Origin of the sequence: uncultured Campylobacter sp. (assembly GCF_938039205.1) — a bacterium.
In the GTDB taxonomy this organism is placed as follows: domain Bacteria; phylum Campylobacterota; class Campylobacteria; order Campylobacterales; family Campylobacteraceae; genus Campylobacter_A.
In genome coordinates this window covers 1-54522 of the sequence record NZ_CALHVM010000024.1, presented here as the reverse complement: position 1 = coordinate 54522, position 54522 = coordinate 1, and the positions used below count along the sequence as shown (strand labels likewise).

At 46.4% G+C, this 54522-nt stretch carries 74 protein-coding genes and 1 tRNA gene (1 of these 75 only partly in view); 20 read left to right on the top strand and 55 right to left on the bottom strand.

All coding sequences use genetic code 11. The features are described from left to right. From Q0394_RS03585 to Q0394_RS03545, 9 genes are all read left to right on the top strand, one after another. Positions 1–432 carry the 3' portion of a Bax inhibitor-1/YccA family protein gene (locus tag Q0394_RS03585; RefSeq protein WP_298945581.1) on the top strand. The gene continues 270 nt to the left of window position 1, outside the view, so 432 of the gene's 702 nt are visible here — the last part of the coding sequence; the start codon falls outside the window, past its left edge; the stop codon is at positions 430–432. Next, positions 425–808 carry a thiamine-phosphate pyrophosphorylase gene (locus Q0394_RS03580; RefSeq protein WP_298945580.1) on the top strand — a complete coding sequence of 128 codons (384 nt, stop codon included), beginning with the start codon at positions 425–427 and terminating at the stop codon, positions 806–808. The genes Q0394_RS03585 and Q0394_RS03580 overlap by 8 nt, the downstream gene beginning before the upstream one ends. 61 nt (positions 809–869) lie before the next feature. Next, positions 870–1217, top strand: a complete 348-nt coding sequence (gene secG / locus Q0394_RS03575) for a preprotein translocase subunit SecG (protein ID WP_298945579.1) — start codon at positions 870–872, stop codon at positions 1215–1217. A gap of 9 nt (positions 1218–1226) precedes the next feature. Next, positions 1227–2189 (top strand): polysaccharide deacetylase family protein, encoded by a 963-nt coding sequence (locus tag Q0394_RS03570; RefSeq protein ID WP_298790883.1) that lies wholly within the window; start codon positions 1227–1229, stop codon positions 2187–2189. Then, positions 2179–2736 (top strand): ribosome recycling factor, encoded by a 558-nt coding sequence (frr, locus tag Q0394_RS03565; RefSeq protein ID WP_298790885.1) that lies wholly within the window; start codon positions 2179–2181, stop codon positions 2734–2736. The genes Q0394_RS03570 and frr overlap by 11 nt, the downstream gene beginning before the upstream one ends. Positions 2737–3046: 310 nt before the next feature. After that, positions 3047–3658 (top strand): orotate phosphoribosyltransferase, encoded by a 612-nt coding sequence (gene pyrE / locus Q0394_RS03560; protein WP_298945578.1) that lies wholly within the window; start codon positions 3047–3049, stop codon positions 3656–3658. A gap of 716 nt (positions 3659–4374) precedes the next feature. Further along, entirely contained in the window at positions 4375–4797 is a 423-nt protein-coding gene (locus Q0394_RS03555) for an RDD family protein (RefSeq protein ID WP_298945577.1), read from the top strand. Positions 4798–4954: 157 nt separating this feature from the next. Further along, positions 4955–6499, top strand: coding sequence for a type IV secretory system conjugative DNA transfer family protein (locus tag Q0394_RS03550; RefSeq protein ID WP_298945576.1), 1545 nt, complete (start codon positions 4955–4957; stop codon positions 6497–6499). A gap of 168 nt (positions 6500–6667) precedes the next feature. Next, on the top strand, positions 6668–7141 hold the full coding sequence (locus Q0394_RS03545; protein WP_298945575.1) for a hypothetical protein: 474 nt from the start codon (positions 6668–6670) through the stop codon (positions 7139–7141). A gap of 187 nt (positions 7142–7328) precedes the next feature. Here Q0394_RS03545 and Q0394_RS03540 read toward each other — a convergent pair whose 3' ends face one another. Next, a complete protein-coding gene (locus Q0394_RS03540; RefSeq protein WP_298945574.1) occupies positions 7329–7937 on the bottom strand; it encodes a hypothetical protein in 609 nt (202 codons plus the stop codon). Positions 7938–7994: 57 nt separating this feature from the next. Beyond that, positions 7995–8732, bottom strand: coding sequence for a hydroxymethylpyrimidine/phosphomethylpyrimidine kinase (locus tag Q0394_RS03535; protein ID WP_298945573.1), 738 nt, complete (start codon positions 8730–8732; stop codon positions 7995–7997). 143 nt (positions 8733–8875) lie between these two features. Between Q0394_RS03535 and Q0394_RS03530 the strand changes: the two genes are divergently transcribed. The 5 genes from Q0394_RS03530 to Q0394_RS03510 all read left to right on the top strand — a co-directional run bounded on the left by Q0394_RS03530 (position 8876) and on the right by Q0394_RS03510 (position 11372). Beyond that, complete coding sequence (locus Q0394_RS03530; protein ID WP_298945572.1) at positions 8876–9706, top strand: class I SAM-dependent methyltransferase; 831 nt, start codon at positions 8876–8878, stop codon at positions 9704–9706. A gap of 173 nt (positions 9707–9879) precedes the next feature. Next, positions 9880–9967: transfer RNA gene (locus tag Q0394_RS03525), tRNA-Ser, on the top strand. Positions 9968–10024: 57 nt separating this feature from the next. Further along, on the top strand, positions 10025–10372 hold the full coding sequence (locus Q0394_RS03520) for a metallophosphoesterase (RefSeq protein ID WP_298945571.1): 348 nt from the start codon (positions 10025–10027) through the stop codon (positions 10370–10372). 41 nt (positions 10373–10413) lie between these two features. Beyond that, positions 10414–10713: a hypothetical protein gene (locus tag Q0394_RS03515; protein ID WP_298945570.1), complete on the top strand. Its 300-nt coding sequence runs from the start codon at positions 10414–10416 to the stop codon at positions 10711–10713. Beyond that, complete coding sequence (locus Q0394_RS03510; RefSeq protein ID WP_298945569.1) at positions 10710–11372, top strand: metallophosphoesterase family protein; 663 nt, start codon at positions 10710–10712, stop codon at positions 11370–11372. Before Q0394_RS03515 ends, Q0394_RS03510 begins: the two co-directional genes overlap by 4 nt. Positions 11373–11446: 74 nt before the next feature. On the opposite strand, the gene Q0394_RS03505 is transcribed toward Q0394_RS03510, so the two are convergent. From Q0394_RS03505 to rpsJ, 43 genes are all read right to left on the bottom strand, one after another. Continuing rightward, positions 11447–12241, bottom strand: a complete 795-nt coding sequence (locus tag Q0394_RS03505) for an undecaprenyl-diphosphate phosphatase (RefSeq protein ID WP_298945568.1) — start codon at positions 12239–12241, stop codon at positions 11447–11449. Beyond that, a complete protein-coding gene (locus Q0394_RS03500) occupies positions 12241–12417 on the bottom strand; it encodes a hypothetical protein (RefSeq protein ID WP_298945566.1) in 177 nt (58 codons plus the stop codon). The genes Q0394_RS03505 and Q0394_RS03500 overlap by 1 nt, the downstream gene beginning before the upstream one ends. Before the next feature lie 163 nt (positions 12418–12580). Then, complete coding sequence (gene tkt / locus Q0394_RS03495; RefSeq protein ID WP_298945565.1) at positions 12581–14494, bottom strand: transketolase; 1914 nt, start codon at positions 14492–14494, stop codon at positions 12581–12583. Positions 14495–14542: 48 nt separating this feature from the next. Further along, positions 14543–15421 (bottom strand): hypothetical protein, encoded by an 879-nt coding sequence (locus tag Q0394_RS03490; protein WP_298792919.1) that lies wholly within the window; start codon positions 15419–15421, stop codon positions 14543–14545. Positions 15422–15540: 119 nt separating this feature from the next. Next, positions 15541–16812 carry a hypothetical protein gene (locus Q0394_RS03485; protein WP_298945564.1) on the bottom strand — a complete coding sequence of 424 codons (1272 nt, stop codon included), beginning with the start codon at positions 16810–16812 and terminating at the stop codon, positions 15541–15543. 150 nt (positions 16813–16962) lie between these two features. After that, positions 16963–18213, bottom strand: coding sequence for a hypothetical protein (locus tag Q0394_RS03480; protein WP_298945563.1), 1251 nt, complete (start codon positions 18211–18213; stop codon positions 16963–16965). 208 nt (positions 18214–18421) lie between these two features. Then, positions 18422–19261 carry a polyprenyl synthetase family protein gene (locus tag Q0394_RS03475; protein WP_366115632.1) on the bottom strand — a complete coding sequence of 280 codons (840 nt, stop codon included), beginning with the start codon at positions 19259–19261 and terminating at the stop codon, positions 18422–18424. A 415-nt stretch (positions 19262–19676) separates the two neighbouring features. Next, complete coding sequence (locus Q0394_RS03470; protein WP_298945561.1) at positions 19677–20888, bottom strand: PDZ domain-containing protein; 1212 nt, start codon at positions 20886–20888, stop codon at positions 19677–19679. After that, positions 20885–21202: a YbaB/EbfC family nucleoid-associated protein gene (locus tag Q0394_RS03465; protein WP_002947064.1), complete on the bottom strand. Its 318-nt coding sequence runs from the start codon at positions 21200–21202 to the stop codon at positions 20885–20887. The genes Q0394_RS03470 and Q0394_RS03465 overlap by 4 nt, the downstream gene beginning before the upstream one ends. 415 nt (positions 21203–21617) lie before the next feature. After that, the gene (locus tag Q0394_RS03460; protein ID WP_298945560.1) at positions 21618–22394 is read right to left on the bottom strand and encodes an EFR1 family ferrodoxin; all 777 of its coding nucleotides are present in this window, start codon (positions 22392–22394) and stop codon (positions 21618–21620) included. Positions 22395–22639: 245 nt separating this feature from the next. Further along, positions 22640–22987 carry an aspartate 1-decarboxylase gene (gene panD / locus Q0394_RS03455; protein WP_185898326.1) on the bottom strand — a complete coding sequence of 116 codons (348 nt, stop codon included), beginning with the start codon at positions 22985–22987 and terminating at the stop codon, positions 22640–22642. Positions 22988–23259: 272 nt separating this feature from the next. Then, complete coding sequence (locus tag Q0394_RS03450; protein ID WP_298945558.1) at positions 23260–24552, bottom strand: UDP-N-acetylmuramoyl-L-alanyl-D-glutamate--2,6-diaminopimelate ligase; 1293 nt, start codon at positions 24550–24552, stop codon at positions 23260–23262. After that, positions 24536–25081 (bottom strand): histidine kinase, encoded by a 546-nt coding sequence (locus Q0394_RS03445; protein ID WP_298945557.1) that lies wholly within the window; start codon positions 25079–25081, stop codon positions 24536–24538. The genes Q0394_RS03450 and Q0394_RS03445 overlap by 17 nt, the downstream gene beginning before the upstream one ends. Next, positions 25074–25343 carry a NifU family protein gene (locus tag Q0394_RS03440; protein ID WP_298055989.1) on the bottom strand — a complete coding sequence of 90 codons (270 nt, stop codon included), beginning with the start codon at positions 25341–25343 and terminating at the stop codon, positions 25074–25076. Before Q0394_RS03440 ends, Q0394_RS03445 begins: the two co-directional genes overlap by 8 nt. Positions 25344–25843: 500 nt before the next feature. After that, positions 25844–26200, bottom strand: a complete 357-nt coding sequence (rplQ, locus tag Q0394_RS03435) for a 50S ribosomal protein L17 (protein WP_002943070.1) — start codon at positions 26198–26200, stop codon at positions 25844–25846. A gap of 11 nt (positions 26201–26211) precedes the next feature. Then, positions 26212–27225 (bottom strand): DNA-directed RNA polymerase subunit alpha, encoded by a 1014-nt coding sequence (locus tag Q0394_RS03430; protein ID WP_298945556.1) that lies wholly within the window; start codon positions 27223–27225, stop codon positions 26212–26214. Positions 27226–27239: 14 nt separating this feature from the next. Continuing rightward, positions 27240–27866, bottom strand: coding sequence for a 30S ribosomal protein S4 (rpsD, locus tag Q0394_RS03425; protein ID WP_002943554.1), 627 nt, complete (start codon positions 27864–27866; stop codon positions 27240–27242). Between the two features lie 22 nt (positions 27867–27888). Beyond that, positions 27889–28281, bottom strand: coding sequence for a 30S ribosomal protein S11 (gene rpsK / locus Q0394_RS03420; RefSeq protein ID WP_002947090.1), 393 nt, complete (start codon positions 28279–28281; stop codon positions 27889–27891). Between the two features lie 9 nt (positions 28282–28290). Then, entirely contained in the window at positions 28291–28659 is a 369-nt protein-coding gene (gene rpsM, locus Q0394_RS03415; protein ID WP_002943382.1) for a 30S ribosomal protein S13, read from the bottom strand. A 3-nt stretch (positions 28660–28662) separates the two neighbouring features. Further along, positions 28663–28776 carry a 50S ribosomal protein L36 gene (rpmJ, locus tag Q0394_RS03410; RefSeq protein ID WP_002947091.1) on the bottom strand — a complete coding sequence of 38 codons (114 nt, stop codon included), beginning with the start codon at positions 28774–28776 and terminating at the stop codon, positions 28663–28665. 156 nt (positions 28777–28932) lie between these two features. Beyond that, positions 28933–29151 (bottom strand): translation initiation factor IF-1, encoded by a 219-nt coding sequence (gene infA / locus Q0394_RS03405; protein ID WP_002943098.1) that lies wholly within the window; start codon positions 29149–29151, stop codon positions 28933–28935. Between the two features lie 125 nt (positions 29152–29276). After that, entirely contained in the window at positions 29277–30035 is a 759-nt protein-coding gene (gene map, locus Q0394_RS03400; protein WP_009494838.1) for a type I methionyl aminopeptidase, read from the bottom strand. Next, positions 30035–31297, bottom strand: a complete 1263-nt coding sequence (secY, locus tag Q0394_RS03395) for a preprotein translocase subunit SecY (protein ID WP_002953674.1) — start codon at positions 31295–31297, stop codon at positions 30035–30037. Before secY ends, map begins: the two co-directional genes overlap by 1 nt. Beyond that, positions 31297–31698: a 50S ribosomal protein L15 gene (gene rplO, locus Q0394_RS03390; protein ID WP_122862337.1), complete on the bottom strand. Its 402-nt coding sequence runs from the start codon at positions 31696–31698 to the stop codon at positions 31297–31299. The genes secY and rplO overlap by 1 nt, the downstream gene beginning before the upstream one ends. Positions 31699–31707: 9 nt before the next feature. Then, on the bottom strand, positions 31708–32151 hold the full coding sequence (rpsE, locus tag Q0394_RS03385; RefSeq protein WP_298945555.1) for a 30S ribosomal protein S5: 444 nt from the start codon (positions 32149–32151) through the stop codon (positions 31708–31710). A gap of 11 nt (positions 32152–32162) precedes the next feature. Then, positions 32163–32519, bottom strand: a complete 357-nt coding sequence (gene rplR / locus Q0394_RS03380) for a 50S ribosomal protein L18 (RefSeq protein ID WP_298945553.1) — start codon at positions 32517–32519, stop codon at positions 32163–32165. 10 nt (positions 32520–32529) lie between these two features. After that, positions 32530–33066, bottom strand: coding sequence for a 50S ribosomal protein L6 (gene rplF / locus Q0394_RS03375; RefSeq protein ID WP_002943347.1), 537 nt, complete (start codon positions 33064–33066; stop codon positions 32530–32532). A gap of 384 nt (positions 33067–33450) precedes the next feature. After that, entirely contained in the window at positions 33451–33846 is a 396-nt protein-coding gene (rpsH, locus tag Q0394_RS03370) for a 30S ribosomal protein S8 (RefSeq protein ID WP_002943159.1), read from the bottom strand. Between the two features lie 9 nt (positions 33847–33855). Next, entirely contained in the window at positions 33856–34041 is a 186-nt protein-coding gene (locus Q0394_RS03365) for a type Z 30S ribosomal protein S14 (RefSeq protein ID WP_002943090.1), read from the bottom strand. Position 34042: 1 nt separating this feature from the next. After that, positions 34043–34588, bottom strand: a complete 546-nt coding sequence (gene rplE / locus Q0394_RS03360) for a 50S ribosomal protein L5 (protein WP_002953670.1) — start codon at positions 34586–34588, stop codon at positions 34043–34045. A gap of 2 nt (positions 34589–34590) precedes the next feature. Continuing rightward, positions 34591–34827 carry a 50S ribosomal protein L24 gene (gene rplX, locus Q0394_RS03355; RefSeq protein WP_002943173.1) on the bottom strand — a complete coding sequence of 79 codons (237 nt, stop codon included), beginning with the start codon at positions 34825–34827 and terminating at the stop codon, positions 34591–34593. Then, complete coding sequence (gene rplN / locus Q0394_RS03350) at positions 34827–35195, bottom strand: 50S ribosomal protein L14 (RefSeq protein WP_002947105.1); 369 nt, start codon at positions 35193–35195, stop codon at positions 34827–34829. The genes rplX and rplN overlap by 1 nt, the downstream gene beginning before the upstream one ends. Beyond that, the gene (gene rpsQ / locus Q0394_RS03345) at positions 35195–35446 is read right to left on the bottom strand and encodes a 30S ribosomal protein S17 (RefSeq protein ID WP_009494830.1); all 252 of its coding nucleotides are present in this window, start codon (positions 35444–35446) and stop codon (positions 35195–35197) included. The genes rplN and rpsQ overlap by 1 nt, the downstream gene beginning before the upstream one ends. 10 nt (positions 35447–35456) lie before the next feature. Beyond that, a complete protein-coding gene (rpmC, locus tag Q0394_RS03340; RefSeq protein ID WP_002953667.1) occupies positions 35457–35642 on the bottom strand; it encodes a 50S ribosomal protein L29 in 186 nt (61 codons plus the stop codon). Next, positions 35629–36054 carry a 50S ribosomal protein L16 gene (rplP, locus tag Q0394_RS03335; RefSeq protein ID WP_002947109.1) on the bottom strand — a complete coding sequence of 142 codons (426 nt, stop codon included), beginning with the start codon at positions 36052–36054 and terminating at the stop codon, positions 35629–35631. Before rplP ends, rpmC begins: the two co-directional genes overlap by 14 nt. A gap of 2 nt (positions 36055–36056) precedes the next feature. Then, positions 36057–36758 (bottom strand): 30S ribosomal protein S3, encoded by a 702-nt coding sequence (rpsC, locus tag Q0394_RS03330; protein WP_009494829.1) that lies wholly within the window; start codon positions 36756–36758, stop codon positions 36057–36059. Position 36759: 1 nt separating this feature from the next. Then, positions 36760–37092, bottom strand: coding sequence for a 50S ribosomal protein L22 (gene rplV, locus Q0394_RS03325; RefSeq protein WP_002947114.1), 333 nt, complete (start codon positions 37090–37092; stop codon positions 36760–36762). Positions 37093–37101: 9 nt separating this feature from the next. Further along, a complete protein-coding gene (gene rpsS, locus Q0394_RS03320) occupies positions 37102–37383 on the bottom strand; it encodes a 30S ribosomal protein S19 (protein WP_002947116.1) in 282 nt (93 codons plus the stop codon). Positions 37384–37385: 2 nt separating this feature from the next. Further along, the gene (gene rplB / locus Q0394_RS03315; protein ID WP_298945552.1) at positions 37386–38216 is read right to left on the bottom strand and encodes a 50S ribosomal protein L2; all 831 of its coding nucleotides are present in this window, start codon (positions 38214–38216) and stop codon (positions 37386–37388) included. A 1-nt stretch (position 38217) separates the two neighbouring features. Beyond that, the gene (locus tag Q0394_RS03310) at positions 38218–38499 is read right to left on the bottom strand and encodes a 50S ribosomal protein L23 (RefSeq protein WP_002947118.1); all 282 of its coding nucleotides are present in this window, start codon (positions 38497–38499) and stop codon (positions 38218–38220) included. Between the two features lies 1 nt (position 38500). Then, on the bottom strand, positions 38501–39115 hold the full coding sequence (gene rplD / locus Q0394_RS03305) for a 50S ribosomal protein L4 (RefSeq protein WP_124851296.1): 615 nt from the start codon (positions 39113–39115) through the stop codon (positions 38501–38503). Then, entirely contained in the window at positions 39112–39690 is a 579-nt protein-coding gene (gene rplC / locus Q0394_RS03300; protein WP_298945551.1) for a 50S ribosomal protein L3, read from the bottom strand. Before rplC ends, rplD begins: the two co-directional genes overlap by 4 nt. Positions 39691–39704: 14 nt before the next feature. Continuing rightward, complete coding sequence (gene rpsJ / locus Q0394_RS03295) at positions 39705–40016, bottom strand: 30S ribosomal protein S10 (protein ID WP_002947121.1); 312 nt, start codon at positions 40014–40016, stop codon at positions 39705–39707. A 405-nt stretch (positions 40017–40421) separates the two neighbouring features. Between rpsJ and Q0394_RS03290 the strand changes: the two genes are divergently transcribed. The 3 genes from Q0394_RS03290 to Q0394_RS03280 all read left to right on the top strand — a co-directional run bounded on the left by Q0394_RS03290 (position 40422) and on the right by Q0394_RS03280 (position 43069). Next, a complete protein-coding gene (locus Q0394_RS03290; protein WP_298945550.1) occupies positions 40422–41516 on the top strand; it encodes an ATP-binding protein in 1095 nt (364 codons plus the stop codon). A 10-nt stretch (positions 41517–41526) separates the two neighbouring features. Next, positions 41527–42408: a hypothetical protein gene (locus Q0394_RS03285; protein WP_002947125.1), complete on the top strand. Its 882-nt coding sequence runs from the start codon at positions 41527–41529 to the stop codon at positions 42406–42408. A gap of 91 nt (positions 42409–42499) precedes the next feature. Continuing rightward, positions 42500–43069, top strand: a complete 570-nt coding sequence (locus Q0394_RS03280) for a ribonuclease HII (protein WP_298945549.1) — start codon at positions 42500–42502, stop codon at positions 43067–43069. 70 nt (positions 43070–43139) lie between these two features. On the opposite strand, the gene Q0394_RS03275 is transcribed toward Q0394_RS03280, so the two are convergent. From Q0394_RS03275 to Q0394_RS03250, 6 genes are all read right to left on the bottom strand, one after another. Beyond that, on the bottom strand, positions 43140–43520 hold the full coding sequence (locus tag Q0394_RS03275) for a hypothetical protein (RefSeq protein WP_298945548.1): 381 nt from the start codon (positions 43518–43520) through the stop codon (positions 43140–43142). A gap of 29 nt (positions 43521–43549) precedes the next feature. Beyond that, complete coding sequence (locus Q0394_RS03270) at positions 43550–43717, bottom strand: hypothetical protein (RefSeq protein WP_298789632.1); 168 nt, start codon at positions 43715–43717, stop codon at positions 43550–43552. A 234-nt stretch (positions 43718–43951) separates the two neighbouring features. Further along, positions 43952–45151, bottom strand: coding sequence for a chorismate synthase (gene aroC / locus Q0394_RS03265; protein WP_298945547.1), 1200 nt, complete (start codon positions 45149–45151; stop codon positions 43952–43954). Then, entirely contained in the window at positions 45148–45816 is a 669-nt protein-coding gene (rnc, locus tag Q0394_RS03260) for a ribonuclease III (RefSeq protein ID WP_298945546.1), read from the bottom strand. Before rnc ends, aroC begins: the two co-directional genes overlap by 4 nt. Further along, positions 45816–46253: a ribonuclease HI gene (gene rnhA, locus Q0394_RS03255; RefSeq protein WP_298945545.1), complete on the bottom strand. Its 438-nt coding sequence runs from the start codon at positions 46251–46253 to the stop codon at positions 45816–45818. The genes rnc and rnhA overlap by 1 nt, the downstream gene beginning before the upstream one ends. Further along, positions 46231–47256 (bottom strand): hypothetical protein, encoded by a 1026-nt coding sequence (locus Q0394_RS03250; RefSeq protein ID WP_298945544.1) that lies wholly within the window; start codon positions 47254–47256, stop codon positions 46231–46233. The genes rnhA and Q0394_RS03250 overlap by 23 nt, the downstream gene beginning before the upstream one ends. 63 nt (positions 47257–47319) lie before the next feature. On the opposite strand from Q0394_RS03250, the gene dnaG reads away from it, so the two are divergent. The 3 genes from dnaG to Q0394_RS03235 all read left to right on the top strand — a co-directional run bounded on the left by dnaG (position 47320) and on the right by Q0394_RS03235 (position 50830). Beyond that, positions 47320–48978 (top strand): DNA primase, encoded by a 1659-nt coding sequence (dnaG, locus tag Q0394_RS03245; RefSeq protein ID WP_298945543.1) that lies wholly within the window; start codon positions 47320–47322, stop codon positions 48976–48978. Further along, positions 48975–49961, top strand: a complete 987-nt coding sequence (locus tag Q0394_RS03240; protein ID WP_298945542.1) for an argininosuccinate synthase domain-containing protein — start codon at positions 48975–48977, stop codon at positions 49959–49961. Before dnaG ends, Q0394_RS03240 begins: the two co-directional genes overlap by 4 nt. A 296-nt stretch (positions 49962–50257) precedes the next feature. Further along, the gene (locus Q0394_RS03235) at positions 50258–50830 is read left to right on the top strand and encodes a restriction endonuclease (RefSeq protein ID WP_298945541.1); all 573 of its coding nucleotides are present in this window, start codon (positions 50258–50260) and stop codon (positions 50828–50830) included. A gap of 627 nt (positions 50831–51457) precedes the next feature. Here Q0394_RS03235 and cas1 read toward each other — a convergent pair. From cas1 to Q0394_RS03215, 4 genes are all read right to left on the bottom strand, one after another. After that, positions 51458–52447: a CRISPR-associated endonuclease Cas1 gene (gene cas1, locus Q0394_RS03230; RefSeq protein WP_298945540.1), complete on the bottom strand. Its 990-nt coding sequence runs from the start codon at positions 52445–52447 to the stop codon at positions 51458–51460. A 69-nt stretch (positions 52448–52516) separates the two neighbouring features. Then, the gene (gene cas2, locus Q0394_RS03225; protein WP_298945608.1) at positions 52517–52795 is read right to left on the bottom strand and encodes a CRISPR-associated endonuclease Cas2; all 279 of its coding nucleotides are present in this window, start codon (positions 52793–52795) and stop codon (positions 52517–52519) included. A gap of 11 nt (positions 52796–52806) precedes the next feature. Then, complete coding sequence (locus Q0394_RS03220) at positions 52807–53307, bottom strand: CRISPR-associated protein Cas4 (protein WP_298945539.1); 501 nt, start codon at positions 53305–53307, stop codon at positions 52807–52809. Next, a partial coding sequence (locus tag Q0394_RS03215) for a helicase-related protein (protein ID WP_298945538.1) occupies positions 53307–54522 on the bottom strand: 1216 nt, incomplete at its 5' end. The genes Q0394_RS03220 and Q0394_RS03215, both read right to left, overlap by 1 nt.

Here is a 54522-nt window from a genome sequence, read left to right as displayed (position 1 = left end):
CTTTTTGCCTTTACTTTCGTTAGCGGACTTACGCTTACGCCTATTTTGGGGCGCACTTTTGCGATGCCCGGAGGCGCAGCGATAGTAGCTCAGGCCTTTACGCTTACGACGGTAGCATTTGGCGGACTTAGCGTATTTGCGATGAACACCAAACGCGACTTTACGACGTGGGGCAAGATGCTTTTCATCACGCTTATCGTTTTGCTCGTGGCTGCGATTATAAATATATTTTTCCACAGCCCGGTTTTACAGCTTGCGATCGCTAGCGTGGGCGCGGTTTTATTTAGCGCATATATCCTTTATGATACGCAAAATATCATCCGCGGCAACTACGAAACTCCAATCGAGGGTGCAGTCGCTCTTTATCTTGATTTTGTGAATTTGTTCGTTTCTTTACTTCAAATTTTAGGCATTTTTAGTAGAGATGACTAACGAGGAGCGGCTCTACCGCGTAATAGACGCAAATTTAAACCGCTTAAAAGAAGGGCTTAGAGTCGTCGAGGACATCAGACGTTACGGCTTTGACGACCTAGCCCTCGCTAAAAAAATAAAAACTCTCCGCCACAAAGCAAAAATCCCGCAAAAGGAATTTATAAAATTTCGCGACGCCGCAAACGACGTGCTAAAACCAAGCCTAAAAGAGGAGCAAATTCGCCTAAATTTGGACGATTTGCAAACTGCCAACATCAAACGAGCGCAGGAAAGTGCAAGGGTTTTAGAGGAGTGTTTTAAACTCGTCGACGTTAAAATTTCCGAGATTTTTAAAACCATACGCTACGAACTTTATGAGATAGAAAAAGAAATTTAACCCAAATTCAAAACTTTTTTAGTATAATCGCGACTAATTTTGAAAATTTAAAAGGATTTTTATGGATTCGCTTTTTTTATTATTGCAGTTTATTTTCGCGGTAGTTTTGACGATCGCCGTTTTGCTTCAGAAGAGTTCCTCTATCGGCCTAGGTGCGTATAGCGGTAGCAACGAAAGCCTGTTTGGCGCAAAAGGACCGGCTGGCTTTTTGGCTAAATTTACTTTCGTTGTGGGCGTTTTATTTATCCTAAACACTCTAGCGTTAAGCTACGTTTACAACACGCAAAGCAGTAAATCTCTCATAGATAGCGTCGATACTTCGTCGCTACCTGCAGCTCCTGAGGCAATCGTTCCGCAAGCTCCTAATGCTCCTGCGACTCCAGAAGCTCCGGCAAGCGAGCAAAAATAAGGAGCGTCAATGAAAAAATTAGTTTCCGCGCTTGCATTGTTTGCGGCGACGCAGTTTGCGTTTGCAGACGCGCATATCTTTAACTATCACAGATTTGACGACGACAGACACCCGAGCACTAACGTCTCTATTAAAAATTTACGCGAGCAGTTTGATTATTTTAAAGAAAAAGGCTATGAGATCATCCCTCTTTCAAAGCTCGTTGACGCTATCAAAAACGGCGAGCCAGTATCTGATAATTGGGTCGTTTTAACGGTAGACGACGGCTACAAAAGCTTTTACGAAAAGGGCTTGCCGGTATTTTTAGAGTACGGATATCCGTTTGCGCTGATGATCTACGTCGAGGCCACCGCGCGAAAATACGGCGACTTTATGACCTTTGAGCAGATCAAAGAGATGGAAAAATACGGCGAAGTCGGCTATCACTCCTACGGTCACCTACATATGGTCGGGCTTAACGAAGAGAAACTAAAAAACGACTTTGAGGACGGCATAAGCAAATTTGAAAAAAATATGGGCTACAAGCCGCGCTATTTTGCTTATCCTTTCGGCGAATATAACGACAGGGTACGCGATGTCGCGATAGAGCACGGCATCGAGGTGATACTAAGCCAAAACTCCGGCGCAGTCGCGGCAAACAGCGATCTGCACGAACTAGACAGAATCCCTGCGATGAACGGCACTCACCTACCGTCTGCACTTGCGAGTAAATTTTTAAAAGCCGAATGGATACTGCCGCAAGACTACCCGAAAGACAATAAAATCAGCGAGATAATCATCAAAACCGAAGAGAACGCAACTCACGGCTACTTTTCGATGACGGGACAAAAAACGAAAAAAGTCAAGCTTGAAAACGGACAGATGACGCTTAAATTTAACAAGCCGATCGACCGCTATAAAGTGAGAATGAGCCTCAAGGTAAACGGCAAAACGACGACAAAAATTTTAGTAAAGGATATAAATGCTGAATGAAATTTACAAAAAACAAAAAGAGCATAGCGATAAGTGCATCGAGGGTCTAAAACGCGACTTTAGCACGCTTCGCACGGGCAAGGTAAATATAAGCATAGTCGATAATATTTACGTGGATTATTACGGTAGCCAAACTCCGCTAAACCAAGTCGCCACCGTGCTAGCTAGCGATGCTAGCACCATAAGCATCACGCCGTGGGAAAAACCAATGCTAAAAACCATCACCGCAGCGATCTCTGCGGCAAATATCGGCGTAAATCCGAACAACGACGGCGAGAGCGTGAAGCTATTTTTCCCTCCGATGACGGTCGAGCAACGCCAAGAAAACGCAAAGCACGCTAAGGCATTTGGCGAAAAGGCGAAAGTCAGCATCAGAAACATCAGAAAAGACGCTAACGACGAGGTTAAAAAGCTAGAAAAAGATAAAACAATCACCGAAGACGAGAGCAAAAAAGGGCAAGACGAAGTCCAAAAGATCACCGACAGCTACACGTCAAAGATCGACTCGCTCGTAAAAGAAAAAGAGAGCGAACTTTTAAAAGTTTAAAATACGTACGGCTCGTTAAATTTGACGAGCCATTTCTTTTATAAAAACCTTCCGCTATTTCGCATTTAGCATAAATTTTAGTCCGCTTTTGCTACACCCTAAAGCGCGTTTATCTATTTCGCCCAAATTTTAAATTTATCACGCCATACTCGCTTTTACCAAAATTTATATCCAAATTTAAAATTGCTAGCCGTTTTTTGCTCGGCAGAGGCTTATAATAACGCAAAATCGCAACCCGTCAAAAGCTCAAAAAATAGTAGCTTAAGCGCGCTTAGGGTAAAATTCGCTCAAATTTTACAAAGGAAAAACGATGAATTTAGAGAAAATTTACAAGGACGCGGGTGCGTATTTGCAGGGCCATTTTTTACTTAGTAGCGGCAACCACTCGCAGTTTTATCTGCAAAGTGCCAAAGTACTCGAGGATCCTCAGTTAGCAGGCGCTCTAGCAGACGAGCTGGCCGCCGTCATCGAAAAATCGGGCGTAGAGTTTGACAGCGTCTGTTCGCCCGCTCTAGGCGGTATTTTGGCGGGCTATGAGCTAGCTCGCGCAGCAAAAAAGCGCTTCATCTTTACCGAGCGAGTAGAGCGAGTGATGAGCCTAAGGCGCGGCTTTGAGGTAAGGGAAGGCGAGCGATTCGTCGTTTGCGAGGACATCATAACCACGGGCGGCTCGGCGCTAGAGGCAGCACGCGTGATCGAGAACCTAGGCGGCAAGGTCGTGGCATTTGCCGCACTTGCTAATCGCGGCTTTTGTAAGGTCGCAAATTTAGCGGGCAGCGTCGCTAAAGCTAGCGCCAAACTGCCTGCCGACAAGCTGTTTTTCGCGCTTGGAAACTTTGAGTTTGAGATTTATGAGCCCGCAAACTGTCCACTCTGCGCCGATGGAAGCAAGGCGATAAAGCCCGGCAGCAGAGGTAACTAAATTTGCTAAATTTCGCGGCTTGGCTTGATATAGCCGTGGAAATTTGGATGGATTTTGCAGGTGCCAACCAAAGCAAACCAAGCATGGATCAAATTTGACTAGGTTGTGCAGTATTTTAGGCGACAAATTTGACGATAAAGTAAAATCGGCCGTTGCGTTTTATAAGTCGCGATCGGAGCTGGATTAAATTTACGTTGCCGTTTTTGTGCAATTGACGGCAACCGTCAAATTTAGGCAAATTTACGCCCGCAAAAGAGTGTCCTGAAATTTATGAATTTAAAATTTGGTGCGAGATGAACGCCGTAAATTTGAAACCAGCACTTGATAAATTTTATGGAGCTGATAATAAATCAAGCGTAAGCAGGCTTGATGAAAAAATGCGCGGGACGAAAATTATTAATCGCCGTAAACGGGCGTTCAGATAAAGACAAACAAAGACGGCAGATATCGTAAAGATTACGCCAGGCAAAACGCATAATCGGGCGGCAAACAAAGCGCCGTTTATGAGCGGAGCAAGATCGGCTGGATAAAACGGCACCAAGCGGCGCTCACGCGGAAACGAGCCGTAAAATTTACCGCACCAAAGCGGCGACGCATAAAAGCAGAGCGTAAATTTGCTGCAACAAAAGTAAAAGAGCATAAATTTAGGCGGTAGCGATCAAATTGACGCTCAAATCCAAAACGCGCGCCCGAAAATAAAAACAAAAGGAGTAAATTTGGCGAAACAAAAAGCGCGGCTAGCCGGTATCGGCGCGCGAGTAAAGGCCTTTATCACCGATCTTTTTTTGATCGGCATGCCGATATATTACCTCACGACTTATGTTTTCTTAGGTGGTAAGGACGAATTTTTGCGCAACCAAACTGCGATATTTGCGGCAAATCTCGCAGTCGGTCTTATCTGCTGCGCCTTTTTTGCGATCAAAGCCCAGACGCCCGGCTACCGCTCGCAAAACATCTACCTCATCGACCTACGCAGCGGCCGCAAGCTGGGCTTTGCACGCGTTTTGCTACGCTACATCTGCTTCTTGCTCGCAGGCGTTAGCGTGGTCGGACTTTGCCTCTGCTTTTTTCGCAAGGACGCGCTAAATTTGCACGATCTGCTCACGCACTCGGCCGCCGTCTGCAAAAAAGCCGAGTAAATTTAACTCGCTCTTGGCAAATTTGAGCCAAATTTACCGCAATTATTTTAGCAAATCCGCGCTCGTTTTTATTAACTCAAATTTGACGCCTCCGCCGCCTCGTCAAATTTAAATCTTTAAACCAAATTTCGTTACAATCGCCCCGACAAGGAAAAATATGCAAAAAATAATGGGATTTACGAGAACGCGGGAGAACGCGGAGAAAAAAGGCGTGCTGATACCTAGCGACTTCACGCACGCGGCCATCATCGGAGAGACCGGCAGCGGCAAGACGACGGCGATGATATATCCAAATTTGCTTGACCGCATGCAAAACGGCTACGCGGTGTTTGCCGTGGATTATAAGGGCGGCGAGAGCGCCAAGATCAAGGCTCTAGCGCGCAGAGCCGGCCGCCTAAAAGACGTCGTGAGCGTGGGCGCCAGGCTAGACGCGCCGATAAACCTCATCGCCTCGATGAAGCCGCGGGACTTTAAAAACTGCGTGAAAAAGCCGATGGAATCAAGAGAGAAGTTTTGGGAAGAGTTTGGCTCGAGCATCGCGACGGAGTTTTTTAAGGTTTTAAAAGCGCTTAAAATTTTCGCTAAAAAAATCACGCCGCTAAACGACTGCTACGGCGACGCGTTTTACGCCGATGTGCGCACGCTCGCGCGGGACTTTACCTTTGACGTGGCGACGATACTGCGCCTATCGCAAGACCTGGAAAAGATGCTCGAGTTTAAAGACGCGCTGAGCCTAATCTGCGACAATCTCGACTCCTCGACGCTAAATTTCACCCGCGAGACGATAATGATAAACCGAGCGTTTTTGGCCACTGCGGACGAGTTTTTGGACGCGACGAGCCGCTACAAGGACATCGGCGATGAGCGCACGAGAGACGATTTTCGCAACTACTCGATGATGATGTCACCGTTTCTTGGCCTCATGAACGACGACTCGCTAAACGGCGACGGAGACGGCACGCGCGATGACGCGAGTATCGCAGGACTGCTAAATAGTGGCAAGATCGTGATATTTAACGCCGCAAGCTGCGACAAAAGCGCGCTGAGCTTCCTGCTAAACAGCTTTCTGCCCGAGCTTTTAAAGCGCGTAACGATGAAGCAAAAAAGGCCCATTAGCCTATTTCTCGACGAGTCGGCGAAGCTGCTGAGCGAAAACACCGAGCTAAACGAAGAGATCCTGCGCGAGTGCGAGGTGGAGCTGGTGCTGGCGTTTCAAAACGAGTTTTTGCTTAAGCGCGCGATCGGTGGCACGGCGTACGAGGCGCTGATGGGCAACCTCACTAACCGTTACTTAATGCGCAACAAGGACGTTGTGAGGCTGGGCGGCAGCGAGGTCGACTGCTCTACGCTGGAGAAATTCGAGTGCGTGCTAGACGGCAACAAGATCGCACTGGAGCCTATTTTCATCGACGAGGCGGAGTGCTTGCAAGCGCAACTGGAGTTTGAGCGCGAGAACCGCCTGCACGAGCGGCTGCTGGGCAAAATTTACGAAAACCGCGTGATAGAGTTTGACGAGGAGATCGTAGACGACGGCAAAATCTGGGTGCGCGACGTGGATACGGGCGAGCGCGAATGCGTATTTTTCAGCGACGAGGTGCTGGATATCCGCCCGCAAGATATCTATAAACGCCCGCCAAATACCGGCGGCTACAACATCTCGCTCGAAGACGGCACGGACGACGCGCAGATAAGCTTTAGGTAAATTTGACGGCGACCAAGCGGGAGTGCAGGTTAAATTTGACCGCAAATTTGGGTCAAATTTGAAGGTCGGCGTAAATTTAAACGGCAGCGCAACTTGACGATTTTAACCGCTCGCCGTTTGCATAAAACTAGGCTGGATAAATTTAAAATTTGGCTTTAGGCGGAGGATATGAGCGAAACTCTCGGCAAAGAAAATAAAGAGCCGGAGCTACTTTACAGACTAGACAAACGAAATCCGCTCATGGTAATGATCGACTTTATCTCGTACAGCTTTTTCCTACTCGTGCCCGCCTTGCCTACTGTGATATATTACGACGGCTGGATGCGCATACTTGGGATTTTGGGCTCCACACTTTTGATCTGGCTGCTATACTCGGTGATATTTTTTAACTACGTTGAAATTTATAGAGACAAGATTGTTATAGATAGATTTATATTTGGAAATCAGATTATAAAACCAGAAAATATAATACACTGTCGTATCTTTGAACGCGCTTTTTTACCGGCGCACGTAGAAATAGCGCAAAGGACGCAACATCGTATAGTCAAGATGACCATAATATCAGGCCTCACGCACAAACAAGCAGACGAGATAGAAAGGCAAATAAATCTTATAATACCTTTGGAAAAAACCGATAAATAATAAGAAGCATAAAGGTTAAATTTGCCGCCGTTATCCGTATCCAAATTTAACGAGTAGGCCGAGAAATCAGCTCATCGGTAGTCAAATTTAACAAAACCCCCGTAAATTTATCTCTCCTCGCTTCGGGTCAAATTTAGCCGCCAAACCAAACCCCAAATTTAAAGCGTAAATCTTAAAATTTAGGTTTTTATCTACGTTTTATATTTTTGCCGTCTTTATTTACGCACATAAAATCCACGGTAGCCCCGCCGTCATAAATCAAAGCTACGCCGTCTAAATGAAATCTATCGTCGCAACCCACCTCTTTGTCGCCTCGCAGTATCTCGTCCGAAAGGTCGGCAAAAATCTCGTAATACGCGCCTCCAAAGCCCTCATTGCGATAATAAATCGTCGTCTTGCGCTCGCCTCCAAACGCCTCGTTGCCCCAAATTCTTATGCCTATGACGTTTGCGCTTTTTAGTTTGGCTTTTAGTTCGCCAAAAGTCTGTTCGTCCCAGCCCAGTATCCGCAGCGGTTCCTGCACGCTCGTTCGCTTATCTACGCGGATGAAGCTCGCGGTTTTGTTTTTATCGGCACTCACGGCGCTAAACGTCTCAACCTGGGCTCCGTTCAAGCGCAGGTCAAACCAAACTCCGCGAGGCCTAATCTCGCGCGCAAAATCGCGCAATGCTAAAATCTCGATACGATTTTTTTCGTAGTTTCGCGCTAACTCTCGTCCGTCATATAAATTTAAGTAGACGGCCGTCGCCGCGATTAGAAAAATAATAATAAAAGACGCTTTGTAGCTTATACTCATAAATCCTCGCAAATTCTTTTATTCTTAGTCTAATTTACGGCGTCAAGCACGCTAAATTTAAAATTTAACCCCGTGATTTAGCAGTTTTCTCACGCCTAGATTCGTGTCGATGCCGGCGATTATGGCGTTATAAATATATTCTTTGGCTTGTTGGATGGCGCTTTCTAGGCTTTCGCCTCTTGCGAGCAGGCAGGCTAGCGAGCTAGAAAACGTGCAGCCCGCGCCGATGATAACCAGCGGGTCGGCTAACGGCGTCTCAAAGTTTTGCACGCTACCGTCCTTGCGGTAGAGCGTGTCGATGCTTTTGCCAGCGACGATATGCTTTTTCACGATCACGTCGCACGGTAGATTCGTAAAATCATCGCCGAAAAGCACGTCGGCTTCGCGCAGATTCGGCGTCGTGACGGCGGCAAATTTCATTAGTTCTTTTAGCCGCTCGATGGCGCTATCTTTGATGAGTTTGTGCCCCATTTTCGAGACGCAGACGGGATCTAGCACCACGGGGGCGGAGTTTTTTTCTAAAAAGCTCTGCACGACGTCCATGATAGGCTCATTAAAGAGCATGCCGATCTTGACGGCATCGAAGCTAAACTCCGCCGAGAGCATCTCCAGCTGATCGGCGATGAACGAGGGATCAAGCGAGACGATATTTTTGATCTTGTCCGTGTTTTCGGCCGTTAGCGCCGTGACCGCCGTCGCGCTATAGCAGCCAAAGTGCGCGCACGCCTTGATGTCGGCTTGTAGACCCGCGCCGCCGTTGCTGCATGAGCCTGCGATGATGAGGATTTTTTTCATTTTTTACCTTTTTTTCGTTTTTAAAAGCCGTATTATAAACGACATTGCATTAACGGCGAGTTAAACGCTAAATTTTATATTTTTTTAAAGCCGTTTGCACTACAATTTCTATAAAGATTATCAAAATAAAAAGGAAAAGCCGTATGGAAAAGATCGAATTTGAGGGCACGGTCTCCGAGACGCTACTTATAAATTTATACTTTAGAAGCAAGGAAAACCAAGAAACGACACCTATACTAAAAGACGCGTTTTCGGGAGACGTCGTGAGCAAGATAGATTATGATTTCGCTAAATTTGACCGCTCGACGCTAAGCAGGGTCGGCACAGTGATACGAGCGAGGTTTTTTGACGACTGCATACTTAAATTTGCCCGCGAGCACCCGACCGCCGTCATCGTTCAAGTAGGCGCCGGGCTTGATACCAGGCCTTCGCGGCTAGCTCCGCTCTGCCCCGAGGCGACCTTTTACGACCTTGATTTGCCAGACGTCATCGCGCTTCGCGATAAGCTCGTGCCAAAAGCGCCGCGAAACTACAGCCTAGCGTGCTCGATGCTAGAAACCGCGTGGATGGACGAGCTAGCAAAAAAGCACGCAGGCGCGAAGTTTATTTTCGTGCTAGAGGGCGTGGCGATGTATTTTGAAAAGGCAGTATTTCGGGAGTTTGTGCTAAATTTGAGCGAGCGGTTCGAGGGACTTTTGCTCACCGATTTGATAAACAAATTTGCCGCAAAATCAAACACGCGCAAGCACGATGTGCTCAAATTTATGAAAGGAGACGTGAAATTTAAGATGAGCGTAGAGGGCGCGGGCGAGGTCAAGGCGTGGGATAAAGAGCTCATCAAGTGCCTAGAAATCGGCACCATGACAAATATGTACAAACACCGCTGGGGGCTTATCGCGCGTATGCTTAGCCACATAAAGCCGTTTCGCGAGGCGTGCAGGATGTTTGTTTTCGCTCTGGGTAAGCGCGGGTAATTCGCTCAAATTTAAGCCAAATTTGGCGGCAAATTTGACGGTTTTGCACCTTAACCCGCACCTTTATGACGCTAAAACCTTATGCGTGCTCAAATTTGACGCCTCCATAAGACGCGCTCAAACTCAAATATAAGTTTGCGCTTATTAAATTTTAGCTATAATCCAGGCTTCATAGATGGGTGTCCGAGTGGTTGAAGGAGCACGCCTGGAACGCGTGTAAAGTGCAAGCTTTCGAGGGTTCGAATCCCTTCCCATCTGCCATAATCTTATAAAACTTAACCCAAAAATTTTCCACAAATTTACGCACAAGAACAAAAAATGATAAAAATAAAACACATAAACGAAGATGATTACGCGCGGATTTTCGTATTCGGCGATATGCACGGCTGCCTCGGGCTTTTTAATCTGATGATTAAAAAGATAAATTTGACCAAAAAGGATTTGGTTATTATTTTAGGCGACAGCTGCGACCGCGGCGAGGATACGATTGGGCTATACAAAAGATACGCCGAGCTCGTTAGAAACGGATACGCGCTGATCCACGTACTGGGAAATCACGAAAAAATGATGATGGACGGGTATTTCGGCGGCGACTCGCTAGATCATCAAATTTGGCTTAGAAACGGCGGCGATAAAACCAAAGGTCAATCTACAAGCGAAATTTAAACAGCTTCGCGCTCTCGTGGCTAAAGGATTTTATCGGCGATATGCCTCACGTCGTGAGCTCGGAGAAAAGCATATTTGTCCACGCGGCCTTTGACGGCGATAAAAGCGAAGAGGAGCAGGACGAGGACTACGTGCTGTGGAGCATAGAGCCCTTTTGGGATGGCAATAATACGGGCAAGAGGATATTTCACGGGCACGTCGCAAGCGAAGAAAATAGGATAACCAGACGCGCAAATAACGTCTTTTCGATGGACGTAGGGGCCGTGTTTTTCAAGCGCCTAGTTATCACGGAAATAAAAAGCGGCGAGAAATTTGAAGTGGATTTAAAGGAGCAAAAATGATTTATTTTACCTCCGATTTGCATTTCGGACATAGCAATATCATGAGATTTCATCCGTGCTTTAGGCCTTTTTCTAGCGTAGAGGCGATGGATAGCGCGCTCATTCGTCATTGGAACGAGAGGGTAAATCCCTGCGACACGGTCTATAATATGGGCGATCTAAGCTTTCATAAGGATATGCAGACCAATATATCCATCTTTAGCAAGCTAAACGGCAAGCACGTCCTAGTACTGGGCAATCACGATGAAGCGATAAAAAAGCATAAAGACGAGCTACTAGCTATAAAAAAACAAGACGGCAACGCGCTGTTTGATGAAATTTGCAAATACAAAGAGATCACCGTGCAGCACGGGCAGGATAAATTTCATCTCGTGCTCTTTCACTATCCGCTAGCCGAGTGGAACGCAGGTCACCACGGCTCTATCCAGCTCTACGGCCACATCCACGCAAATATCGCAAACGTAAAAGGCAAGGCGCTAAACGCCAGCTACGACCTGCACGGCAAGATTTTAAGCTTTGAGGAAATTTATGATCTCGTTAAAGACCTGCCGCCTTTTGAGTATAGCAAACACAGGATGTTTAGCGAAGAAGATAGCGTAGAGAGTAGAAGCGCAAGGATAAAAGAGGTTTTAGAAAAGCTAAATTTTGACCGGTCTTAGTCAAATTTGCGCTTTGGATTTACAAAGCGAATTTGGGCTTCAAATCTTAAATTTGAGCCCAAATTTAGCTATTTTCATAAAAACATCACAAACAAAAACACGCCCAAAATCATGCGGTAAATCACGAACGGTAGCATGCTCACGCGCGCGATCAGCGCCATAAACAGCCGCACGCAAAGATACGCGCTAAGGCCGCTAACCGCTGCGCCGATAGCAAGGTCGCTCCAAGGCAGCGCGTCCGGGGTTTTTATCAGCTTTACCGCCTCGAGTCCGCCTGCTAGTACGATAACCGGGATCGAAAGCAAAAATGAGAAATTCGCGCTTGCGCTGTGACTAAAGCCAAGCATCAGCGCCGCCGTCATCGTCACGCCCGAGCGCGAAACGCCGGGTATCAGCGCGATCGCCTGCGCTAGACCTATGATTAGAGCGAGCTTGATCGTCATTTCGTATTCGGTTTTTAGTCCTGATTTTTTGTCCGCGACGTAGAGCGCGATACCAAAGATTATCGTCATCGCCGCGATTACGAGCCCGTTTCTAGCGTACTGCTCGATGGCGTCGCTAAACGCTAGACCAAAAAGCCCCACCGGCACGGTCGCAAAGCCGACCGACCACACGAGCGTACTGTCGCCGACCTTCTCGCGTCGCGCGATAGACGCGAAAAAATCACGCACGAGCCCCGCAAGTCTATCTTTAAAATAAAAAAGTATCGCCGCTAGCGTGCCTACGTGAACGGCGACGTCAAATGCTAGCCCCTGATCAGCCCATTCAAGCAGCTTTGGTACGAGTACGAGATGCGCCGAGCTAGAGATCGGCAAAAACTCGCTAATGCCCTGAACTAGGGCTAAAACGATGATATGAGAAAGCTCCATCACGCGACCTTTTGGTTAAATTTAAACGAATTTTGCGCGCTAAATTTGATTTTATCTTTAGCGCAAATTTGCTCGCTCAAGCCTTTTTGCGCGTTAAATTTACCTGCGCCGCGAGCCAAATTTAAGATGAAATTTTCGTCGGCGAATCGCCCTGTTTCTTGCCTATATCTTTGCAATATTTCCCTTTTTATAATTTTGATTTTACCGCGAGCGACGCTAAAATTTAAATTTAGCCGTCTGCAAGCAAGCCGCATAAATTTGATGCGAGTCTGCTCGCCGCGAGTCCTTAAATTTAACGGATCCGGCCGGAATCAAAACCGTCAAATTTAAAGCTAGATTTTACTTCGCCGCTTCCTGCGCAAATTCCGCGATCTTTTCAGGCGTGAAGCCGAAGTATTCGAACAATGCGCCCGCCTTGCCGCTCTCGCCAAAGCTCTTCATCGAGTAGATCTCATCGGCAAATTTATACCACTCCAGCGCGCTTGCGGCTTCGACGGCGATGACCTTGGTCGCTGGATCTATGATCTGATCTATGTACTCGCGCGGCTGCTCGCAAAGCAGATCAAAGCACGGTGCAGAGACGACGTTTGCGCCGATACCGCGAGCGGCTAAAATTTCAGCCGCCTTGACGCAGAGCTCCACTTCGCTGCCGCTAGCTATTAGCGTGATTTTGGCGTTTTGTGCGCGTTTTAGCAGATACGCGCCGTTTTCCACGCCGCCAAATTCGCCTTTTTCAAGCGGAGCTAGGCCTTGGCGACTCAGCACGAAGGCGCTTGGAGCGCGTAAATTTAACGCAGCTTTCCAGCAAAGTACGTTTTCGTTGCCGTCGGCCGGACGGAAAGTGTAAAAGTTTGGCATCGCGCGCAATGTGCTAAGCTGCTCGATAGGCTGGTGCGTCGGGCCGTCCTCGCCCACGCCGATGCTGTCGTGCGTAAAGATAAAAAAGTGCCTAATGCTCATCAGTGAGGCTATACGCGCAGACGGCTTTAGGTAGTCGCTAAAGATAAAAAACGTCGCGCTAAACGGTAAGAAAAGCCCGTATCTAGCGACCGCGTTGTTTATCGCGGCCATGGCGTGCTCGCGGATGCCGTAGTGGATGTTGCGTCCGTTAGGGAAGTCGCCCATGCCTTTTAGCTCGGTTTTGTTCGACGGCGCCAGATCTGCGCTACCGCCGATAAAGCCGGGCATCGCGCGCGCAATCTCGTTCATGATGATGCCGTTGCTGTCGCGCGTGGCTAGCTTTTTGCCGCTAAAATCAGGGAAATTTATCTTGCTAAAATCAGGATTTAACAGCGCATTTAGCATATTTTTGCTTTCACTGCTTAGATTTTCTACCTTTTTGTTCCACTGAGCTTCGGCCAGGTCGCCCTTTTCTAGCGCGGCGCGGAAGCGGATCAGCACGTCCTCGCCAATAGCAAATTTGCACTCAGGATCAAAGCCGGCTGCGATTTTAGCAGCCTTTATGATCTCCTCGCCAAGCGGCGCGCCGTGGCTGTGGTGGCTACCCTCTAGCTCGCCAGCGCCCTTTGCGATGCGAGTGTTTGCGATGATGAGATACGGGCGCTCCTTTTCGACGGCTTGCTCGAGCGCAAACTCGATCTGATCGTAGTCGTGACCGTCGATACGCGCGACGTCCCAGCCCTGCGCCTCGAATCTCGCCTTCACGTCCTCGCTCCAAGCGATACTCGTGTCGCCCTCGATCGTGATATTGTTGGAGTCGTAGATCAGCACGAGGTTGTCTAGGTGCAGGTTGCCCGCAACTGCACAGGCCTCGTAGCTGATGCCCTCCTGCAAGTCTCCGTCGCCGCAGAGGCAGTAAATTTTATGGTCGATGATGGTGTTTTCAGGCTCGTTTAGCAGATTAGCCGCGTATTTTGCCGCCATAGCAAAGCCAACCGCGTTTGCTACGCCCTGCCCTAGCGGTCCGGTCGCAACCTCGACGCCTTTGGTGTGGATCTCCGGGTGGCCTGGGGTTTTGGAGCCTAGCTGACGGAAGTTTTTTAGATCATCAAGGCTAAGATCGTAGCCGCTAAGATGCAAAAAGCTATACACGAGCGAGCTTGCGTGACCGCCGCTAAATACGAGCCTGTCGCGGTTTAGCCAGTTTGGATTTTTAGGATTGTGATTTAGAAATTTAGCCAGCACGACCATGACGTCCGCTAGCCCCATCGGCGCGCCCGGATGCCCGCTGTTTGCCTGCTGCACCATATCAGCGCACAAAAACCTTATCGTATCAGCCATCTTTTTTAGCATTTTTTCTCCTTAGTTTTTATGCGATTATACGAAAATTCGGCTTAAATTTTACGCTTTTAGCGCCGCCGTAAATTTTAAAAATTCGGCGAAATTTTCCTTTTTCTCTTTTAGCTCAAGAGGTATCTGGTGCTCTTTTTCGCCGATTATTATGACGTCTTCTTCCCCCTCTTTTACCGTTATGGACGCGTCTGCGATCTCATCCCACGAGCTAAAAACGGGCTCTTCCATAAGGTCACGGCTAATGAGCCCGCGCTCGTCCAAAATCACGCCAAAAGGTTTACTGAGTCCAAAAAGCGCGCTATCTAAGCTATGAAAAATCGGCGAGCTAGGCTTAAAAACGCCGAGCGATTTGGATAATAACTTACTCTCGTCAAGCGGCGTTTTTAGCGCTTCGCCAAGACCTAACTCTAAAAGTTTATCCGAAATTTTTGCCTCGTCGTTTTGGACTCCGTCCTCAAAAATAGCATTTAAAACGGCTTTTAGCGCCCTTTTCATCGCCGCTTTCATCTCGCCGTCGATTTCAAATTCGCATTTTTCCAGCTCTTGCCAAGCGAGAGTTTCCAGCTCGTTTTGCAGATACTTGCCGAGCCTAAACGCAGCCGCTACCTCATCGACATTTACGGCCGACGCGTCAAATTTAACCAAAAGATGCCGGCTCGTGAGCAAAAATCCTATGCTTTTTCGCCCGATCATCTGCGCATGCACGCCGATAAACGCGAGCGGCCGGGCACCATAAAATTTAGGCGTTTTGCTATAGTCCACGCCCTTTTTCAGCCCTAGGCTTTTATCTAAAATTTGCTCCACCGCCTTTGCGAAAACCTCGTCCGCATCGTCCCAAACCGGGTGTTTAGCGCCATTGCCGTTTAGAAATAAAACATTTTGTGTACTTTCGTCGAAAGAGAGTAAAATTTCATCCAAATTTTTCATATTTTCTCCTAAATTTTATTTAAAAACCATACTCCGCCGCTCGTCAAATTTAGACGCCAAAATCCGCCTCGCAGCCAAATATCATCGCGTCGCCGCGCGAAATTTGAACGATATAGGGCTCATTCACGAGACGGCTCGCATTTTTCGTAAAACCACTCGAGCGTCTCGTTTAGCTTAAACTCATCGCCGTCTAAAAAATACTGCTTGCTGCTTTTGATCGCGTTTTCGCCCGCGGCCACGTAGTCGCCGATGAAGCCGCGGTCCATGACGTCGCGTGCTAAAATTTCACGTTCAAATACATTTACCGTCTTTTGCGTTTCGCGCCATTTGCCGCTCTCATCGGGCTCACGAAGCGCCGAAGATACGTTATTTCCCGCCTCGTCGTAGGCGTAGACGTACTCGCGCCGCTCGCCATCAGACATCTCGCGATTTTTTATCAGGTTGCCACGCGCGTCGTAGCTAAGCTCGTTTTCAAACACAACCCCCCAGCGCTGCGACTCCCCCTGCCAAAACGACGATGCGGAGTACTTTAGCCGACCTTGCTCGGTCTCCTCGCGCACGTTTTTGTAGCAGCCGTTCCACTCGCTCTTTGCGGCGTCCCAGCGGCATCTAAGATCGGTAAAACGCCTAAACTCTGGCTCTATTTTTTGCACCGTCCTCTCCTGCGGCTGCCACGCGTCCTGGCTCCACGTAAAATTTATCTCGGTACGCGCTCCGTCCGCAGCCGTAAAGGCCGAATGCTTCGTCTGCGGCACCCATTTGCCGCGCCATTTATAGCCCTCGGAGCTAGCGTAGACGTCGCTCTTATAGCGGTATATCATTTTTTCGTACGGAGTCCATTTTTTTGCTTTGGTATTCCACTCAAAGGTCGCTACGAGCGTAGTTTTATGGTTTTCGTCATAAAGTCTTTTGATTAGATACGTCGGCGTCCATTTGCCGTTTTTTAGAGTGAAATTTTGAGAGATTTCCGTCGCGCCCGTTCGCTTTTCGATGGTTTTTTGACCTTGGTTTAGTTTGCCGTTTTGACCGCGAGTATCAATATAAACAAACGCGCCGTCCTTTGTCCTCTCTGTTTTTGAGAACCCTGCTTTGCGCCATTTTTCGGCGCCAAAGTCCCAATCGTACTCTGTGCTGCCTATCTCGCGCTCGCCTCTTTCGTCAAATTTGACAATGCTTTTCGTCCTGCGCCTGCCCTCATCGCTGATTTCGTCGTAGATTTTTTCTAGTAGTCGAGCCTTCGCGTCGTAAGCTTGGCTCGTTTCGTATTTGTAGTGCGGCACGGCGTCGCCCTCCGTCTTGTAGCTCGTCTTTTTTAGGCAAATTTCGCCCGACGCAGCTAGCGGCAAGGCCCAAATCACAGCCATCGCCGCTGCTTTCCAAAAAAATCTCACATTCGCTCCTTTTTAAATTTAGCCGCCCAAACGGCGTCAAATTTGATGTGAAAGCAAAATTTAACGAGCTAAATTTGACGCTCGGGCACTCATTAAATTTGACCAAATCCAAAGCGTCAAATTTACCGCAGTTGGGCCGCTAGTAAAAGATCATTTGACCCTTTTATATTTCCACGTCTGCTCTGAAGCGAGCTTAAATTTACCGTCCGCCGCGACGAACTGCTTAAAGCTAGTCACCGCGTATCTGCTAGGCATCTCAAAGGACATCAGCGAGCCGCCGTGTCCGATGTCGTCAGCTAATATACTCGGATCAAAGGTCGTCTCCAGGCGCTTATTTTGCACCCATCTTTTGCCGTTTTCGTCGCTAACTAGCTCGTAGATATCCACGCTCACGTTATCGCCGCGCTCGTTGTAGCCGTAGACGAACTTCTCGCTGCCGTCCATCGTGTCGTATCGCTGCGTTAGCAGACGCTCGCCGCTCTTGTCGTAGATGCTGCGGTTGGAGTACTCCTGCTTCCACTCTTTGCGCTCTTTATCCCACAAAAACGCCGCCGTTTCAAAGCCCGCGCCCCCTACGACCGAGACGCTTTTGCTGTTGTTTTCCCATGCGTTTTGCTCGGCGTTCCATATGAGATTTATCGTCACATCTTTGCCGCTAGAGGCGTCGTAGTCGTGCCTAGACATCTCGGCGTAGCACCACGCGCCGTCCTCAAACACGCTTCTTACCTGCTCGTATTTGCCCCTAACGTCGCCCGCAACAGTGCTTCTTTCGCGGTTTTGCCACGCGCCGTTTTCGTAGTCCCAGCTCTCATAGCCGCGCGTCTGTCCGTCCGCGCCGTAGAGTAGCTGAGTTTTTGACTTAGGCTGCCATCTTTTGCCGTCCCAGACGCTAAGCACGATGAGCTCGTTCTCGCCGTATGCGTTCTCGACGGTTTTAGTTAGCGCTGCTTTTTGCCATTTGCCCTTTACCAGCTCGTATCTGATCTCCTCGCTAGCGTTTTTTAGGTACTTTGTGATGATTTTGCTAGCATTTTCCGGCACGCCTCTGATAAACGAACTAGACTCCTGCGTGAGAACGCCTTTTTTATAATCGGCTTTGTATTCGGTTACTTTGATCCATTTTTTCGCGGTAAAATCATAGCTATAGGCTTCAAATTTCGTCATCTCGCCGGCTTTGTTATAGTAGCTGATCTCTTTGTGTTTGCCCTTTAGGCCGTCTGCGAGCTCGGAGCTGCTCACCAGCTCTAGGCGGCGAGCCTTGGCGTCGTAGCTTTGCTTGGTCTCGTAGCTAGAAGTCGGCTCCTCAAAAGTCTTTTGCGCGGTGCTAGCTAGCATGTAGTCGCACTCTTTGGCAAACGCCGCCGCACACAAAAGCGCAAGCGATAAGGCTATTTTTTTCATTATCTCTCCTTTTGATAAATTTAAAAGATTATAGCATAAAAAAGGACGCCGAATTTTGCCGAATTTACGGCGGGATCGGCACGGTTTGCGAGGTTGTTTGTTTATAGCGCGCAGATAGCGTTTTGTGGTTAAGGATAAATTTTGCGAAATTTGATGGCAAATTTAACTGCTCAAATTTGACCGCTTTAAGCATAAATTTAAGTCAAATTTACCGCAGATGCTTGTCGATGAGGCCCGTTACGATAGCGCGGATACCAGCATGCACGCCGCCTAGCTCGCGCTCTATCTTTGCGATGAGCTCGTTTTTAGCCTGCACCGCGCCCTCCACGCCAAGAAGGTTGGTAAATGAGTTTTTCGCGCCGTCGTTATGCGTCGGCTTACCCGCCGTTTCGGCGCTTTGCGTCGCGTCGATGATGTCGTCTGCGATCTGAAACGCTAGTCCCAGATCAAGCCCGATGTCGTATATGCGCGTAGCCTCCGCCTCGTCTAGCCCCGCTACGACGCAGCCTGCCTGCAAGCTTGCTGCGATGAGGCGCGCGGTCTTGTGGATGTGCAGAAATTCTAGCTCCTCAAGCCCTAGCTTTTGATTCTCGAAATAGCAATCCACCGCCTGCCCCAGCGCCATGCCGTAGATGCCTGCGTTTCGGCTTAGGATCTCGACGCATTTTATGCGCGCGTCCGCGTCCAGCGGAGCTTTTGCTATCTGATAAAAGGCATGAGTGTTTAGCGCGTCGCCTGCTAAAATCGCCGTCACTTCGTCAAATTTGACGTGCAAACTAGGCTGTCCGCGGCGCAGATCCGAGTCGTCCATCGCAGGCAGATCGTCGTGGATGAGCGAGTAGCTGTGCATCGTCTCAAATGCCAGCGCGACGTGAAACGCCGCCTCTTTGCGCTCGGGACGCACCGCCGCTACGACGCCTGCAACCAGCATAGCGCGAAAGTGCTTGCCGCCCGATTTTAGCGTGTACGAGAGCGCCTCGTCAAAGCACGGATGAAAGCTAGGCGAGCTCGGTAAATGCGCACTCAAAAACTCCTTAAACTCAGCCAAAAGCGCGTCCTGATCGGCGGCGCTGGCCGCTGGTTGCTGTAAATTGGCGCCCGAAGTAAAAGACGAGCCTTTTGCCGCGTTTAGCGAGATCAAATTTGATCGGTATTTCGGGCTTTGAGTCGGATTTTCGGAGCTAGTTTTGGCTTTGGTCGAGTTTAAAATTTGAGAACGATTTTGAGACAAGCTCGCGCGCGAACTACGAGCTAAAATTTGATCCTTCGGCAGCGCCTGTGACTCGCTCAAATTTGACGATTTCGCCGCGCTTTGAAGGCAAATTTGATCATTGCCGCTAAATTTTGATTTTACCGCTAAATTTTGATTTTGCATCTATTCTCCGTTTTGTTTTTGCTGGCTCCAAGCGTAGGCTAAATTTCTCAAATTTAGCCTACAAAGGCGTCAAATTTGCCGCCCGCGACTACCGCGCGTTGTAAAAAAAGTCAAAGCCGTTGCGTCTAAATAGCAAATTTTGACCGCCGCCTTTAGCGAGCAGGCTGAGCGCTTCTTTGCGGCTTGAGACCGCCTTTTGCCCCACTTGCATCAGCTTGTCGCCGACCCTGACGCCAAATTTGGCCGCGCCCGAGTTCGCGTCGACGCTTTTTACTATTAGTTTCTCGTCAAATGTCATGCCGTAGAGCTTTTGCACGCTCGCGGCATCGCTGCTTTGAGGCATGGACTGAGGTTTTGCGTCGCTAGCGGCGGCCTTTTTATCCGCTTTCATCGGCGCTTTTTGCTCTTTCTTGGCCGCGTCGTCAGAGACCGCCACGCCAAATTTCAAAACCTCGTCGCCGCGCTTGATCTCAAATTTGAGCCGCTCGCCCTTTTTGGCGAACAAAATCCTCTCGTTTAGCTCGCGCAAACTCTCAAATTTCTCGCCGTTTACGCTCAAAATTTCATCACCCACCATTAGCGCCGCGCCGCGTCCGAGCGGATCGACGCTCTTTACGTAGAGCTTGCCATCTCGCTCCTCAAAAACCGCGCCCACATCGCCGTAGTAAACGTCTTTATACGCCGCAAAGTGCCTTAGATAGCGGCTCGGGACGAATTTATCCCCGCCCACTGCGATACCGCGTAGCTTGCAGCACGGACTTAGCACGGCGCCCGTGCCGTTTACGTCAAACGTGAGTACGTCTAGCTCGCCTAGCGCCTGCGCCTGCGCCTTTACGTGGCCGTAGACGGTCGCGTTTAGATCGCGCGTGACGCTAACCCAGTCGCTTTTTTTCGTCGCGTTATCGTCAGACATCTTTACAGGCTCGAGTTTGACGTCCGAGGCGACCAGATAGAGGCCTAGATATGGATCAAATTTGACGTAGTTTTTCACTGGGATTTCGCCTTTAGGCACGGCGATTAAATTCGGCGCGATCGCGATACCGCCGTTACCCGCAACGTTTACCATGGCGGGCAGGTTTTTCTCAAAGCAAGCGTTAAAATCATCCTGCGTCGGGCGCGGCTCGGCTCTAAGCGACGCAGCAAATGCGCAAATCACAAAAACCGCAAAAAGTGGAGAGTAAATTTTGCGGGCTAAATTTGAGTTCAAATTTGCAGTCGCACCGTCCCGTGCGCCGCCAAAATTTAACCGCGCAAGCCCAAAAACCGCGTCCAAACGGCGCGAAAAAGCTGCGCGTTTCATTGCCCTAGCCCCATGCCAGCAAAGCCACCTAGCATCCTTGACGCAGCGTTTTTGCGGTCGTCCTCGATCATCTTTAGTACGTCGTTTACGGCACTGATGAGCAAGATCTGTAAGCTCTCCTTGTCCTCTAGCAAGCTATCGTCGATGCTGATATCAAGCACCTCGCCCTTGCCGTTTGCTCTGACGCTGATGAGCCCGCCGCCGCTTTTTACGCTAAATTCGCGCTTTTGGCTCTCCTGCTCGATCTCCTGCGCCTTTTTTTGCGCCTCCTCGAGCATCTGTCCCATTTTTGAAAAATCTATCCCCTCAAACATAAACATCCTTTCAAATTTCGCGTTATTTTAGCCAATTTAAGCTAAATTTACTTTATTTAAAGCCTGCAATGCAAGTTTCGTTCCCGCCTTGAAATTTGCGGCGGATACGGGCGCGAGTGAGTAAATTTAGGCCCGAAAAGCCGTCAAATTTGACGATGAAATTTTGCTTTAAATGAACTGCGCGCGTTTTGATCTATTTTGGATCGCAGTATGCGTATTAGCACGGGCTTTCTGTAAATTTGAGAAATTTGCCATAGATAATAGACGAAGTTAAGCGGCAAATCGCAGAACTAAAAGAGCATTTAAGGTAGCGCGGGCGCGGCGGGCGCTAAATTTAGATCATTTCGGCAAATTTTAAAGCCGAGCGCAAAGCGAAACAAAATAAGCTCATAAATCAAGACCGCCCGAACGCGCGTCAGATATCTTTAAACTCCGCCGCGACCGATTTTTCCAGATTTTCCGCCTTACCCAGGATCGTTATCGCCTTTTGCCTGCACTTGTTCACGCATCTGTAGCAAATCGTGCAACGCTCGCCAAATCTCGCCTTGCCGTGCGTGATTTTTATATTTTGCATCGGACAGGATTTTGCGCACTCGCCGCATCCGCTGCAGCGCGCCGTATCCAGGCTCGGTTTGCGCCTGGCAAACGGAGTTTTGTCCCAAATTTTCATCCATAGCCGCTGCCCCAAAAGCCCCGCGATACGGCATAGCACGCCTAGCCCCTCTTGCGGCGGTTTACCCGCGGCAAATGCCTCCGCGACACGCTCTAGCTTGGCGTTTGCCTCTTTGATCAGGCGCTCGTTTTTCTGCGCCGAGTAGCTAAAAATCGCCACGTCGAGGATAAACGCAGGCATTTTCACGTGCGCGCCGCCCGTTATCTCCGCGCCTGCTCGCCTTAGAATCCTAGCCGCGCAGCCCGCTCCGTCACCGCTAAAAATCTCCATCGTAGCGATGATAAAGACGTTTTTGCCGCGAAAATTCGCGCTATTTTCGTAAATAAACTCGCGCACGATCTGCGGCAGGTCGCTAAAGTAAACGGGATAGGCGAGGATCACGTCATCGTGGTGCTTTAGTAGCTCGCCGCAGCCCTCATCCTCGATCGAAACCACGGGGATATCGCCGCCCAGACGCTCTATAAATCTCTTTACGCAATGCTTCGTGTTGCCCGTGGAGCTAAAATAAATCGCTATCATTTTGCGAATCCTTTTAAATTCAGGCGCTAAATTTTGCCCATTTTCGCCGAATTTTGCCGACCGCGTCAAATTTAACGCCAAACGACGGTAAATTTAAACAAACTACTATTTAGCACGTTCGCCTTTCGTCCGTTTGCAAATGACCGTCGCGTCGCACTAGCCTAAATTTTACCGCAAATTTAGCTCGTCGCCATAAAACGTAAATTTAAACCTACCGCCGCAGAGACGGCAAATTTGGGCGTATATTATTTTACGATCTCGTTTTGCTCGTTTACCTGCACGATTTTTGGTTCGAAATCTCTTGCTTTTTTGGCGCTAAGAAGCGCGTAAGCAACGATAATGACGACGTCGCCGACGCAGACTTTGCGCGCGGCAGCGCCGTTTAGGCAGATCTCGCCCTTTTTCTCGCCGCGAATCACGTATGTAGCGAAGCGCTCGCCGTTATTGACGTTTAGTATCTCGACTTTTTGGTACTCGCAAAGCCCCGCAGCCTCGATTAGCTCGGGTCCAATCGTGACCGAGCCCACGTAGTTTAGATTGGCGTCCGTCACGCGCGCGCGGTGGATTTTGCTTGATAAAATTTCGATTTTCATCGGCAGTCCTTTGTGTTTTTGGGAAAATTATACTATAAATTTAGCCGCAAAAAGCAACTTTATATAGCCGCGGCGATTCGTTTTTGCTTGCTTGACGCGATAAAATTCGGAGTTAAATTTGTGATTAAATTTGATTTTAGAGGCATTTGCGCGAGCGATAAAAAATGCGATAAATTTGACGCCGTTTGGTGATAAAAATAGAAATTTAGACGCAAACAAAGGTAAATTTTACTCGAATTTACCCTTATTTCGTCGCCGTTTTGTCCGTAAATTTAGGCGCGACCGTCCAAAAGTTCGCGTACGACTTGCTTATCGCTAAACGGATATTTTACGCCCTTGATCTCTTGATAGGTTTCGTCGCCCTTACCTAAAATCACCAAAATTTCATCCCGTGCGAGGCTTTCAAGCGCGTATTTTATCGCATCTTTGCGGTTTGCGATGCATTTTACGCGCTCGTTCATCTCTAGGCCGCCACAGATCTCGGCGATGATGCTTTCCGGCTCTTCGCTTCGGGGATTATCGCTGGTGACGACGAGCCTGTGCGCGTATTTTTGCGCTATTGCGCCCATTTTAGGGCGTTTGGTGCGATCCCTGTCACCTCCGGCGCCAAAAACCGCGACGATTTTACGATGACGCAGCGCGTTTAGCACCTTTTCGATACCGTCAGGCGTATGCGCGAAGTCTACGATCACGAGCGGCTCGCGACTAACGACCTCCATGCGCCCCTCGACGCCGTCAAATTCTGCCGCGGCGCGCGCGATCTCATCTAGTGGCCTATCCGTCAGCGTCGCGACGCAAGAGACGGCTGCTATGAGGTTGTAGAGGTTAAATTCGCCGTGCAAATTTGAGCTTAGCGCCATTTGCCCGCGCGGAGTCTTTAGCGTCGCGCGTATGCCACCTTCTAGCGAATACTCGCCAGGCGCAAAGTCCGCGTCCGCATGAAGCGCGTAAGTTAGGGCGTTTGCTGGGTTAAATTTGATCCCGCCGCGGTCGTCTATGTTTATGAGCTTTGGCGCGTCGTCTGCGAAAAACTCGCTCTTTACGCGCGCGTACTCTTCAAACGTGCCGTGGTAATCGAGGTGGTCTTGGGTTAAATTCGTAAAAATTTTCATCGCGAAATCCAAGCTCTCGATGCGTTTTTGAGCGATGGCGTGCGAGCTAGCCTCCATCACGAAGTACTCGCAGCCGCGCTCGCTAGCGGCTTTTAGGTAGCTAAGCGTGCGTAAAATTTCGCTCGTCGTTAGCGCCTTGTCGTCGATGCGTTCATTGTTTATAAAAGCGCCGCGAGTACCGCACAGGCCGCATCCGTAGCCTAAATTTAACAGCGTAGCGCAGATAACCGCCGCGGTCGTGGTCTTGCCGTTCGTTCCAGTGATGCCGATGATTTTGATGTTCTCGTCGATACCTAGCAGTCGCTTGCACTCGGCCAAATTTATGATTTTTGCGCCCTTTGCTTCGGCGGCGGCTTCAAATTTAGCGTTCGTCGACGTTTTAACGAAATAGCAACCCGCCTCGCATTCGTTCGAGTTGTCGGTGACAAAGCCCTCTTTAACGTAAATTTTCACTTTCGGCCTTTTCGTTGATTTCGCGAGCCAGCGCGCTTAGCCGTTCGTCACCGGCAAACATCACAGCCGCGGTCTCGATGTAGTTTAGCCCCATTTCGATGAAGTCGTTTTTGATAAGATTTTGCAAAAACTCGAGGAAATCGTCGCGGTTATCGATCATCACGCGCGTGGAAAACATGATGTCCTCAAAGACGCTTTTGAACCCGCCGCGCCTAACCGCATCCATAAAATCGGCGTAGCTGATGGCGTTTTGCTCCTCAAGGCTCTCGTCGTCGCCAAATTTTGCCTCAAGCGCGCCTAAAATTTCCTCCAGCTCGTCCGGGCTCATACCAAGCTTATCTTTTAGCTTAAATATCTCAAAAAGCGTCATCGCCTCGTCGCGGCGAGTCTTAGCAAGCGAGCAAAGCATAATGAGGAAAAGTAGCTTTTTGTCCGGTTTTTTGTCGTAGGCAAGTGAAAAATAGCTCGCTGCGGCGTCAAATTCGCCCTTGTTAAACGCTTTTAGGCCCGCCTTTTTGTAATCAATCAAATTTAACTTCCTCGCTGATAGGGATGTTTACGACCTCTAGCTCAGGGTGGATATCCATACGGAGCTGGCGCTCGATACCGTATTTTAGCGTAGTCGAGCTAGCCGCACAGCCATGGCAGTGGCCGGTAAGGCGAACGTAAATTTTGCCGTTTTTGATGCCTAGCAGCTCCATGCCTCCGCCGTCGTTTTCAAGCATAGGCAAAACCTTTTGCAGGCTGGCTTTTACGGGCTTTAGAAGCTCTTCATCGGTAAATGGGATCATTTTTAACCTTTTTCAATTTTTGAGATATTATAGCAGATAAAATTTTAAATACGCTATGAGTTTGACGTTTTGGCGGCTATTTTTGACTTGGATAAATTTGGAGCTTTAAGCGATTCTATGTATAAGTGAGTCAAATTTAAAAGATGGCCATAGACATAAAAACAAAATAGCGGCAAGACTCAAGTCTACAAAATAAACCTCAAGACAACTATACAAACGGCTGTTGCATAATCAAAAAACCGCTTTTAGATATTATATAAATTTAGTATATTAAGCATCTAGTACAAGCTAATTCCAAAAAGTAAATTTGTACTTAGGATTGTGGCAGAAGTCAAAATAAAACTAGCTATAAATTTTAGTATTTTCCGTATATATACAGAATTACAAACAATAAAATAGGCTAGTAAATAAATTTAACTGATATGAAAGACTAAAGGGGCTTTAAGGTAACTAAAATATGTAAATTGAAAAAGAAAAAGAGAGCCGAAGCTCTCTAAAAATTATTCTTTGATTAGCTCGATATAAGCCATCTCAGCAGCATCGCCTCGGCGAACGCGAGTCTTAACGATGCGCGTATATCCGCCGTTTTTGCCTACGAATTTTGGAGCAAGCTCAGTTACTAGTTTATTCGTAGTTTCTTTATCTTGCAAGCTGGCAAAAACTGCTCTGTGAGCGTTGCTGTCGCCTTTTCTAGCTCTAGTGATTAGCTTTTCGATATAGCTTCTCAACTCTTTTGCCTTAGGCAAGGTCGTCTCTATCTTTTCGCTTTTGATGATAGCGATAGCTAAATTTTTAAGTAGAGCCGAGCGGTGAGCCGACGTCCTACCTAGTTTTCTGTATCCGTGACCGTGTCTCATTTATCTTCCTTTTACTCTTTTGCACTCATTTGTGATTTTAGGTCGGCGATTTTTTTCTTGAGTTGCTCTTTGCCGCCGCCTAGGTCGCCGCCGACCGGATATCCGATCTCTTGCATAACGGCTTTGATCTCGTCGAGAGATTTTTTGCCTAAATTTTTAAGCTCTTTTAGCTCGTTTTCATCCATCAAAGCAAGCTCGCCGATAAATCTAATCTCAGCTTTATCAAGGCAGTTGAAGCTTCTAGCGCTCAAATTTAACTCTTCTACGCTTTGTAACAACTTCGCATGCTCGCTGCCTGAAGTTTGAGCGTTTAAGCCTGCAGAAACATCGATATTTAAAACACCTTTAAACACCGACATCTGCTGATACATCGCCTCAATCGCGTGTTTAAACGCCTCGATCGCACCCACTTGTCCATCCGTCGTGACCGTGAAAATAATCTTCTCATAGTCGGGGTTATCCTCTACTAGGACATTTTCTAGCTCGTAAACTGCTTTTTTAACAGGCGTAAAGAATGCATCAAGAGCTATATAACCCTCTTCGGTATTGTCTCTTATCTCTTCACTCGGGACGTATCCGATACCTTTTTGGATGATTACGGAAAATTTAAGCTCCGCGTCCTCGTTTATGGTTGCAAGATAAGCTTCTGGATTTACGACATCTACGACATCGCTTTTTAGATCGCTGGCTTTTATCTCTTTTGGACCTTTAAACGAATACTCGACCACCTCGCGCTCAGACTCGTTTTTTAGCTTAAAGCGGATGTTTTTTAAATTTATAATAAACTGCGCTACGTCCTCGAGCATGCCTCTCATCGAATCAAATTCGTGAGATACGCCCTCTATCTTGACGCCCGTAGCTGCAAATCCAACGGTACTGCTATATAAAAGTCGTCTTAGCGGATGAGCCAAAGTGACCGCATAGCCCGTCTCAAACGGATACGCGGTTATTCTGGCGACATTCTCGCTTATACTCTCTACTGAAATTTCGGTAGGCATATAAGCTGATGTGGTAATTTTTCTCATCGTTATACCCCTTATTATTTCGAATAAAGCTCTACTATGAATCTTTCCTCGACAGGAATGACGACTTCTTCCCTTTCCGGAGTTCTTGTGAAAATTCCGAATTTTTTATCTTTTTCGACGTCGACCCAAGCTACGATGCCAGTTTGCGCCGTAAGATCGATCGCGCGAACGATTTGCGGATTGTTTTTAGATTTTTCGATAACCTCTACTTTAGCGCCCGCTTGGACTCTATAAGAAGGAATATCTACTCTCTTACCGTTTACTAAAATATGTCCGTGAGTAACTAGTTGGCGAGCGAAGCGACGAGTAGTTGCAAAGCCCATTCTGTAAACTACGTTATCTAGTCTTTGCTCTAAAAGCTGCACCAAAAGCGCACCGGTATTTCCTTCGCGGCGAGCGGCCTCTTGGAATAGGCGGCGGAATTGCTTCTCGCTAATGCCGTACATAAATTTAGCTTTTTGTTTTTCGCGAAGCTGCAAGCCGTATTCGCTTATCTTGCTTCTTCTTTGTCCGTGTTGTCCCGGAGCGTAAGGTCTTTTGTCAAGCGCGCTCTTACCTGCCAAGCGACGCTCGCCCTTTAGCGCCAAACTAACGCCGAGTCTTCTTTCTAATTTTTCAACGGGTCCTCTATATCTAGCCATAATAATTCTCCTAAATTTCTAATTATACGCGGCGGCGTTTTGGCGGTCTGCAACCATTATGCGGAAGCGGAGTTATATCTTTTAAAAACGTTACTTTTATGCCCTCTACCGCGCCTACGCTCTTGACTGCGGTCTCTCTGCCGCTGCCAGGACCTTGTACTTTGATGCCTACTTCTTTTATACCGTGCTCTTTTGCTTTAGTTAGAGCGTCTTCGACTGCTTGTTGGGCTGCATAAGGAGTTGATTTTTTACTTCCTTTAAAGCCTAGTCCGCCAGCACTGCTCCAAGCGATAGCATTTCCCATCTCATCGGTAACCGTTACCATCGTATTGTTAAAAGTCGCGCTTATATAAACGATACCTTTAGCGATACTTTTTCTTACAATTTTCTTTTTAACTACTTTTCTTTTTGCCATCGCTTATCCTTATTTAGTCGCAGCGCCGACTGTTTTGCGCTTGCCTTTTCTAGTTCTAGCGTTTGTTTTAGTCTTTTGACCGCGCACCGGAAGACCTTTTCTGTGTCTTAGACCGCGGTAGCTTCCTAAGTCCATAAGAGCCTTGATATCCATAGCGACGCTTTTTCTAAGGTCGCCTTCCACTACGTGGTTCTCTTGGATCTCTTTGCGGATAGCCGCAGCTTCGTCTTCGGTTAGATCGTTTACTCTTTTATCGTAAGAAATTTTGGTAGCATCCAAAATTTGACGAGATTTGTGAAGACCGATACCGTAAATATAGGTCAAACCGTATTCGATTCTCTTTTTCTTTGGTAAATCTACACCTGCGATACGTGCCATGCTTTATCCTTGTCTTTGTTTATGTTTTGGATTTTCGCAGATTATGCGAACTACGCCTTGGCGCTTGACAATTTTGCATTTGTCACACATCTTCTTTACAGAAGGACGAACTTTCATTCTAGTCTCCTAAAAATTTATTCCACTTTTAGGCTGCATCAGGTTTAACGAAATTTTAAACCAACTATTTTCAAAACAAGTGGTGGGCTTTGAAAACAATTCTTCATACAGCAATTTGTCGCAAAGGGTTGAGTATAGCCAAATTTAGCTTTTAATTTACTTATGGCGGTAAATTATCCTACCCTTATCTAGACTGTAAGGCGTTAGTTCCACCTTTACGCGGTCCCCCGGCATTATCTTAATATAATGCATCCTCATCTTGCCCGCAATATGACACAAAATCACATGTTTGTTGTCGAGCTCGACCTTAAACGTCGCGTTTGGCAGCGCCTCGATGACGTTTCCGTCAATCTCTATGACGTCGTCTTTAGCCACTTAACTCCTTTTTGTTAAATTTACTTTCGCCGTTTGACGGAAGTTTGAAATTAAAATTTTAACTCACCACAAATTAAAATTTTAAAATTTACAAGTCGCACAAACAACTTGTAAATTTTAAAATTTTACGCTAGGCTTAAAATCTCCGCACGTCCGTTCACGACTGCCATGCAGTGCTCGTAGTGGCTGGTTCTTAGTCCGTCTTTACTGGTTACTTTCCATTTGTCAGGACCGATCACCGGAGTACCGTCTTTTTGGCAGATCATCGGCTCCACGCAAAATACCATTCCGTTTTTGATTTTTGGTCCGGATTTTGGGCTCCCGCCTTCTAAATAATTTAAAATTTGCGGATCTTCGTGCGGGCGTCTACCGATGCCGTGACCGCAAAATCCAGTTAACGGAACGAATCCGCGAGCTCTTATAAATTTCTCGATTTCAAAACTAAGCTCTTTAAAGTGCATTCCCGCTTTTACGGTATCTATCGCAAAGTATAACGCGTCTTTAGCGCAAGCGATCAGTTTTTCGTCCTCGCGAGAAATTTGACCCACACCCCAAGTCCTCGCCGAGTCGCCGAAATATCCGTTTAAATTTGAACCGATATCGACGCTTACGATGTCGCCTTCTTGTAGTTTGTATTCATTCGGGATACCATGGATGACTACTTCGTTTACGCTTATGCAAGCTGCGTTTGGAAAGCCATAAAGCCCCTTAAACGCTGGCTTTGCACCCGCAGCCCTTATCATGTCGTCGCAAATTTTATCTATTTCGAGCAGTGAGATACCGGGCTTGATCACGCTTTCCACGTAGTCGAGGGTTTGAGCGACGATTTTATTCGCCGCTCGCATTTTCTCTATGTCGTTTGGTTGCATAATGGTTATAGCCATTACAAGCCTACCGCACTTAGAGTTTGATATTTGTTCATATAAATTTGAGCTTCTATCCTTCGCATCGTATCAAGCGCAACAGAAACTACGATCAGCACAGACGTGCCGCCGAAATAAAACGGAACGCCCATAATTTTAACGAGCACCCAAGGAAGCGTTGAGATAAGCCCGAGGTAAATCGCGCCGCTAAAAGTTAATCTTGATGCGACCTCGTTTAGATAGCCTGCCGTACCCTCGCCCGGTCTAATGCCTGGAATAAAGCCGCCCTGTCTTTTTAAATTTTCGCTGATATCTTTTGCGTTAAACGCTATCGAAGCGTAAAAATATGCAAAAAATACGACCAGTAAAAATGTTAAAAAGTTGAAAAAATAGCTATTTGGATTTAAAAAATCGTGAATAGCTTGGATATAAGGATTTGTGCTGGCCTGCAAAATGGTGCTTGGGAACATCAAAATCGCACTGGCGAAAATCGGAGGAATAACGCCGCTTAAATTTACTTTGATAGGTATATAGTTCATAATGCGTTTGTTTTGATTTTCCATCACTACCTTACGCGAATAGCTCACCGGTACACGCCTCTCGCCCATCTCGACGTAGATAACTATGCCTACCGTGACCAAGATAACAAGCAAAATTACGATAACCACGAGGAAGTTCATCTCGCCCGTATTTACCAAATTTACCGTTCCGCCGATGGCTGAAGGTATGCCGCTAACGATGCCCGCAAAGATGATAAGGCTGATACCGTTGCCGATACCGCGCTGAGTGATCTGCTCGCCTATCCACATCAAAAGCATAGTTCCAGTTAACATCGAAGCTGCCGCAATCGCGATAAATAAATTCATATCTATCATTATCGCGTCCTCTCCGCCTCTACCGTGAAGGCTCTGAAGCCCCATACTAACGCCCACTGCTTGAACAAGCGTGATACCGATAGTGGCATAGCGGATGATTTGCATATATTTTTGCATGCCGTCGCGGTCTTTTTTCATCTTGCCTAAATTTGGGAAAGTAGCCGCTAAAAGCTCCATGATGATAGATGCCGTGATATATGGCATAATGCCTAGAGAGATGATACTGAGGCGCTCTGCGGCCTTACCGCTGAACATATTAAATAGTCCAAGCGCATTTGCGGAATTCGAATCGAAAAACTCTTTAATAACATTGACGTTTACGCCAGGAACCGGCACGTATGCCAGTATCCTGTAAGCAAATAAAAATGCCAACGTGATTAAAATCTTGTTGGTCAATGTCTTATTCATTACGCACGTCCGCTAACGGTTACGTTCTCGTCTTTGATTTTCGAAGCCAAATCTTTCGCGCTCACTCCGATCAATTTGATTTTCTTGACGCTGCTTGAAATTTTGTGTACGGTAGCGATAGTAGCGATGGTGATCTCGCTTAGCTCTTTTACCGCAACGATTTTTTCTACGTTGATTACGTAAGGTTTTTCAAATTTGGACGTAAAGCCTACTTTCGGAAGGCGTCTTTGAAGCGGCTGCTGACCGCCCTCGAAGCCTCTTTTCTCGTTGTAGCCTTTTCTAGCTCTTTGGCCTTTGTGTCCTTTGCCTGCGGTTTTACCTTGACCGCTACCTTGACCGCGACCTAGTCTTTTGGTTTGTCTAGTCGAGCCCTCGGCGGGTTTTAAATTTTCTAGTCCCATATCTTCTCCTTAGCCTTTAAGCATACTTAGCGCTTTTAAAGTAGCGCGAACGACGTTTGCCGAGTTGTTTGAGCCAAGCGATTTCGTTAGGATATCCTTGATGCCCGCAAGCTCTAAAATAGGACGAGCGCTACCGCCCGCGATCACGCCCGTACCTTCGCTAGCAGGGCGAAGCAAAACGCGGCTAGCGTTAAATTTAACCTCTATGTCGTGAGGTATAGTCGAGCCTTTTCTTTTTACCTCGATGATGTTTTTAAACGCGTCGTCGACGGCTTTTCTCATAGCGTCCGGCACCTCTTTTGCTTTACCGAAGCCAAAGCCCACTAGGCCGTTTCTGTTTCCTACTACGACAAGAGCCGTAAATCTAAATCTACGACCGCCTTTTACGACCTTTGTAACGCGGCCGATATCAACCATTACTTCTTCGAATTCTTCTCTGTTATATTTTTCCATAGCGATTTTCCTTATAGTTTGATACCGTTTTCACGTAATGCGTCTGCAAAAGCCGCTATAACGCCGTGATACAAATAGCCGTTTCTGTCGAATAATGCCGCTTCTATTTTTTTAGCTTTTAGAGTTTTTGCAAATTCTTTAGCCAAAGTTACGGCGCCTTCTTTGTTTGCTTTTACGCCTAGTTTTCTGCCGTCTGCCGCCGCTAGAGTTACGGCTGCTACGTCATCGATAGCTTGGACGTAAAGAGTTCTGTTTGACTTGAAGATAGAAATTCTAGGCAATACCGCAGTGCCGGAAATTTTGGCTCTGATTCTTCTTTTTCTCTTGATTCTAAGAGCGAGTTTTCTTTTTAATACATTTGCTGTCATTATCTATCCCTTACTTCTTAGATGTCTTACCGGCTTTGCGGATGATGCGCTCTTCTACGTATTTAACGCCTTTGCCCTTATATGGTTCAGGCGGTCTATACGCCCTGACTTGAGCTGCGATCTGACCAACCACTTGCTTATCGTCGCCTTTTATAGTGATGATGTTTTTCTCTACGCTGATTTCAACGCCTTTTGGCACTTCGTGATTTATCGGGTGAGAAAATCCTAAAGTAAGCTCAAGTACTTGGCCTTTAGCAGCGGCTTTGTAGCCGACGCCGTTGATCTCAAGCTGACGAACAAAACCTTTTGTGATGCCGATGACGATATTGTTTGCAAGCGCTCTATAGGTGCCCCAGTAGGCTCTATCTTGTCTCTCGTCGCTCTTTGGAGAAAATACTATGTGAGCATCTTCAACTTTAACATCTACGTGCCCTTTTGTGTCAAGCTCTTTTAAATGAGCGCCTTTTTTAAATTTAAGGACGTTGCCTTCTACGCTGACCTCTACTCCGCTTGGAATAGCTATCGGCTGTTTTCCTATACGTGACATTTTTTTCCTTTTTTACTTGTCTAGGGTATGTCTACTTTTACGAATGGATACCGCAATACCATAAAAATAGAAATGAATCGAAGCGATAAAGAACCGCTTCAAACACTTTAATTTTCTCATCAAATTTGACTTGTTTTTTGGAGTTTTTTTCCAAAATTTAACGTCAAATTTGACATCGTCGTTTTTAAATTTAGCTTTGGCAAATTTGGGTAAATTTGCAAGCCAAGCTAAATTTGGGAAGCTTTTTAAATTTAAGCTTCCGTTTTTAAATTTTATAAATTTGACGGCGAAAATTTTTTGTAAATTTTATAAACTACAAAAAGATGCCTAGTCAAATTTCATTTCAAAGTAATCTAAAACGCTGCCCCGTAGCGTTTTAGACAATTACCACACAGAGCAGAGGATTTCCCCGCCTACGCCAGCTTTGTGAGCGTCTTCGTTGCTTAAAACGCCCTTGCTGGTGCTAACGATGATCGTTCCGTAGCCGTTTTTAAATCTCTTGATCTCGTCTTTTCCCTTATAAACGCGGCGACCCGGGCTTGATACGCGCTTAAGCTCGTTAATCACGCTTCTACCGTGCTCGTCGTATTTTAAAACTACGTTTATAAATTTCTTTTTATCTTCTTCTACGACGTTGTAGCTCTCGATATAGCCTTTAGCCGCAAGGATAGATAAAGTAGCCTCGACGACGTTTGAATGAAGAAGCTTTGTAGTTTCAAGTCTTCTCATTGCGGCGTTTCTAATGCGAGTTAGTCCGTCTGAAATTAAGTCGTTTAACATTTCTCTTCCTTACCAGCTTGCTTTTTTTAGACCCGGGATTAGTCCCTCGTTAGCCATTTTTCTTAGGCATACGCGGCAAATTCCAAAATCTTTATAAACCGAATGCGGACGTCCGCAAATTTGGCATCTCGTATAGCCGCGAACCGTAAATTTAGGCTTTCTGGCAGCCTTTGCTATCATTGATTTTTTCGCCATATTACTTTCCTTTCGCAAACGGCAAACCAAATAGCTCAAGCAATTTGAATGCCTCTTTGTCGCTGTTCGTCGTCGTGACTATAACTATATTCATACCGTGAGTGCGTAAAATCTTATCGTACTCGACCTCTGGAAACATTAGCTGCTCGTCAAGGCCGAAGTTGTAGTTTCCGCGTCCGTCAAAGCCGTCTTTTGGAAGGCCTCTAAAGTCTTTAACTCTCGGTAGCGCGATAGAGATTAGTTTGTCTAAAAACGCAAACATATTCTCTTTTCTAAGCGTTACTTTTACGCCGACAGGGAAACCCTCGCGCACTTTAAAGCCCGCAACCGATTTTTTAGCGTCGGTAACTACGGCTTTTTGTCCAGCGATTAGCGAAATAGTATCGGCGATATTTTGAAGTTGCTTTTGATCTTTAGCAGATTCGCCAGCGCCTACGCTTATCACGATCTTTTCGATCGCAGGGATTAGCATAGGATTTTTGATGTCGAATTCTTTAGCCAAAGCAGGCTTTACGACCTCGTTATATTTAGCTTTTAATCTATTCATTTTCAGCCCTCAACTTTTGCAACATTTGAGATATCAATAGGCATCTCTTTATTGATAAAGCCGCCGTTTGGGGTCTTTTCGCTAGGTTTTATAGCTTTTTTAGCTACCTTGCAGCCCTCGACGATGACTTGTCCTTTTTTGGCTAGGACGGATAAAATTTTACCTGTTTTACCTTTGTCGTCGCCTGCGATGATCTTAACGGTATCGCCTTTTTTTACTTTAAATTTAACGTTAGCCATTATAACACCTCCGGAGCAAGCGAAACGATTTTCATAAAGTTAGCGTATCTAACCTCACGGCCGACCGGTCCAAAGATACGAGTACCGATAGGCTCGCGTTTGTTATCTAGGATGACGGCTGCGTTTTCGTCGAAACGGATTAGCGAGCCGTTATCTCTTTGAACCTCTTTTTTAGTTCTAACGACGACCGCTTTTACCACTTGACCTTTTTTGATCTTACCATTTGGAAGCGCCTTTTTGACCGAGCAGATGATAACGTCGCCAAGCGTCGCGTATCTTCTCTTGCTGCCGCCCAAAACCTTAATACACATTAGCTCTTTCGCGCCGCTATTGTCGGCGACCGTAAGCCTCGTAAAAGATTGTATCATTACTCAACCCCCGTCGCTAAAATAGTCTTTAAGCGGAAAGATTTTCTCGCGCTTAGCGGTCTGCATTCGATAGCCACGACCGTATCGCCCGCTTTTGTTTCGTTCTTTTCGTCGTGAATCATATATTTTTTAAAGCGTTTTACGAATTTGTGGTATCTTGGGTGCATAACGCGTCTCTCAACCAAAATCGTAGCCGTCTTATCGCCGGCCTTTTGTAAAACGACACCTTGAATTTCTCTTTTTAATGCCATTTCTCACCCCTTACTTTGAAGCGCTAATTGCAGTGTTGATTTGCGCTATTTCCTTGCGGACGGCGCTAATCTCGTTAGGGTTGCTTAGCTGCATAGTTTTTAGCTTTTGTCTTAAAGTAAATAAAAGCACCTTTTTCTCTTTCAATAACGCGTTAAGTTCTGCAACGCTTTTGTCTTTAATATCAGTATATTTCATTTTCACTCTCTCGCGTTACGATTTTAGTCTTAAACGGAAGTTTGTGGATGGCTAGAGTTAGAGCTTCACGCGCTAATTCCTCATCTACGCCCGCCATTTCAACTATTATACGACCTGGTTTTATATTCATAACCCACTCTTCGACTCCGGCTTTACCTTTACCCATACGAGTTTGTAGAGGTTTTTTAGTTAACGGCTTATCTGGGAAAACTCTGATCCAAGTTTTAGCCTGGCGTTTTACGTGGCGGGTTAGAGCCACACGAGCCGCTTCGATCTGGCGCGAATTTACGCGGCCTGCTTCTACGGCTTTTATTCCGATCTCGCCCATAGCAAGATCAGCGCCGCGAGTAGCTTTACCGCGGTTTCTGCCTTTCATCTGTTTGCGAAATTTAGTTCGTTTTGGCATCAACATGATTATTTACCTCTTCTTGCTCTGCGCGGTTTTTTATCGGCTTTTTCTTCTTCGTTCTTTTCAGGTTGAACGCCTTTTTGAAGAACCTCACCTTTAAATATCCACACTTTTATACCTATGTTTCCATAAGTCGTATGCGCTTCGGCAACGCCGTAATCGATCTTAGCTCTTAGAGTGTGAAGCGGAACGCGACCCTCTAAGTACCACTCGGTTCTAGCGATCTCAGCGCCGCCAAGACGTCCAGCAACTGAAATTTTGATACCTTTAGCACCTGATTTTTGAGCGCCTTGGATAACTTTTTTCATCGCACGTCTAAATGCAACGCGTTTTTCAAGCTGCATAGCTACGTTTTCCGCAGCTAGCTGAGCCGAAGCTTGAGCTTTTCTTTCTTCTTTGATATTTACGTTTACTTCTTTGTTGATCAGCTTTTGGATATCCTCTTTAAGCTTCTCTACGTCAGAGCCCTTTTTGCCGATGATAATACCAGGGCGAGCTGCTACGACGGTTACACGAATTTTCTTAGCGGTTCTCTCGATCAAAATTTGAGAAACGCCCGCGTAGTAAAGTTTCTTTTTCAAGAAAGCGCGAATTTTGTAGTCTTCGCCGATATTTTCAGCCAAAGTTCCTTTAGCAGGAAACCATCTTGACTCCCAGTTGCGGTTTATTCCTAGTCTTAGACCTATCGGATTTACTTTCTGACCCATATTACGCTTCCTTCTTTTCAGGTTTAGATACTTCTACTAAGATATGAGAAGTCGGTTTGCGGATTCTGCTTGCGCTTCCTCTCGCTCGCGGTCTAAATCTTTTTAATACTGGGCCTGCATCCACGCGGCAGCTTGTCACGATAACCTCTTCAGGCTCAAATCCACCGTTAGCTACCGCAGAGCTGATAGCCGTAGCGATAAATTTGGCGCCGCGGTTTGGCATAAAGCTAAGGCTAGCTAGTGCAAATTCTGCGTTCATACCTTGTACTTCTCTTGCGATTAGTCTGGCTTTAGTCGGAGATAATCTTACGAATTTAATAATTGATTTGCTCATCTTATCCCCTTACTTACCGATTTTCTTTTGCACTGAGCCTTTGTGACCCTTAAATGTGCGCGTAGGAGCAAATTCGCCTAGTTTATATCCGATGTGGTTTTCCGTAACGTATACTGGAATGAAGCTCTTGCCGTTATGAACGTTAAACGTTAGGCCTATCATTTCAGGCACTATCGTGCTGCGTCTAGACCATGTTTTTATCGGCTTGTTGTCGTTAGCTTTTTTAGCGGCAACGACTTTTTTCATTACATGCTCATCGACAAAAGGTCCTTTTTTGAGTGATCTTGCCATCTCTATTTACCTTTCCTTCTTGAAATTATAAGCTTATCGCTAGCCTTCTTGCGGCGAGTCTTAGCACCTTTGGTCGGTTTACCCCATGGAGTAACAGGATGACGGCCTGAGTTTTTCTTGCCCTCACCACCGCCGTGCGGGTGATCTACTGGGTTCATCGCAGAACCGCGGGTTTGAGGACGGATACCTCTGTGGCGATTACGTCCGGCTTTACCGATAGTTACGTTCGCCCAGTCTTCGTTACCTACTACGCCGATACTAGCCATGCACTCTGCGAGCACTTGTCTCATCTCGCCGCTTGGCAAGCGAAGCATTACGTATTTTTCCTCTTTACCCATTAGCTGAGCATAACCGCCGGCTGAACGAGCCATCTGAGCGCCCTTGCCCGGTTTTAGCTCCACGTTATGTACGATAGTACCAACAGGGATGTTTCTTAGTTTCATCGCGTTGCCAGGTTTTATGTCTAGACCTGCCTCGGCTGCTGCTACGACGTCGCCAATGTTTAGCCCGTTTGGTCTGATGATGTAGCGTTTTTCGCCGTCTTTATAAGCGATAAGCGCGATGCGGCAGTTTCTGTTCGGATCGTACTCGATAGCTTCGACTTTACCTTCGATACCAAATTTGCGGCGTTTAAAGTCGATGATTCTATAAAGCTTCTTCGCTCCGCCTTCTTTATGTCTAGAAGTTATTCTACCATTGCTATTTCTACCGCCGCTTACAGGGATCTTTACAAGTAGGCTTCTCACGCTAGGTTTAGCGGTGATGTCCTCGCTTGATAAGCCCGTCATAAATCTGCGGCTAGGTGTATAAGGTTTATATGTTTTTATCGCCATCTTACGCCTCCGTGTTTTCTAGGCTTGAGCCTTCAGGCAACTGAACGTAAAATTTCTTTATCTCGCTTCGTTGTCCTTCTCTTCCTTTGAAACGCTTAACTTTTCCGTCGATTCTAAGCGAATTTACGCGAAGCGGCGTTACTCCAAAATACTCTTTCAAAATTTCTTTCAGCCTGTTTTTAGTCATCTTAGGCGAAGTTTGTATGACGACCACGCCTTGCTCTTGAAGACCGAGAGTTTTTTCCGTATATAAAATCGTTTTGATATCAGTTATATCTGCCATTTCAGCCCTCTTTTATTATAGATTCAAGTGCGGCCTTCTCGATAACGACGGCACCGTAAGTCGCCACTAAGTAAGCGTTTATCTCGCTCGCATCGATTAGATAGCAGTTTGATAAATTTCTAAACGCCAATAGCGTGTTGTCGTCAAGCAGATCTTTTACGACCAAGGCATCTCTCAAATTTAACGCGCTGATTACTTTAGCAGCGTCTTTAGTCTTACCGCTTGCGATCTCTATGCTATCTACCGCGAAAATTTTACCCGCGTTAGCTTTTTCGTTTAGCGCGAACTCAAGCGCCAATCTTTTTTGCTTTTTATTGACCTTTTGGAAATAGTTTCGCTCGTTGCTCGGACCAAACGCCACTGCGCCGCCTACCCAGACGTTAGTTCTGGTTGAGCCCGCTCTAGCGCCGCCGCGACCTTTTTGTCTCCACGGTTTTTTACCGCCGCCGCTTACGAAAGCTCTGGTTTTGGTGTGAGCCGAATTTGAACGCATACCGGACAAATAAGACTTAACGTAAAGATATAGGTTGTGCGGGTTAATCTGGGCGTAATTAGCCGGTAGATCAAGCTCGCTAGCTTTTTCAAATTTTTCGTTTAATACGCAAACTTTACTCATTTTACTATCCTTATTCTGCCCATTGCGCCGTTATAGCCAGCGACGCTGCCTTTTAAAACCAAAATTCCGTTTTCGGCGTCAAAGCTTACGATTTCGTTTTTAACGGTAACTTTTTCGTTTCCGGTGTGTCCGGCCATTTTCATACCAGGCTGAACGCGTCCCGGCCACTCGCGGTTACCGATAGAGCCGTGTCTTTTGTGGAAGCGAGAACCGTGGCTTTTTGGGCCACCCGCAAACCCGTGTCTTTTCACGACGCCTTGATAGCCTTTACCTTTTGAGCTGAAGCTAACTTTTAAAATTTTAGCCGAGCTAAGCGGACTAAAATCAAGATCGCCTGCCTCTTTATTGGCGACTTCTAGGGTTGCGAATTTATTAAATTCCGCCGTTAGGCTATATTTTTTTTGCTGACCCTCTATGGCTTTATTTTTTGCTTTACCTTTAGCATAAGCTACTATCGCGCTGCCGCATTCGCTCACTTCGCAAACTTTAGCGTTTACGACTTTTAGAAGCGTAACAGGGATACTCGGGTTGTTTACCGTTCTGCTCATGCCTATTTTTTCTACGATATATTCCATCTTTCACCTCGCCTTTATTTGCCCATCGCGCGGACTTCGACATTAACCTCAGGGGCTAAGTCAAGCTTTGTTAGCGAGTCGACGGTATCGGGCGTAGCCGCTACGATATCTAGCATTCTAGCGTGAATTCTCATTTCAAACTGCTCGCGTGAGTCTTTGTTGATGTGTGGTGATTTTAAGACCGTGTAGCGTTTGATCTTCGTAGGCATCGGCACCGGACCTCTGACGTCGGCGCCCGTTCGTTTGACAGCTTCTACTATGGCTGCAACTGTGCGGTCGAGAACTCTATGGTCATAAGCTTTAAGCTTAAGCCTGATTCTTTCCATTTTCTTTCCTTTGAATAGAACTTGTCGCAAACATACGACACTTCTTACTTGTGTAAGAGACTCGGATTTTATCCAAATGGCTTTTTAAAGTCAATATTTTGAGCAAATTTGATGAAATTTAATAAAATTATTTCCTTTTTATAAGGAAGTTTTTGCAAATTTGGCTGAAAATTTGATGCGAAATATTTAAATTTGGTTTGATGTAAATTTGGACGGGTTTATTCGAACGCAAATTTGGTTCGAATAAAATTTTGCTTTCATAGTGTCTGCGTTTTTCTCGCTCAAATTTAATACATTTTCTTTTAAAAGCGGTAAATTTTAGATCATCTTTTGAGATAAAATTTTAATTAGCTTCCTCTTTATAAGGAAACTTCGCTATAATTTTCCAAATTTAAAAGGCAAAAAATGCAAATCCTAAACGCGCTTTATCAAAATCCGCCAAAAAATATCAAATTTATAAATAGAAAATTTGAAATCGTCGCACCCAAAACGCTGATAAAAGGCAGTATAGGAAGCGGCAAAACATCTCTAATCGCTGGCTTTTTGTCGGCATTTGAGAGCAAAGAGTTTTTGTACGTAAATTTAGGCGACCTTCGCATAGATGCGGATGAGATTTTGTCAAATTTGCCAGAGTTTTTACGCCAAAATCCACAGATAAAAATTCTAGCGATCGATGATTTCGAGCAGAGATTTCAGGAAAAATTTGAGCGAATTTTGGAGCTAAATTTATCAAATTTTATCCTAGCCTCGCAATTTAGGGACGTAAATTTAAGCGGCTTTAGCGAGCTAAATTTGGATTTTTTAGACTACGAGGAGTTTATCGCATTTTTTTCGAAAAAGATCGATCCAGAAACGCTTTTTAGCCACTTTTTGCTTCACGGCAGAAGCCCCGCGTCGGCCTTTTGCGATCCCGAAAACGTCGCGGTAAATCTACAAACCGCGCTAAAATCCTCACTCTCCGCCACACAGCTGGCCGTACTAAAAGAGTGCGTGAAAGCTCAGGCGCAAAACGTGAGCGTTTTTGAGATTTTTAGCACGCTAAAATCCACCCGCAAAATCTCAAAAGATAGCGTTTACGGCGCGCTTAGCGAGCTGGAAAATATGAGCGCGGTTAGCCTGGTAGAGAAATTTAACGAGCCAAACGCCGCAAAAAGGCTTTATTTTAACGACTTTGCGTTTAAAAGTGCACTAAGCCTAAAAAAGGACTTCGCTAAGAATTTTAATAACACGATTTTTTGCGAGCTAGCCAAATTTAACGAGCAGATTTTTTATACAAAAGAGCTTGATTTTTTCCTGCCAAAAAGGAAACTTGCTATCATTTGCTCGCCGTTTAGCGATGCGGATTTGGTCTTTTTAAAATTTAAAAAACTGCACGCAAATTTAAAAATTTTAGGTATAAATAGGCTACAAGCAATCAGTGTGGCAAACTCGGGCAAGACGAGCATAGAGGGCATAAAATGCGAGGTCGCGCCGTTTTCTCGCTGGGCGCTAGGCATATAAAGGAGCGATTATGAGAGCGGTTGCGACGCTATTTTTGGCTTGCGTTTTGGCGCTAGGCTACGAGATCAGACACGAAAACGAGGGTAAAATTTATAAATTTGCAGGCGAGGCGGACGGGAGCAAATTTGAGCTCTATATCAGTGAGCTTGAGGCCGAGTTTGAAAATTTTAGCGATAAAGGCGTCGTTTTACCGCCCAAATTTCAAGGTCACGCATTTTTTGAGGGTGCCAGATACGACTTTAGTAAGGGCAGCATCGAAAGATCAGGCGCCGCTATAACGGCCGTAAGCGCGATCACCGAGTGGCTAAATCTGAGCGTGAAAGCGGATAACGGCGAACTAACGGGCAAGCTAGCAATCAGAGGCAAGGCGCGAAAAGCCATGCTAAAACATGTTGCAAGCTATGATTTTGCCGCGCTCGGACTGCAAGAGATCGGGCAAGACGGAGCGCGATTTGAAGCCGTAGCGAGCGACTTTTACTCGCCTAAATTTGCGCAAAATAACAAAAAATCTCTCGCAGCAAAACTTGTAAATTTTAAATCGGCATGGCTCAAAGACTCCTCAAACAGCGCCGCAAACGCGCTAAATAACCTCGAGTACCAAAACGGAAAAATAAGAAGCGTCTGCGAACTAGGCGCAAGCGGAAAAGTCTGCAAAACCGTCTGGCTCAAAAACCTAAAAAAGATAAATTTAAGCGACGTTTTTAAGGATCTAAACGATACAAATTTAGCGGCGATATTCGCAAAAGAAAAGATAACGCCGAGCGAAAATTTTACACTCTCGCCAAGCGGCATTACATTTTTTGACGGTGCGGCCGGCGGTAAAAACAGCGAGATCTCGCTACCGCTTGAACTCGTAAAAGAGTATCTAAAACAAAATTTCGGGCTGTTTTAGGCAATTTTTTGAAAAGTGGAAGGCAAAATTTGATACGAATCAAACCGAAATTTGATGACTTAAACTCCAAAAAATACGTGAAAGCATGCCGATGAAAAACAAATTTGACGCCCAAATATGCGGTATCGACGAGGCTGGACGCGGTGCGCTAGCGGGCCCCATGGCGGTAGCCGCATGCGTACTAAAGCGCGATATAGCGGGCCTAAACGACTCAAAAAAACTGACTGAAAAGCGTCGCGAGGAGCTGTTAAAAGAGATAATAAAAAACTCGGAATTTCTCATCGCGTATTTTTCAAACGAGCAAATCGACGAGCTGGGGCTTAGCGAGTGCCTCAGACGCGCGCTGCGGCTGTTTAAGGCGCATTTTACGGACTGCGAGCTGCTCTACGACGGCAACGCAAACTACGGCACCGGCATAAAAACGATGGTCGGAGCCGACGGCAAGGTCGCGCAGGTGAGCGCCGCAAGCATCCTAGCCAAGGTAAGCCGCGACGCGCTGATGCAGGCGTGGGACGGCGTGTATACGGGCTATGGATACGCCGCACACAAAGGCTACGGCACGAAAGCGCATCTAGACGCGATCGCAAGTCTTGGCGACTCGCCGCTGCAAAGGCGTAGCTTTCACGTAAAAAGCTTTGAGCGCGGGCTGTTTGATGAGTAAATTTGACTTTGTGTAGCCTTGTTTTCGTAAAATAGATTGAACATTTGCGCGACGATAAATTATACGAATTTTACGCATAAACATCAAAAACTAAAACTATTTTCTTTAAATTTAACTGTTTTATCGGCGACCTTATGAGTGACCGAGTTATGCGATACGGCCTAGTTGCCAAATTTGATTCTACAAGAAAACAAGAGCAAATTTGATATTTACGCATACTTCTGATCCCCAGGACAGCTCCCGTTCGACGTAGCGTAAAACTGCAAATTTGGCTTATTTTGCGCAAGATATTTTTAAAAACTACAAAATTTCTCGTAAATGCTAGCAACCGACTCGTTCGTATAAACATCGTGCCGATGCTTAGATTTTCGCGCTTCGTAGTCTGTTTGGCAAGTCTTTTTAGGATGTACTTTTTCTTGCCGTTAGCATTAAAAAGCCTAAATTCATGCACTCCCGGCTCCTTGGCGCGCTCTATTTTTTCTATGGCTTTTGCATAAATTTTAGATATTTTGCAGCGTCCGTGAGTAAATTTTCTAAGCTGCCATGCGAGATATTTTTTATATAAAAGATGTCTGTTATGCCGTTTTTCTCGACGTCTATGTCGTAAATATAAATCTGCCAAACATCTTTACTGAGCGCAAATTTCATGCGTTTATGGATGCGAATTTTGACGCTTTCGTTAAGAGCATTTCAGGAAAAGCTTTAGATATAAAAAATAGTGCGAAAACTGCGGATTTTTTATAAATTTCGCGGTGGGATTTTTACGTATTTGTAGCCAAAATTTGCGGCCTTATAGCCCAAATACGCGTAGAAGTCGTCGCAAATTTCGCGCGCGCAGCGTCCGTTTTGCTCTGCTTCGTTTGGAGTGCGGTTATCTTGGAGTTAGCCGTAAATTTTCTTTAAATTCGCAAGATTTGCGCTCAAATTTAAAAGTAGCATATCGGCTGTTACGAGCCTTGCCATCGCGGTGGCTACGACGCTGCCGCGCACTCCGATACACGGATCGTGCCGTCCGCGCAGCTCGCAGATGACGTCCTCGCCGCGCACGTTTTGCGTCGGCTGAGATAAAAATATCGACGGGGTCGGCTTAAAATGCGTCTTTATCACGACTTCTTGCCCGCTCGTCATACCGCCTAGCGTTCCGCCCGCGTGATTTGAGGCAAAACCGAATTTCTCGTTTGAATTTGAGCCGCGGCAAGTGCTTTTAAATTCGTCAAATTTGCCTCCGTTTAAATTTGACCGCTGCTTCGCGCCGTCAAGAGTAGGGTTATCCGCGCTCAAATTTACGCCCGCATACGCCGCGCCCATCGAGTCGTTATTTTCGCTACCGCGCATCTTGCTGGCATTTGCGCCCTCGCCGATCTCTACGGCTTTGACTCCGTTTATGCCCATCATCGCAGCCGCGATTGCCGCGTCAAATTTATAGTATAGCCCCTCGCCAAGCCCGGCCGGCGCGCCGCGGATAACCGTGACGACGCTAGCTCCGACGCTGTCGTGATCACGCTTGGCTTTTAGGATTTCCTCTTTCATCGCCTCTTCGTTACCTAGCGAAAATATCTCCGAGCGCGCCGCCAGCTCGAAATCCAGCCGCTCGCCGCACGATATCTCGCCCACGCTAGCCACGCCGCTTTGCACGCTGACGCCAAACTCGCCCAGCAAAATTTGAGCTATCGCGCCGCCCGCCACGCGCACAGCCGTCTCTCTAGCCGAGCTGCGTCCGCCGCCTCTGTGGTCGCGGATGCCGTATTTGCGGTAGTAGGCGTAGTCTGCGTGACCGGGGCGAAAAAGCTCGCGTAAATTTTCGTAATCGCCCGATTTTTGATTTTCGTTTCGGATGATAAAGCCGATCGGAGTGCCTGTGCTCAAGCCATCAAACACGCCACTTAAAATCTCTACGCAGTCGCTTTCGCTCCTGGCCGTGGCAAATTTCGAGCCGCCCGGCTTTCGTTTGTCAAGCTCGCTTTGGATAAAATTTAAATCGATACGCACGCCCGCGGGAAAGCCGTCTAGCACGCCGCCGATAGCCGCTGCGTGACTCTCGCCAAACGTCGTTAGCGCTAGTTTGCGTCCAAAGGTGTTCACTTGCCCTCTCCTAAAATTTCAAGCGCGGTTTTGGCGGCTTTTTGCTCGGCTTCTTTTTTGCTCTTGCCCGCGGCTCGCGAGATTTCGCGCTCGTTTAGCATCAGCGCGATCTCAAATTCTTTCTTATGATCGGGCCCTTTTGAGCCCACCAGCACGTATTTTGGTATCTCGGCGAAGCGCGCTTGGGTGAGCTCTTGCAGCGCGGTTTTATAGTCTTTTACCATGCGCTCAAAATTTATATCGGGGTAGCATCTCTCAAAGGCCTTTAGGCTGGCCGCGCGCACGGCGTCAAAGCCGCTTTCTAGGTAGATCGCGCCCATCAGCGCCTCGAAGGCGTCTGATAAGATCGATGCTTTTAGCCGTCCGCCGTTGTGCTCCTCGGCGGGCGAGATATTGATGAGCTGGCCTAAATTTAGATATTTGGCGAGCTCGGCAAAGCTTTTTTCATTTACTAGCGCGGCGCGCAGTTTACTTAGATCGCCTTCGCTCAGACGCGAAAATTTGTGAAAAAGATAATCCCCGATCACCAGATCCATCACCGCATCGCCCAAAAACTCGAGCCTCTCGTTGTTTGCGCCGCCTTTTACGCTTTTATGCGTGAGCGCGGTTTTTAGCAGTTTTTCGTCTTTAAATTTATATCCTAATTTCTCTTCCAAATTTCGCATTATTCGCCTTTTAAGCTATTTTTTATCTTTACGGCTTGTTCGCGCGCCATCTCGTCGCAAAGCTCGTTTTGCGGGTGTCCGGCGTGGCCTTTGACCCAGATCGCTTCGACCTCGTGCGGCTCGCTAGCAGCCAGATACTCCTGCCACAGCGGGACGTTTTTTACGTTTTTAAAGTTTTTCTTCACCCAGCCCTCTAGCCACGCATTTACGGCGTTTGCGACGTATGAGCTATCGGTGTAGAGCTTCACTCGGCAGGGCTGCTTTAGCGCTTTTAGTCCTTCGATCGCAGCGCGTAGCTCCATTTGATTATTCGTCGTATACGCCTCGCCGCCGCTTGCCGTTTTTTTGTGCTCGCCGTACTCTAGGATGTATGCCCAGCCGCCGGGACCCGGGTTGTCCAGGCACGAGCCGTCGCTAAAAAGGCATACTGTTTTCATCGGATTTTTCCGTGATGTGAGGCAAAATTTGCACACTGCCTAGCTCGCTACACATCGGACAGCGGTAAAAATGCATCGGAAAGGCGTTTTTGCAGCTCTTGCAAACGTAGTTAAAGCTAAGCACGGCTTTGTCGTAGTCGGCCACCTTTAACTTCTTTAAAACCTCTAGCTCAAAGCCCAGCGGCGCGCCGTCCTCGTCGCTCATGCTTTTGACGAAAAATAGACTCTTGTACTCGGGATCGGTTAAATTTACGGGCGAGTTTTGATAATAAACCAAATCCAAAACATCCTCAAGCGGCGGGAAATCGCTAAAATCCTTAAGCCCCGAACCGCTTAAATTTAGCCTCTCCATCGCCATACGCCGCACTAGTGCAAATTCGTCCTTTAGGGCTAAAATTTCGCCGATTTTAGCGGTTTCATCTTTGCTTTTATCCGCTAAAATTTGTAGCGCCTTGATATACGCTGTTTGCGCTCTCACGCCCTCGCCAAGCTCCTGTAAGGCATCCAAAGCCTGCAGCGCGCCCTCGTAGTCTTTTAGTTTTTCGAAAATTATCGTTAGGGATTTTAGCGCGATTTGATTTCGCGGAGAGATTTTTAGCGCCTCCAAAAATACGCTCTTTGCGCGCTCAAGAAAGCCCGCCTTAAAATAAGTTTGACCAAGATCGGTAAAAATTTGCTCCTTTGCCACGCGGTTTTTAGCCCGCTCTAAAGCCACAGCATAGACGTTGATAGCCTTTTCAAAATACCCGCTTTTTGAAAACGTCCCCGCCAAAAAGCACATCGTAGCCGTATCTGCGCCCGAGTTTATCAAAAGCTGTTTGTTTTCGTCGCTAAGGCCTTGAGATTTGCCGAATTTTTTCAAAAATCCCGCGATCTCCGCCTTTTCATCCTTGCTCTTAAAAACGCCCCATGCGTAGCTAAAAACGGCGATCACGAGCACCGCGGCGACTAGCACCACGAGACCGAAAATCGGGTCTCTAAATTCGATAAAAAATATATCCAAAATGCCGCTTTCTAAAGTCAAATTTAACGCCGATTATAGCGAAACGATTGTATAATCTCGCTTATGATCGATCCAAAATCAATAGAAAGACTAAAAGCGCAAACCGATATCGTCGATGTCGTCGGGCACTATCTGCCGCTAAAAAAAAGCGGCGCGAACTTCGTGTGCGTCTGCCCGTTTCACGACGATAAAAACCCGAGCATGAGCGTGAGCCCGTCGCGCGGGATATTTCACTGCTTTTCGTGTAAAGCCGGCGGCGACGCGATCAAATTCGTGATGGACTACGAAAAGCTAAGCTACCCCGAAGCCGTCGAAAAGATCGCAGGACTACAAAATTTCACGCTAAACTACGTGCGCGGCGGCGAACCGGCGAAAGAAAACAAACACATCCTAGAAAACGCAAACGCCTTTTACCGCTCGCTGCTTTACAAAACTCCCGCGGCCGTCGAGTACCTGTACTCGCGCGGTATCACGGACGAACTGATAGATAAATTTGAGCTAGGTTTCGCGCCTGAGAGCGCACAGACGATAAGGCTACTGCAAAACGAACACATCGAGCCCAAAGAAGCCCTAGAAGTCGGCATCGTAAAGCAAAACGAAAACGGCATCTACGCTAGCTTCATAAACCGCATCACCTTTCCTATCTATACGCACGCTGGACGGCTGGTAGGCTTTGGCGGGCGCACTATCAGCGGCAATCCTGCCAAATACGTAAATTCGCCCCAGTCCGCGGTCTTTGACAAATCCACGCTTTTTTACGGCTACCACCTGGCAAAGCGCGAAATTTTCGCCAAAAATCAGATCATCATCACCGAAGGCTACATGGACGTTATCATGCTGCACAAGGCGGGCTTTAACAACGTCGTAGCCGTGCTTGGAACCGCGCTCACGACCAAGCACCTACCGCTTTTAAAGCGCGGCGAGATTAGCGTTATTTTGTGCTTTGACGGCGACGATGCAGGCATAAACGCCGCGACGAAGTCCGCCCTGCTGCTTGCGCAAAACGAAATCGACGGCAGCGTCGTCATTATTGAGGGCGGCGCAGATCCGGCCGATATGGTGGTAGCGGGCAAGATAGAGTATCTGCGGCAAATTTTTGAAAGCGGCACGGAGATCGGCGAATTTTACATCAGGCATCTAGCTAGCGGCTTTGACCTCTCGCGTCCCGTACAAAAGCAAAAGGCGCTAGAAGCGATCCAGGCTTTTACGGCAAGCCTAAAACCCGTCGTCGCAAACTCTTACGTCCCGCTCGTGGCTAAAATTTTAAAGATAGCCGAGGGGTCGTTTTGGTTAACTAGAGGCGCAAATACGCAAGCCGCTCAGGAGCGCATGCAAGCCTACGAAATACAAAATTTGGGCAAAAATCAGCGCGGGCGTAAGGATATACTTGAAATTCGGTTTTTAAAAACGATGATCGAAAATCCAAATTTTAAAAGAATTGTTTTAGAAAATTTAAAAACTGAGTATTTTGTGCGGCACAGAGATATTTTCGAGGCCGTAGCGCAGGGAGTCGATGCGGACGATCCGGCCGTGCGCGAGCTGATGTTTGAAAACTACGACGCCTTTAAAGACGAGGATGAAATTTTAAAAAATATAGTTATTTTAAAAGTGAGATTTTACGAGAATTTGCACAAAGAATATTCGGCAAAACAAATTCCTTTAGAGGAAAAAAAACAAATACTATCAAAAATAAAAAAAATTATTGAGGAACTAAAAAAATGAAAGCGTTAGTTTTATTTAGCGGTGGGCTGGACAGCATGATCGCCATCAAGCTGCTGGCAAACCAAGGCATCGACGTCACGGCTGTGCACATCGACATCGGCTTTAGCGGCGACGAGAAAAAGGCCGAAATTTTACGCCGCCGCGCGAACGAAGCCGGAGCCGAGCTTAAAATAATCGATATCAGAAACGAATACCTACGCGACGTGCTTTTTACGCCAAAGCACGGCTACGGCAAGCACTTTAACCCCTGCATCGACTGTCACGGATATATGTTTAAAACCGCGCTTGCGATAATGCGCTCGGAGGGTGCGGACTTTATCGCGACGGGCGAGGTGATCGGCCAGCGTCCGATGAGTCAGAGACGCGACGCGATGGCGCAGGTCAAAAACGCCGCGGGCGACGAGGAGGATCTTATCTTGCGCCCGATGTCCGCGCAGCTGATGAAGCCCACGAAGCCCGAGCGCGAGGGTTGGGTCGATCGCAGCAAACTGCTCGCCATCAGCGGACGCGACCGCAAGAGGCAACTCGCGCTTGCCAAGGAGTTTGGCTTTAGCGAGTACGAGACGCCTGGCGGCGGGTGCTTGCTCACGATCGAGAGCTTTGCGAATAAAATCAGAGATTTCATCAAATTTGACCCTGAAATGACTAGCGCGGACATGCAGCTACTGCGCGTCGGACGCCATCTGCGCCTACCAAACGGCACCAAAATGATCATCGGCCGCGACGAAAACGACAACGCCAAACTGCTAGCTCTAAATAATCCAAAATTTACTCAGATCAAATTTGACAGCGATATCGTGGGCGCGGTGAGCTTCGTGGATGCTAAATTTAACGAAGCCGACCTCGAGTTTGCCGTGCGGCTGGCGCTTGCCTACACTAGAGCGGATAAAGATACGGCAGTGCTCGCTAGAGTCGGCGAACGCGGAATTTGCGTGAAGCCGTTTGAGAGCAAGCAGGCTGCGCAGGAGTTTTTTGTTAGTTAAATTTATGAGCTTTAAATTTGTCTGATTTGCGAAAACGGCAAAATTTAAAGCTAAAAATACTATCTTTCTTTGAAATTTGCCGTAGAATTTACCGCAAATTTTAGAGCCTGCGCACGGATAAATTTCAAATTTACGACACAAATCTTTTATTTTAACTCGGCAAATTTAATTTACATTACGACGCAGTAAAATCAAAATGATACTGGCTTTTATTTTATTTTGATATATTTTAAGTATAATTCTCATTTTAATATAATAATGAGAGTTTTGCGATGGATTATCAAGGATTATTTTTATTGGCGCAGTTTTTAAACGAGAGAAAAAAGGCGAGCCGTAAGGAAATAGCGGAGTTTTTATCGAGCAAAACGGGTGCGAGTCTGAGCAAAACCGACGCGCTTTTAGGCGTCATAGCAAGTAGCCCTAAAATTCAAGCTTTGTTGCAAGAAAAAAGGATCGTTTTAAAGACTTCGCGCGGGATTTATGAGATAAGCAAAGCCGGCGAAAAACTCCTAAAAAGCAAAAATGCTCGGCAAAATTTTGAAGCTTGGATTGATGGCGTTTACGGCAAAACTGCGACGCAAAATTTACCAGCGCCCAAAACTAAAAAATACCTAAAAACCATCACCGCTCTCGTCGTGCATGAGATAAAAGACAAAATGATCGGCGAAGCTATCAAAAAGCCGATAGAGGCGATAAAAACACTCGCGCTAAAACTCATGAAAAAGCATAAATACTTAGGAAAATTCTATGCTTTTAGACACGTTTTTTTGGCGCTTTTGGCTGCCAAGATCGCGTTTGACGTCGTCAAATTCTTTAAAAATCGCAAGCTAGAAAAACTGCTTGCAGGCAATCAGCCGATAGGCTGTTAGCCAAATTAACAGAAAATCATAAATTATTTATTGCAACTTTGTATTTTGTCGCCCGTCTATAATCAATCGCACAGCATACTAAGCCACAAAAATTGATTACATCAAAACTCCAACGGAGTAAATTTTAACCTCAGCTTGACGTGCGACCTGCTTTTACGATCCTTGTTTCAAACTCCAACGGAGTAAATTTTAACTTTTTAGCGTTCCGCATGTTAAAGCTTCCAAAACCTTGTTTCAAACTCCAACGGAGTAAATTTTAACAGCACCAAAATATACATTTTTAGGGCTATAAAAACTCAAAGTCTATATTTTTACGCCTTAAATTTGCATAAAAAGCAAAATAATATCGATACAAAATGCCCTAAATTTCATCATTTCTAGAATCTTAGAAAAAGCTTTATCGACATGATTTGGATTTAAAAAGGCACTTAGAAATCAAATATCCCGCCGCAACAAAAGTAAGCTAGCATCCCCCAACCCGACACCATACCCAAAGACGCATAAGTCAAATTTGACCGCAAATGAATAGCGATTTTTGTGCCGCATTTTAATGAAGTCAAGGCCCCAAAATCAAATCATCAAAATGCAACCGCGACCTTTTGCTGTCCCTGCCGACAAATATCAAATTTACCCCCACCTAGATCCCTCGTAAGGCGCATCCTCGCAGATACATTTTTTGATCTGATTAGCCTCGACCTGCCGCCACGTGAGATCGCGCCCGCCTATAGAAACCGTTTCGCCAAGCCTTGTGATCATCTTTAGCTCGATCTTTTGCACGGCGTCGTTACTAAATTTTATCCGCCCGGCGTCCGTTTGGAAGTCCTTTGCGGTGATCTCTTTTTTATTTAGCATATTAAAAATCAGCGTATCGCCCAAAATCGGCTTAAAAATCTCGGCAAGATCGAGGTGCAGGCTCAGCGCGCGGTAGTTTGGCTCGTGCAAAAAGCCGATGCGCGGATCAAGCTCGGTTTTGTAAATTTCGCTGAGGCAGACGTTATAAATGCGCGTATTTACGTAGCTTATGAAGCTGTTGATTTTATCAGCGGGCGGGCGCTTGGAGCGAACGGTAAATTTAAAGCTTTTTTGATCCGCGATTATCTCGTTCCATTTTTCGTAGTATAACTTTTGAAACGCCCCTTCCACAGCCATTATCGCAGGCACGTCCGCAGCAGCGTTTAGCGCCTCTATGTGGGGCGAGACGTCAAATTTTACCCCGTGTCTTTTGCAGTTTGCCGCGTCGTTTAGGATGTGCGCACGAGTGATCTCGCGAGCGATGTAGGCGCGCTTAAGCGGATCGTCAAAGGCGCGGACCTGATTTAGTAGCACAAAGCCGCTTTTATTGACCGAGTTTGAGGTGTTTGGATAAAAGTTGCCGCGAAAGCTCTGATATGGGCTAAAAACGTGCAAAAGGACGTTGTTATCGGCCAAAAACGCCATAGTGTAGGTATCGATCTGCACTTTTGCAAGCACGTAAATTTCATCGATCGCATTTATCGGCAAAATTTTACTAGCGACGACCGCGCCTGCATCGTCAAATTTATCAAAATAGATATTGTTATTTTGCCTGCGAAGCCTGCCTGCGCTCAAAATAAAATGCGTCCTATCGCTTTTTTGCATCTTTTTTCCTTAAATTTAGCCGGGATTTTAAGTGTCGCCGTCAAATTCGGCAAATTTACGCGAGCAAATTTAACTAAACAGCGCGCCGCTTTTATCCTGTCCGATGACTATACGCTTGGAATACTTCAGCGAATTAAACGTGTAAATCACGATAGAGTCAAGCTGCGTAATGCACTCTTTTTGCAGCATTGCGCTTAGTTTTTTAAAATCGCTCTCGCGGATTTCGCCTTCAAAAACGGAAAACTGCACGCGCGGCAAGAACTTCTCGACCGCCTTTCTGATGTGGCTTGCGTTGTTTTTCTCTTTTTGCTCGGCGCCGGCGATGTAGTAAAATAAAATCACGTACATTTTTCTAAATTTTAACTTGCGCAATATCCGCTATAGGCGCAGTTTGCGCAAAATTTGCCCTGCGTAAATTTCGGCGGTCGCTCCAGATTTACGAGAGCCGTTATTTCGCTTAAAATTTGCTCGATCAGAGCGAAATTTTCGCTGCTGTCATCCACTAAAATCACCTTTTTACCGCTGATTAGTTTGCCTTTTACCTCTTTTAAATTTAAGCCCGTTTTTAAAAGATAGATATAAAAAAGTAGCTGCATCTTACCCGCAAGCTCGTTTTTTAGGCTCTTTTTGTATTCGGTGACGAGGTAATGTCCGCGCTGCTTGGAAAGTTTGTCGAATTTCAAATTTGAAAAAACAAAGTCCTGCAAATCGCTCTCTTTGATCTCCGCCAGCGCCTTGCCCATCAGCACGTTTTCATCCTCCTGATCGGCGTGGATATGGTGCGCGTAAAGCCACGCCTCGCGCTTGCAGGTGACGTAATAATTCACAAGCGTACCGGTGATTTGGTCTTTGCAAAACATTAGTCAAATACCTCGTCTGTGATGTCTAAATTCATATCTTTTTTGAGCCCGTAATCCGCACTATAAAAATAAGACGAGCCAAATGGCAGATAAAACATATCTTTTAGTCCGCGTATTTGCCTTAAATTGGGCGTCAATTTCTCTTTATCTTTAAACGTTACGTTTATGCTAAATTTCGATAACTTTCTGATGTGATTTTTTAAAATATCTCGTATCGTAAATTCGTTATTTTGGCTATTTTTAATTTCGACAATCTTAGCTTCAAAATCCTTGATAAAATTTTCTTCGGGCTCGATTATTAGCGTTTGTTTGCAGTTATCGTTCATAATTTCTTCGATTTTTTGGTTTATATTTTCGAATTCTAGCTTTTTTATCTCGCTTTGTATATATAAATTTTCCAGTTGATCGCTGATTTTCTGAAAATACAAATTTGAAATTTCTAAAATTTCACTCTCTCGCACCTCTCTTTGTTTGAAAATTTCTAAAATCGCTTTGCTTACTTTCTGCAAATCGCCATAAATCAAATTTGTAAATTTACTTATTTCGGGAAAGACGTATAGCTCGCCGCGGATTTCTCCAAAATGCCTATTTACGCGGCCTGCGGTCTGTATAATCGAGCTAATGGGCGCAACTTCGCGAAATCCAACGTCAAAATCAAGATCCACTCCCGCCTCGATAGACTGCGTGGAGATAAGTAAAATTTTACTCGCGAGCGGATCTTTTTTGCTCTTACTTATCCCACATCTTACCATTCTTATAATTGCGCGCTTATGTATATCATACATATATCCGTTTAGACAAAAGCAGCTAAATTTATCTCTTAGTTTTACAAACAGCTCCTGCGCTTTTTTGATCGTATTTACGACGACGAGGGTATTTTTATCGCTTGCAGTCTCGCAAATCTTTTTTAAAAGATCCTCTTCGCCGCTTACGTCAAGCCATTTTATGACGTATCTATCCTGCTTTGAAAAATACTCCAAATTTGAAATTTCTTTGAAATTGTCACTTTTGATCACCGGCATCGTCGCCGACATAAATATAAAAATAGTGCCGAGCCGCTGCGAGATGATCTCGCAAAGCAAGATAAAATCTTTTCTAAATTTATATGGGATCGCTTGCGCCTCGTCGATGATAACGACGCTATTTTTGAGCTGATTAAATTGTATGATACACCCTACGAAACACCCCGAGCTTATCCAAAGCTGGTCTCTCAAA

Coding starts and splice junctions, on each gene's coding strand:
- Q0394_RS03580 (WP_298945580.1), top strand. CDS start 425: ATGACTAACGAGGAGCGGCTCTACCGCGTAATAGACGCAAATTTAAAC.
- secG (WP_298945579.1), top strand. CDS start 870: ATGGATTCGCTTTTTTTATTATTGCAGTTTATTTTCGCGGTAGTTTTG.
- Q0394_RS03570 (WP_298790883.1), top strand. CDS start 1,227: ATGAAAAAATTAGTTTCCGCGCTTGCATTGTTTGCGGCGACGCAGTTT.
- frr (WP_298790885.1), top strand. CDS start 2,179: ATGCTGAATGAAATTTACAAAAAACAAAAAGAGCATAGCGATAAGTGC.
- pyrE (WP_298945578.1), top strand. CDS start 3,047: ATGAATTTAGAGAAAATTTACAAGGACGCGGGTGCGTATTTGCAGGGC.
- Q0394_RS03550 (WP_298945576.1), top strand. CDS start 4,955: ATGCAAAAAATAATGGGATTTACGAGAACGCGGGAGAACGCGGAGAAA.
- Q0394_RS03545 (WP_298945575.1), top strand. CDS start 6,668: ATGAGCGAAACTCTCGGCAAAGAAAATAAAGAGCCGGAGCTACTTTAC.
- Q0394_RS03540 (WP_298945574.1), bottom strand. CDS start 7,937: ATGAGTATAAGCTACAAAGCGTCTTTTATTATTATTTTTCTAATCGCG.
- Q0394_RS03535 (WP_298945573.1), bottom strand. CDS start 8,732: ATGAAAAAAATCCTCATCATCGCAGGCTCATGCAGCAACGGCGGCGCG.
- Q0394_RS03530 (WP_298945572.1), top strand. CDS start 8,876: ATGGAAAAGATCGAATTTGAGGGCACGGTCTCCGAGACGCTACTTATA.
- Q0394_RS03520 (WP_298945571.1), top strand. CDS start 10,025: ATGATAAAAATAAAACACATAAACGAAGATGATTACGCGCGGATTTTC.
- Q0394_RS03515 (WP_298945570.1), top strand. CDS start 10,414: ATGCCTCACGTCGTGAGCTCGGAGAAAAGCATATTTGTCCACGCGGCC.
- Q0394_RS03510 (WP_298945569.1), top strand. CDS start 10,710: ATGATTTATTTTACCTCCGATTTGCATTTCGGACATAGCAATATCATG.
- Q0394_RS03505 (WP_298945568.1), bottom strand. CDS start 12,241: ATGGAGCTTTCTCATATCATCGTTTTAGCCCTAGTTCAGGGCATTAGC.
- tkt (WP_298945565.1), bottom strand. CDS start 14,494: ATGCTAAAAAAGATGGCTGATACGATAAGGTTTTTGTGCGCTGATATG.
- Q0394_RS03490 (WP_298792919.1), bottom strand. CDS start 15,421: ATGAAAAATTTGGATGAAATTTTACTCTCTTTCGACGAAAGTACACAA.
- Q0394_RS03480 (WP_298945563.1), bottom strand. CDS start 18,213: ATGAAAAAAATAGCCTTATCGCTTGCGCTTTTGTGTGCGGCGGCGTTT.
- Q0394_RS03470 (WP_298945561.1), bottom strand. CDS start 20,888: ATGAAACGCGCAGCTTTTTCGCGCCGTTTGGACGCGGTTTTTGGGCTT.
- Q0394_RS03465 (WP_002947064.1), bottom strand. CDS start 21,202: ATGTTTGAGGGGATAGATTTTTCAAAAATGGGACAGATGCTCGAGGAG.
- Q0394_RS03460 (WP_298945560.1), bottom strand. CDS start 22,394: ATGATAGCGATTTATTTTAGCTCCACGGGCAACACGAAGCATTGCGTA.
- panD (WP_185898326.1), bottom strand. CDS start 22,987: ATGAAAATCGAAATTTTATCAAGCAAAATCCACCGCGCGCGCGTGACG.
- Q0394_RS03440 (WP_298055989.1), bottom strand. CDS start 25,343: ATGATCCCATTTACCGATGAAGAGCTTCTAAAGCCCGTAAAAGCCAGC.
- rplQ (WP_002943070.1), bottom strand. CDS start 26,200: ATGAGACACGGTCACGGATACAGAAAACTAGGTAGGACGTCGGCTCAC.
- Q0394_RS03430 (WP_298945556.1), bottom strand. CDS start 27,225: ATGAGAAAAATTACCACATCAGCTTATATGCCTACCGAAATTTCAGTA.
- rpsD (WP_002943554.1), bottom strand. CDS start 27,866: ATGGCTAGATATAGAGGACCCGTTGAAAAATTAGAAAGAAGACTCGGC.
- rpsK (WP_002947090.1), bottom strand. CDS start 28,281: ATGGCAAAAAGAAAAGTAGTTAAAAAGAAAATTGTAAGAAAAAGTATC.
- rpsM (WP_002943382.1), bottom strand. CDS start 28,659: ATGGCACGTATCGCAGGTGTAGATTTACCAAAGAAAAAGAGAATCGAA.
- rpmJ (WP_002947091.1), bottom strand. CDS start 28,776: ATGAAAGTTCGTCCTTCTGTAAAGAAGATGTGTGACAAATGCAAAATT.
- map (WP_009494838.1), bottom strand. CDS start 30,035: ATGGCTATAACCATTATGCAACCAAACGACATAGAGAAAATGCGAGCG.
- secY (WP_002953674.1), bottom strand. CDS start 31,297: ATGAATAAGACATTGACCAACAAGATTTTAATCACGTTGGCATTTTTA.
- rplO (WP_122862337.1), bottom strand. CDS start 31,698: ATGGGACTAGAAAATTTAAAACCCGCCGAGGGCTCGACTAGACAAACC.
- rpsE (WP_298945555.1), bottom strand. CDS start 32,151: ATGGAAAAATATAACAGAGAAGAATTCGAAGAAGTAATGGTTGATATC.
- rplR (WP_298945553.1), bottom strand. CDS start 32,519: ATGACAGCAAATGTATTAAAAAGAAAACTCGCTCTTAGAATCAAGAGA.
- rplF (WP_002943347.1), bottom strand. CDS start 33,066: ATGTCACGTATAGGAAAACAGCCGATAGCTATTCCAAGCGGAGTAGAG.
- rpsH (WP_002943159.1), bottom strand. CDS start 33,846: ATGTTAAACGACTTAATTTCAGACGGACTAACTCGCATTAGAAACGCC.
- Q0394_RS03365 (WP_002943090.1), bottom strand. CDS start 34,041: ATGGCGAAAAAATCAATGATAGCAAAGGCTGCCAGAAAGCCTAAATTT.
- rplE (WP_002953670.1), bottom strand. CDS start 34,588: ATGAATAGATTAAAAGCTAAATATAACGAGGTCGTAAAGCCTGCTTTG.
- rplX (WP_002943173.1), bottom strand. CDS start 34,827: ATGGCTAACGTTAAATTTAAAGTAAAAAAAGGCGATACCGTTAAGATC.
- rplN (WP_002947105.1), bottom strand. CDS start 35,195: ATGATACAATCTTTTACGAGGCTTACGGTCGCCGACAATAGCGGCGCG.
- rpsQ (WP_009494830.1), bottom strand. CDS start 35,446: ATGGCATTAAAAAGAGAAATTCAAGGTGTCGTTTTACAAAAGGCCGGC.
- rpmC (WP_002953667.1), bottom strand. CDS start 35,642: ATGAAATATACTGATATTAAAGACAAAAGCGTTGCAGAACTTAACGCG.
- rplP (WP_002947109.1), bottom strand. CDS start 36,054: ATGTTGATGCCAAAACGAACTAAATTTCGCAAACAGATGAAAGGCAGA.
- rpsC (WP_009494829.1), bottom strand. CDS start 36,758: ATGGGTCAGAAAGTAAATCCGATAGGTCTAAGACTAGGAATAAACCGC.
- rplV (WP_002947114.1), bottom strand. CDS start 37,092: ATGAGCAAATCAATTATTAAATTCGTAAGATTATCTCCGACTAAAGCC.
- rpsS (WP_002947116.1), bottom strand. CDS start 37,383: ATGGCAAGATCACTCAAAAAAGGACCTTTTGTCGATGAGCATGTAATG.
- rplB (WP_298945552.1), bottom strand. CDS start 38,216: ATGGCGATAAAAACATATAAACCTTATACACCTAGCCGCAGATTTATG.
- Q0394_RS03310 (WP_002947118.1), bottom strand. CDS start 38,499: ATGGCAGATATAACTGATATCAAAACGATTTTATATACGGAAAAAACT.
- rplD (WP_124851296.1), bottom strand. CDS start 39,115: ATGAGTAAAGTTTGCGTATTAAACGAAAAATTTGAAAAAGCTAGCGAG.
- rplC (WP_298945551.1), bottom strand. CDS start 39,690: ATGGAATATATCGTAGAAAAAATAGGCATGAGCAGAACGGTAAACAAC.
- rpsJ (WP_002947121.1), bottom strand. CDS start 40,016: ATGGAAAGAATCAGGCTTAAGCTTAAAGCTTATGACCATAGAGTTCTC.
- Q0394_RS03290 (WP_298945550.1), top strand. CDS start 40,422: ATGCAAATCCTAAACGCGCTTTATCAAAATCCGCCAAAAAATATCAAA.
- Q0394_RS03285 (WP_002947125.1), top strand. CDS start 41,527: ATGAGAGCGGTTGCGACGCTATTTTTGGCTTGCGTTTTGGCGCTAGGC.
- Q0394_RS03280 (WP_298945549.1), top strand. CDS start 42,500: ATGAAAAACAAATTTGACGCCCAAATATGCGGTATCGACGAGGCTGGA.
- Q0394_RS03270 (WP_298789632.1), bottom strand. CDS start 43,717: ATGAAATTTGCGCTCAGTAAAGATGTTTGGCAGATTTATATTTACGAC.
- rnc (WP_298945546.1), bottom strand. CDS start 45,816: ATGCGAAATTTGGAAGAGAAATTAGGATATAAATTTAAAGACGAAAAA.
- rnhA (WP_298945545.1), bottom strand. CDS start 46,253: ATGAAAACAGTATGCCTTTTTAGCGACGGCTCGTGCCTGGACAACCCG.
- dnaG (WP_298945543.1), top strand. CDS start 47,320: ATGATCGATCCAAAATCAATAGAAAGACTAAAAGCGCAAACCGATATC.
- Q0394_RS03240 (WP_298945542.1), top strand. CDS start 48,975: ATGAAAGCGTTAGTTTTATTTAGCGGTGGGCTGGACAGCATGATCGCC.
- cas1 (WP_298945540.1), bottom strand. CDS start 52,447: ATGCAAAAAAGCGATAGGACGCATTTTATTTTGAGCGCAGGCAGGCTT.
- cas2 (WP_298945608.1), bottom strand. CDS start 52,795: ATGTACGTGATTTTATTTTACTACATCGCCGGCGCCGAGCAAAAAGAG.
- Q0394_RS03220 (WP_298945539.1), bottom strand. CDS start 53,307: ATGTTTTGCAAAGACCAAATCACCGGTACGCTTGTGAATTATTACGTC.